The following is a 55558-nucleotide window of genomic DNA, read 5'->3' on the forward strand; positions in this document are numbered from 1 at the left end:
AACTCTTGTCAAAAGAGCAAATACATTGTAAAATGTATCTTGTCCTTGTAATTTAGGACAACCTTTGAAAGACAGTCTGGTGGCGATAGCGAAGAGGTCACACCCGTTCCCATACCGAACACGGAAGTTAAGCTCTTCAGCGCCGATGGTAATTGGGGGCTTCCCCCTGTAAGAGTAGGACGTTGCCAGGCTATCATTTCAAAATTTTTGGTTTGTGGATTTCTAATTTGTTTATTATTCCACAGTAGCTCAGTGGTAGAGCTATCGGCTGTTAACCGATCGGTCGTAGGTTCGAGTCCTACCTGTGGAGCCATGCTTCCATAGCTCAGTAGGTAGAGTGCTTCCATGGTAAGGAAGAGGTCACCGGTTCGAGCCCGGTTGGAAGCTCCAGTCGGCCCGTTGGTCAAGCGGTTAAGACACCGCCCTTTCACGGCGGTAACACGGGTTCGAATCCCGTACGGGTCACCAAGTTTTTTGAAGAAAATAACATTTCATATGGAGGATTAGCTCAGCTGGGAGAGCACCTGCCTTACAAGCAGGGGGTCGGCGGTTCGAACCCGTCATCCTCCACCATTTTTTTATTACCATTGTTTACAACGCCGGTTTAGCTCAATTGGTAGAGCAACTGACTTGTAATCAGTAGGTTGGGGGTTCAAGTCCTCTAGCCGGCACCATTTTTCATAAGAAATACTGTGATGTCCTTTTTTTATGTGGAGGGGTAGCGAAGTGGCTAAACGCGGCGGACTGTAAATCCGCTCCTTTGGGTTCGGCGGTTCGAATCCGTCCCCCTCCACCATCTTATTACTTTGTTTTACAGTGAGCCATTAGCTCAGTCACGAGCAAAGCTTCGTGGTTGAACGGCGAGTTGTCTCGACGGATACTCTCCTTGCTTTCTCTTTTAGAGGAAGAGACAGGGAACCGACGGACATAACAACTTGAGCCATTAGCTCAGTCGGTAGAGCATCTGACTTTTAATCAGAGGGTCGAAGGTTCGAGTCCTTCATGGCTCACCATTTTCTGAATAAAAGACAGAAAGCTTGGGCATAAAGAATAATAAGGTTAATATGCGGGTGTAGTTTAGTGGTAAAACAAGAGCCTTCCAAGCTCTGGTCGTGAGTTCGATTCTCATCACCCGCTCCATTTAAATTTATTTGGGGCCTTAGCTCAGCTGGGAGAGCGCCTGCCTTGCACGCAGGAGGTCAGCGGTTCGATCCCGCTAGGCTCCACCATACATAATAAACGTACAGTCTTTGGACAAAGGTCCAAAGGCTTTTTTTATTGCTTTTAATCCAGTCCCGCATTTCTCTTTTTCAGGGAAGCCTTCTGTTTTACTTAATAATTATCCATTCCACTCATGGAAAGCGCTTACTACCGGGTATATCTATGCAGATTTGTGTCCAGTTGAACCACCTGTATGGGACAGGCTAAAATTAATTGATAGAATAATGAAACGCAGCTCAGGGGAGGCCTACAAATGAAGAAGGACATTACACTTATCGGGGTACCAATGGATTTAGGGCAGACACGGCGGGGAGTGGATATGGGTCCAAGCGCCATTCGATATGCAGGCGTTGTGGAACGCCTCATGGATATTGACCATCAGGTTCACGACTTTGGAGATATTGGTATAGCCCGTCCGGGAACAATCGAGGAAACGATTGAAACGAACCTGAAGAACCTGGAAGAAGTGGCTTCTGCCAGTGAGAAGCTGGCACAGGCCGTTTCGGATGTTATTCAGGAGAACCGCTTTCCGCTTGTTTTGGGAGGAGACCACAGCATCGCGATCGGCTCTCTTGCAGGCATCTCCAGGCATTACGAGAACCTTGGGGTCATCTGGTATGACGCCCACGGAGACTTGAATACAGCAGATACCTCACCAAGCGGCAATATCCATGGTATGCCTCTCGCTGCAAGTCTTGGTATTGGCCATGAATCGCTGACGGGTATCGGGGGCTACGAACAGAAGGTTAAGCCAGAGAACATCGTCATCATCGGGGCACGTTCGCTGGATGAAGGAGAAAAGGCGCTGATCAAGGAGCGCGGGATTAAGGTATACACCATGCATGAGATTGACCGGATTGGCATGACGAAGGTGATGGAGGAAACGATTGAATACCTGTCCGGCAAAACAGATGGTGTTCATCTGAGTCTTGATCTGGACGGTCTTGATCCCCAGGATGCGCCGGGGGTGGGTACACCGGTTCTTGGCGGAATCAGTTACAGGGAGAGCCATTTGGCCATGGAAATGCTGGCTGAATCTCAAATCATTACATCCGCCGAATTTGTGGAGGTCAATCCCATTCTGGATGAACGGAATAAAACAGCAACAGTGGCGGTCGCTTTAATGGGTTCTCTTTTCGGGGAAAAACTTCTATAATACGCAAATTAAAAACAGCTTCTCTTTATCAAGAGTAGCTGTTTTTTACGTTCGCTTTTTGGAATTCATTTAAGAGGGCATCTATATGTTGGCTGATTTCTACGATTTCATCAGCGATTAATGGCATGAATTTAGACATTTCATTCATCTTTTTTCGAGATACTTCAATTTCTCTAAGCAGGATATTGCGGTCCATTAGTACACGCTCCTTATAGATAATCTTAATTTCCAGTATTCCCGCAAATATCCAATGTGAAACTTAATTTGTAAAAAATGTATAAAAATATTTTCGATAGTCTCACCGATTCATGCTAAAATTAAAAATGCTTTATTTTTTAAGAACTTGAAACTTTTTTAAATTCGATACGTAGAAAAATACGAACCATAACTGGTGGTGGACAATTGAAATGGACTCGTTAATAAACAGCCTGGTTACTCAGGTTAAATCGGGTAACCGGGAGGCTTTTGAAGGCCTGGTTGAGATCTACAAGGATAAGATCTACCGGCTGTGCTACAGAATGGTCGGTGACAGGCATGAAGCAGAAGACCTCGCACAGGAAGCTTTTGTACGGGCTTTTGTGAATATAGATAAATACAGCGGAAGCTACAAGTTTTCGACATGGCTGTACCGGATTGCCACAAATTTATGCATTGACCGGCTGAGAAAAAGAAAACCGGATTATTCCATGGATGCAGAAATTCCGGGGACGGAAGGTGCCACATTGTACAGCCAGGTAGCGGATGCTGATCCGCTGCCGGAAGATGAAGTGGAAGAAAAAGAAAAGCGTGACCAGCTGCAGCAGGAAATCATGAAGCTTCCTGAGAAATACAGAACAGCCATTTTGCTGAAGTACATTGAGGACATGTCCCTTGAAGAAATCAGTTCTGTTATGGATCTGCCCGTTCCTACTGTAAAAACAAGGATCCATCGGGGAAGAGAAGCGTTGAAAAAGGCATACAAAAAGGTTGCGAAATCGAGGTGAACATAATGTCATGTGTATCAGAAGAATACATGGATCTCGTTGATAAAGCCCTTGATGGGGAAATTACAGCCGAGGAACAGACAGAACTGAATCGTCATATGGAAAGCTGTGAGAGCTGCAGAGAGCATTATCATGCATTAAAGGAAATTATATATGAAATGAAAGAAGCTTCTCCTGTGGTGGCGCCCGCGCATTTTACGGAGAACGTGATGAAACGGCTGCCGGAAGCGAAGAAGCGCAGTATGCCCGCACAGTGGATCAGACGATACCCCGTCTTGACTGCTGCTGCTGTATTCTTAATTTTAATGTTTGGTTCGGTGATGGCCGGATGGAATACAGAAAATGATTTTGCGGTGCATTCAGCAGCCAAGAACATCAAAGTGAATTCTGCAGCCCACACAGTGACTGTACCAAAAGGCGAAACGGTTAAAGGTGACCTGGTGGTTGAAAATGGCAATATTAATGTCGAGGGCAAGGTCGAAGGCAATGTGGTGGTCATAAAAGGAGAAAAATACATGGCTTCTGCCGGGCAGATTACCGGAGACAGCCAGGAAATCCATGAGGTAGTAGAATGGGTTTGGTATAAACTAAAAACGTTCTTTACCGGACAGGAACAAAAATAGGTTTGCACATCGAATGAATATAGAGCAGTTGATAAGCCGCCTGTAAATGGCCGGCTTTTTCTTTTTTAGCAATGGCCTTGAACTTTTAAAGGAAAGGTATGGATGTGCTATAATAATGGATGTTGTATATTATCATCATTGTTGCACTACATTAACAGAAAGGGTAGTTCCCGAAGTGGAGTGATGTCATGTTACCTGTTGGAAGTTTTAGCTTAGGTAACTATATTAGCCAGATTGTTGATATTTTACTGGTTACCTATGTTTTTTATAAATTGATCATGCTGATCCGCGGAACCAAAGCGGTACAGCTGTTAAAAGGAATCGTCATAATTGTAGCCGTTTGGCTCGCCAGCAGCTTCTTTGAGCTCAGGACCATGAGCTGGCTGATGGATAAAGCCATTACATATGGACTGCTTGCGATTATCATAATTTTTCAGCCGGAACTGAGGCGCGCGCTCGAACAGCTTGGCCGCGGTAAACTGTTTTCAAGAACTGGCGGAGCTGAAGAAGAAGAAATAGAAAAATCCATTGCTGCTATTGTGAAGTCCACCAGTTATATGGCCAAGCGTCGTATCGGAGCCATCATGTCGTTCGAACGGGAGACGGGGCTGACGGATTATGTGGAAACGGGGATTCCCATCCATTCCAAGCTCACCTCCGAGCTTTTAACCAATATATTTGTACCCAATACTCCATTGCACGATGGAGCCGTTATTTTGCGGGCAAATGAAATTATTGCGGCAGGCTGTTATCTGCCTCTTACGGAAAGTCCTTTCGTGTCCAAGGAACTCGGTACACGACACAGGGCAGCCATTGGAGTCAGCGAAGTTACCGATGCGATAACCGTTGTTGTTTCAGAGGAAACCGGAGGAATTTCCATTACCAAGAACGGGGAAATTCACCGCAACCTGGATGAGGAATCATTAAAGAATTTATTAACGGCCGAGCTTATGGGGTCGGGCCGCTCCGCTTCCTCATCACGCTGGAATTGGAGGGGGAAGAAAAATGGACAAACTCCTTAGAAGCAATTGGTTCGTAAAGATCATCGCTTTTCTTCTGGCTCTCATGCTTTATACCGTGCTATCGATGGAAGACCAGCAGCAGACCAGCCGGAATGCACTGTTTACTTCGGTGTCCAAGAACACGCAGAGCGTCAACGGTGTTGAAATCGTTCCATATTTCGATGAAAACAAATATGTCCTTACTGACATGCCGCGATCGGTGGATGTCAAACTCACAGGCGAGTCCAACCTGCTGACCAAGGCGTTGAAGGTTGACCGCAGAATAGAAGTTTATATTGACCTCACCAAATTGGGGCCTGGCACCCATACAGTTCCCGTGAAATTAAAAAATGTACCAGATGAACTGGAAGCGGAGCCTTCTCCAAAGCAGGTGAAAGTAACTCTTCATCAAAAGCAAACCCGGCAGATACCGGTAAGCATCGATCTTAAAAACAAAACGAAACTGCCGGAAGGATATGAAACCGGCAGCGTGGATTTTTCACCAAAAACCGTATACGTGACCGGACCGGATGAATATATCAACAGGATTGAAAGCGTACGGGCAACGGTCGATGTTTCAAACGCAAAAGACAAAGTGGAAACAAGAGTGCCGCTAAGAGCGTATGACAGCCAGGGGAATCTACTGGATGTTCTGATTGATCCTAAATCAGTCAATGTAACAGTGCCGATCTCAAAGCCGGAAAAGACCGTTCCGCTGAGAATTAACCAAAAAGGAGATCTCCCGGAAGGCTTGACTCTTGCAGGGATTTCATTTGATCCAAAAGAAGTCACTCTCTCAGGACCATCTTCCACTCTTGATAACATTAATGAAATCAGCGGTGTAGACGTGGATTTATCGAAAATAAAGGAAGACTCAACGGTGGATGTGGATGTCCCGCTTCCGGACGGAGCCGAATCCGTCAGCCCAAAGCAAGTCAAAGTGAAGGTTGACGTTGAGAAGGATACAGGATCAAAGACCATAAAAAACGTTCCTATAGAAATCCGCGGAGAGAACAGTGAACAGCCTGCTTCCTTTGTATCACCTTCTGACGGAAAAATGGATGTTACCATATCCGGAAGCAAAAAGGCCATCGAAGGACTGGATGCTTCAGACATTACGTCCTATGTCGATGTCAATAATCTGGAACCAGGAGAGCACACCGTAACCATACACGCCTCCAATTCCAAAAACCTTAAGATGGAGACAGAGGTTTCCGAAGCGGCTATTTCAATTAAAGAACCTGCTTCCGAAACGAATGGTGCGGAAGAGCCGGAACAGGATAACGAAACGTCTCCCAAACCTGACGTAAACAGCACAACCAAAGAAGACGATGGGCAAAAAGAGAACCCAGCCGTGGCAAAATCAAAATCAGAGGAAAAATCGGATCCTAACGAATCACAGACTGAAGGAGAGAATTAAATCATGGGTAAATACTTTGGAACAGATGGGGTAAGAGGCGTTGCCAATACAGAACTTACGCCGGAACTAGCTTTTAAACTGGGGCGTTTTGGGGGATATGTTTTAACAAAAGAAACCCAAAAGCCAAAAGTTCTGATTGGCCGAGATACACGAATTTCCGGGCATATGCTTGAAGGAGCATTGGTTGCCGGCCTATTATCCACCGGAGCTGAAGTATTGCGTCTGGGCGTTGTCTCTACACCTTGCGTTGCCTATTTAACAAAGGCGCTTGGCGCGCAGGCAGGGGTTATGATCTCTGCTTCTCACAATCCGGTAGAAGACAACGGAATCAAATTTTTCGGATCAGACGGATTTAAGCTTCTTGATGAGCAGGAAGCTGAAATTGAGGCATTGCTGGATCAGGAGGCAGACGAGCTCCCACGTCCTTCAGGCGGCGATATCGGATCTGTCGGCGATTATTTTGAAGGCGGACAGAAGTACCTTCAGTATCTTAAACAGACGGTTGTGGGAGATTTCTCCGGAATGCATATTGCACTCGATTGCGCTCACGGAGCGACGTCTTCACTTGCGCCGCACTTGTTCGCGGACCTCGAAGCTGATATTTCCACGATGGGAACAAACCCGAATGGCTTGAACATTAATGACGGAGTGGGATCCACCCATCCGGAAAAACTGGCTGAACTCGTGAAAGAAAAAGGAGCAGACATGGGTCTTGCTTTTGATGGGGACGGCGACCGCCTGATTGCGATTGATGAGAACGGCGATATTGTAGACGGCGACCAGATCATGTTTATTTGCGCCACATACCTGAAAGAACAAGGCGAACTTAAAAACGACACGATCGTTTCTACAGTTATGAGCAACCTTGGCTTCTACAAAGGACTGGAAGAAAAAGAGGTAAAATCGGTTCAAACAGCGGTTGGTGACCGATATGTAATGGAAGAAATGAGAAAGAGCGGCTATAATCTCGGAGGAGAACAGTCAGGACATATCATTTTCCTTGACCATACAACAACTGGTGACGGCATGCTTTCCGCGATTCAGCTTGCGAGCATCGTGAAGCAAACCAAACGTCCATTGTCCGAGCTTGCCAATGAAATGAAAAAGTTCCCTCAGCTTTTGATCAATGTGAAAGTGGCAGATAAAACAAAACTGCAGGGCAATGAGACCGTGAAGGCTGCCATCGATAAGGTAGAGGATGAGATGAACGGAAACGGCCGTGTGCTTGTGCGCCCGTCCGGAACAGAACCTCTCGTACGCGTTATGGTTGAGGCACCGACAGAAGAACAGTGCAAAACCTACGCTGAGGAAATTGTTGAAGTCGTGAAGACTGAGCTTGTTTAATAAAAGGCACCCTCATTCGACCAAATAGATACGAAAAGTATGCATAAGCGCATCACCGACCGATTCGCTTATGCATATTTTATTAAATATTTATTAAGCTGCCTGGCAACCAATTGACGCTTGGTCAAAAACAGGCTATCATAAAGTTTATCTTGACTCAGAAACGGGAAGGAGAACAGAGTGGTAAATTAAATACAAAGCGCCTGAACTATTTTCGGACGAAAAGAAAATAGTTGACGAGGAAGAGGTTCATCGATCATTCGGCGGATGCCTCTCGGAATCAGTCACTTTCGTTAGCTTTTATCTAAAACAGGCAAGGCGACTTCCTGTACAAAAATAAAAGCAGTGGCTAATTACCATAAAAATAAACATAGGTGGGGCTGTGAGCCCCGCTCGCAGTCCCCCTGTATGGCGGATACAGCATCAGATAAAGAGCTGTTTCTGACCAAAGGGAGGATAATTTAAATGTGCGGAATTGTAGGTTATGTAGGTAATAAGGATGCGAAGGAAATCTTGCTTAAAGGACTTGAAAAGCTGGAGTATCGCGGTTATGACTCTGCAGGAATTGCAGTGGTCGATCAGGACGGCGTGCAGGTTTTCAAGGAAAAAGGAAGAATTGCTGTGTTGCGCGAGATCGTTGACCAAAACGTTGAATCCACTATGGGTATCGGACATACCCGCTGGGCAACCCACGGAGCGCCAAGCAAAGTGAACTCTCATCCACACCAAAGTTCTGCAGAACGTTTTACACTTGTTCATAACGGTGTAATCGAGAACTACGGGAAAGTTAAACGAGAATACTTACAGGATGTAACATTCGTAAGTGATACAGATACAGAGGTTGTTGTGCAGCTCATCGAGAAATTCGTGAACGAAGGCGAAAGCGTGGAAGAAGCTTTCCGTCATGCACTTTCTGTTATCAAAGGTTCTTACGCAATTGCATTGGTGGATAACCAAGATCCAGAAACCATCTATGTTGGAAAAAATAAAAGCCCGCTTTTAGTTGGTGTTGGTGAAGGCTTTAACGTTGTAGCAAGTGACGCTATGGCGATGATTTCCCAAACAGACAAATACGTGGAGCTTATGGACGAAGAAATCGTCATCGTGACGCGTGATTCATATACCATCAAAACACTCGACGGGCAGGAAGTCTCCCGTGAGCCTTACACTGCCGAGCTTGATGCAAGTGACATTGAAAAGGGAACTTACCCTCACTATATGCTCAAAGAAATCGATGAGCAGCCATTCGTTATGCGTAACATCATCAAGCACTACCAGAACGAAGACGGCAACCTGAAGCTTGACGATGATATTCGCGAGGCGATGAAAGAAACAGACCGTATTTACATCGTGGCTTGCGGTACCAGCTATAACGCCGGTCTTGTTGGTAAGCAATTGATCGAAAACATCGCAAAAGTACCGGTTGAAGTACACATTGCGAGTGAATTTGTCTACAACATGCCGCTTCTTTCCGAGAAGCCGCTGTTCATCTTCATTTCCCAATCCGGGGAAACAGCTGACAGCCGTGCGGTGCTTGTAGCGATCAAGAAGCTTGGACACAAGGCACTTACCATTACAAACGTTCCGGGATCTACGCTTTCAAGGGAAGCAAACTACACGCTAAATCTCTATGCAGGTCCTGAAATTGCAGTAGCTTCCACAAAAGCATATACTGCCCAAATCGCTGTTCTTGCGATCCTTGCCGTTGATGCAGCCCGTGCACAGGGAATTGAACTTGATTTCAATCCGCTTCAAGAGCTTGCGATCGTAGCGAATGCGATTGAATCATTAACCGACCAAAAAGAAACCATGGAGCGTGTCGCTCAGGAATACCTTTCCGAAACACGCAATGCCTTCTTCATCGGCCGTGCGGTTGACTACTTTGTCTGCCTTGAAGGCTCACTGAAGCTGAAAGAGATCTCTTATATCCAGGCTGAAGGATTTGCCGGAGGAGAACTTAAGCACGGTACAATCGCATTGATCGAAGACGGCACACCGGTTATCGCACTTTCCACTCAGGAACACGTGGACCTAAGCATCCGCGGTAACGTGAAGGAAGTTGCAGCACGCGGAGCGAACACATGCGTGATCAGTACTGAAGTTACGAAGGATGAAGGAGACCGTATTGTACTTCCAGAAGTACATGAATACCTCACTCCGCTCGTATCCGTTGTACCGCTTCAATTGATCGCATACTATGCCGCTCTTCACCGTGATTGTGACGTGGATAAGCCGCGTAACCTTGCGAAAAGTGTAACGGTTGAATAAATAAAATAAATTTTAAAAGGAGGCTCCATTCTCTATAGAATGGAGCCTTTTTGTTATGAAAGCAGAGTGGAAAGAACGGCGGAAAGACAGACTCATTCAGATTTCATTCGTTTGGAGACATCTTTGTACCAGTCGGGCTGTACAATATTGATTTGCTGCTGGCTCTTTGAATTTACGTCGAACTTTTTTAGCCGTACCCCACAAAGCTTACTGTTAAAATCTGTATAGAAATAGTAAGTTAAATTGGTATGATCACGGATCACAGTCCACAAGGTCCAATCGTAAAAATCACTATTTTCTCCATATGCTGTTCCGGCTGGTACAGAGAGTGTTTGTATGATTTGACGCGCAACTCCAATACTCTGTTGAGTATCTTTAGGCTGAAACGCGGTTCTCTGAAGAAAAGCAGCACGGACGAATCTGGATTGTGGCGTTGGATCGCCGGGAATACCGAGCTGGCCACTTCCGCCAAGTCCTACCCCACAGAGTTTAACCGTATCTTCAAGGCTCAGGTTTTCATATAACTTAAGATTCAAAAGGTGCCAGTCATACGGCGGGTCATTGGTCAGGACTCCCAACTTGGTCGTATAGGTTTTCATCTTTCCATTAACGAATTCAACAATTAAATGATTTCCGGATATATCACTAATAATGAAGTGTTGCGCTAATAAAGGATCATTAAAAGGATTAATGATGGTCAGTTTAGACAGCGCAGTTTTTGCTTCTTGGATAGTTTTGAAGTTTCCCAGCACATAAGACACAACATTATAGGTGTTCAATATGTGAGAACTAGATTTGCGTTCTGGATACTCACTGCAAAACAGTGATAGGCCGCAAGCTGAAAGCCCTGCTTCATTCAATCCGTCGTATATGGTTCTTTTTTCAGGATGCACCGCACCTATAAATGCCAAAGAATTTTTCCAATGTATTTCTTCTTCAGACAGCTTGAATTCAGGAAATGACTGTCCGCGCGGAAAAAAGGTAATCGCAGTTGGAAGTTCAATAGCCCAGTCCATGGTCCGAGCAGAAACCAGAGGATCATTCTTAAATTTACGTGGAATGACTATGTTAGTACACATCTGTATCACTCCTATTTATTATTCAATAACAGAGTATTATGAAAGAAGTTTAACAATGATGCTAGATTTCTTTTGCATAAAGGTCATTACGAGAGAGTTTTTCTGTGAGAAGCTAAAAATTTTAATAGAAATATTCAGGCAGTCATTTTTGTCCTAAAGTTTTAACTTTAAGAGTTGTTGCCACAAATAAGGGTATTAAAGAAATGACAACAAGTATGGTGACAAAATCCCGTTTTCTTTCCGTTGAAGAAAGACTGTAACCGCTTTACAATTAATACATAAGTCCTATTTACTAATTGATAAAAGCGATACTTGAAGGGAGTTTTCGATAGATATGGCTAATTCTGAACAGAAAAAGTCAGGCGCCAAAGTGAAAATTCAGCGCTTTGGGAGCCATTTGAGCGGTATGATCATGCCGAACATCGGGGCGTTCATCGCCTGGGGTATCATCACCGCGTTATTTATTCCAACCGGATGGATTCCGAATGAAGACCTGGCGAAGCTGGTCACACCGATGATCACCTACCTGCTTCCGCTTCTGATCGGTTTTTCCGGCGGACGCATTGTCTATGATTTGCGCGGTGGTGTGGTCGGTGCAACGGCAACCATGGGGGTTATCGTTGGTGCTGACATTCCTATGCTTTTGGGAGCCATGATTATGGGTCCTCTTGGCGGGTGGGCGATCAAGAAGTTTGATAAAATGATCGACGGCAAGGTCCGATCCGGCTTTGAGATGCTCGTCAATAACTTTTCAGCCGGTATCATTGCCGGTATTCTTACCCTGATCGCCTACAAAGGCATCGGACCTGTCGTAGTAACACTGAACAAAACACTGGCAGCGGGCGTTCAGGCGATCGTTGACGCTCACCTGCTGCCGCTGGCCAGTATTTTTATTGAACCAGCCAAAGTTTTGTTCCTGAACAACGCGATCAACCACGGTATATTGAGCCCGCTCGGTATTGAGCAGGCAGCCAAAGCCGGAAAATCCATTCTCTTCTTGCTGGAATCCAACCCCGGACCTGGGTTTGGTGTCCTTCTTGCTTACATTCTTTTTGGAAGAGGAATGGCGAAACAATCTGCACCGGGAGCAGCCATCATTCACTTCCTGGGCGGTATTCACGAGATTTACTTCCCGTACATTTTAATGAAGCCAATGCTTCTCTTGTCAGTTATTGCCGGGGGTGCATCAGGCGTATTCACTTTCTTGCTCTTTGACGCAGGTCTTGTGGCTGCTCCATCACCAGGCAGCATTTTCGCACTGATTGCCATGACACCGAGAGGACATTATCTTGGCGTACTCGCAGGGGTGCTTGTCGCCACAGCGGTTTCCTTCTTGATTTCATCCATTATCCTGAAATCATCCAAGAAAACAGACGACGATGATGATGAATTGACCAAAGCAACAGAAAAAACTTCTGCACTTAAAGGGAAAGAAAGCCGTGCATCATCTTTGATCAACAAGCCTGAAGCCAAAAAAGAAGAGCCGGCAGCTGTGAAAACCCGCAGTGATGTAAACAAAATTATTTTTGCATGTGATGCAGGAATGGGCTCCAGTGCGATGGGTGCTTCCATTCTGAAAAATAAAGTTCAAAAAGCGGGACTGGTTATTGCGGTATCCAACACGTCCATCAGCAACCTTCCGTCCGATGCGGATATCGTTATTACGCATAAGGATTTGACTGACCGTGCAAAAGCGAAGCTTCCGGGCGCTGAGCATATTTCAGTAGAAAACTTCCTGAACAGCCCGAAATATGATCAGCTGATGAATGAGCTGAAAGAGGGCCAGGGTGCTGCCCCAGCTACACAAGCTGAAGTGACGTCAGAACCAGCCGCACAGCCAGCGGAAGATAATGAGTATGCCGATGTTTCCAAAATAATTTTCGCTTGTGATGCAGGAATGGGCTCGAGTGCGATGGGTGCGTCCATCCTGAAAAACAAAGTGAAGAAAGCCGGTCTGGATGTTGCCGTGTCCAACACGTCCATTTCCAACCTGCCGGATGATGCCGATGTGGTCATCACGCACAAGGATTTGACCGATCGTGCCAAAGCGAAGCTACCGGGTGCAAAACACATCTCAGTAGAAAACTTCTTAAACTCACCAAGATATGATGAGCTGATGAGTAAATTGGAATCAGCCAAAAAATAAGCGAAGGGAAGCCGGACACTGAGTCCGGCTTTTTCGCTTAGTATTTAAATGTTGGCAACAACCCAAATGACGAAAATGCTTTTTCATTTCGTTGTTTCAAGGGTTCTCGAGGGTATAGAATAAATATGGGGTATACAACTTAAAAGTTGTCATCAAGCTAAGAAAAGATTTACCAAACCTGCACCTGCTTATAGGAGTGAGGACATGTACATTTCGGCAAGAGAACGGCTGATATTCGAGATCTTGTTATCCAAAAAAGAAGAGATGACAGTCAAAGATCTTGCGGATGCCATTGATGTCAGTACCCGTACCATTCACCGTGATTTAAAAGAACTGGAAAATACGCTGAAAAGCTATAACTTAGAACTTCTTAAAAAGTCCGGCGTCGGCATCCAGATAGTCGGGTCCGAGGAAAATATGGAAGAGCTGAGGATGGCGCTCTTTCAACTGTCGTATAACGAATACACGCCGGATGAGCGGCAGACCATTATTCTTTGCACACTGCTTGAAGCAAAGGAACCGGTGAAGCTCGTATCCCTGGCGCACGACCTGAATGTCACCATTGCCACCATCAGCAATGATTTGACGAAACTCGAAGGCCGGCTGAACGAGTTTCACCTGACTCTTGTGAGAAAACGGGGATACGGAGTGGAAATCACTGGAGACGAGAGCGCAAAACGGAGGGCGATGAGCCAAATCATTGCTCAGAACCTGAACGAAACCGACTTTTTGTCTCTTGTGAAGGAGAATATCCAGAAGCGTTCCCTGCAAACGACCGATTCGATTTCCGAACGGCTGCTTGGCCTGGTGGAAAAGAGCCGGCTCATTACGGTGGAGCATGCCATCGAGGAAGTGAACGAAGAGCTTCCTTATCCAATTGCCGACAGTGCCTATATCGGGCTTGTTGTTCACTTGTCCCTGGCGATCGAGCGGATTCTGCAGGGCGAAAACATCAATATGGATGATGCGTTTCTCGAGAGGCTGAAGCTTGCGCCGGAATATAAAGCCGCAGAGAAGATCATCAACAAGCTGAAGAAGGTATTTGATACCGACATTCCGGAAGCGGAAATCGGCTACATTACAATGCATTTGCAGGGGGCCAAGCTTCGGCGGGACAAAGAGTACCTGCTGGAGGAGTCCAGCTTTCAGACAGCGGTTAAAGCCAAGAGCCTGATTACGTATATCGCTGACCAAACAGGCACCGACCTGCTGCAGAACACATCGCTTTTTCAGGGGCTGGTTACCCATTTAAAGCCGGCCCTCTACCGCATTAAGCAGGAGATGGGCATTACCAACCCGCTTTTGCCAAAAATCAAAAGTGATTATAAAGATCTTTTTGAATTGGTGAAGGAAGGGACAGCGGTCATCTTTCCCGATCTGGACGTTCCGGATGAGGAAATCGCGTATCTGGTCATGCACTTTGGATCCGCGCTGATGAACGGACGCGAGTCCAATGATCTGAAGGCGCTCGTCATATGCTCCACTGGCATTGGAACGTCCAAAATGCTGGCTACCGTGCTCAAGCGGGAAATTCCGGAGATCAGTGAGCTGAAAAATGCCTCGATTTTTGAAATGAATCATATGGACACCACTTCCTATGATCTTGTCATCTCAACGGTAGAGTTGCCGGATTACCATCTGCCGCATATTGTGGTCAGCCCGATTCCCGATGAGGAAGAGCTGAAGAAGGTCAGACAATGGATTGCCGAAATGAAAAACATACGGCAAAGAGCGGAACGTGTTCCCGCTAAAGCCGTGAAAAAGGAACGGGATCCGCTGCAGGTCTTGGCACAAATGGAAAACATCAAGCATTATACCGATGCCGTTACCGATGTGCTTCGCGGGTTTCAACTCTTTCAAGCGGGGAGCGGACAAGGTGTGGAAGATGTGTTGCGGGAAGCATGCGGTACATTGGAGGCTCAAGATGCTTTGCGGGACAGCGAAGGCGTCTTTCATGCGCTGATCGAGCGGGAAAAGTTAGGCGGATTGGGTATTCCCAATACTTCACTTGCACTTTTTCATGCGCGCAGCCCATATATCGCAAAGCCGTCCTTCACGATTTATGAGCTGCAACCTGCAGTGACGGTTACTGCGATGGACCAGTCGGCCATTGAAATTGGCCGCATTTTACTGCTGCTTGCTCCAGAGGCGTTTACCAGCCAGGGGTTGGAGGTACTGAGTACTATCAGCTCTCTTATTATTGAAGATCAGGAGAGCATTACGCGGTTTGAAACAAAGGAAGAACAACAGATAATGTCTTATCTTACAGAAAAGCTTCACCAGTTTTATGACGAAAAACTACAAGATATAAGGAGAGGTTAACATGTCAACCATTCTAAACGAACAAAACATTGTACTGAAAGCAGACGTAGCCAACAAAGAGGAAGCCATTCGCCTGACAGGCCAATTGCTCGTGGAAAACGGCTATGTTGAACCGGACTATGTTGAAAAAATGCTTGAGCGCGAGGAATTGACCTCTACGTACATGGGGAACTATGTAGCCATTCCTCATGGAACAGAAGATGCCAAAAAATCCGTAAAAGAATCAGGAATTGTGATCATCCAAGTGCCTGAGGGTGTAGAATTTGCACCAGGAAGCGAAGTTAAGCTGTTGATTGGAATTGCCGGAAAAGGCGATGAGCACCTTGAGCTTCTTTCTAAAATTGCGATTGTCTGCTCCGCGGAAGAAAACGTTATGGGAATCGTGAACGCTTCTTCCAAGGAAGATGTTATGGCATTCTTTGAGGATGTTGAGTAAGATGCTTGCAGTACATTTCGGAGCAGGCAACATCGGCAGAGGATTTATTGGCAACTTATTGTACCAGTCTGGCTATGAAACAGTTTTCGTGGACGTGAACGAGGAACTCGTCTCTCTTTTAAATGAAAGAAAGCAATATACCGTGGTTCTTGCAGATGAAAGCCAGCAGGAGCAAATCATCAAAAATGTAAGTGCGGTAAACAGCAGTACCGATGCTGAAAAAGCGGTGGAAATGGTGGCTAAAGCTGATCTTGTCACAGCGGCAGTCGGACCGAACATTCTGCCCTTTATTGCCGGGACGATCGCAGAAGGATTGAAAAAGCGCACAGCGGCAAGTGACGCTCCGCTGAATATCATTGCCTGTGAAAACATGATCGGCGGAAGCACCCTTTTAAAGGAAAAGGTATTTGAAAAACTGAATGAAGAAGAAAAACAGCAGTTTGAAACCCGTTTTGGATTTCCGGACGCAGCGGTCGACCGCATCGTTCCCAACCAATCCAACGAAGACAAACTAATGGTTAAGGTTGAGCCTTTCTATGAATGGGCAGTGGACCAAACCAAAATCGTGGGTACAAAACCCGATGTGGAAGGCATTACGTATGTGGATGACCTGAAGCCGTATATTGAACGCAAATTGTTCACCGTGAATACCGGCCATGCAGCAGCTGCCTATCTCGGTTATTACGGCGGTGTACCAACGATCGACCAGGCCATGAAGAACCCCGAAATCAAAGAAGTGATCGAGGGTGCAGTGAAGGAAACCGGAAACATGCTCATCAGCAAATACGGCTTCGAGCGTGAGGCGCATGAAGCGTATGCGGCCAAGATTGTAAACAGGTTCACAAATCCGTATATCTCGGATGAAGTGACCCGTGTGGGACGTTCCCCGATCCGCAAGCTTGGACCGAACGACCGCCTTGTCAGCCCGGCGAAACAGTATCATGAATTAACAGGCGACATGCCCGCTTCTTTAATCAAAGTGATTGCAGCGGCTCTCCTATATGATTACAAAGAAGACCCGGAGGCTGTAAACGTTCAGGAGACCATTGCGTCAAATGGCCTGGAGCAGGCGATTGAGCAGTTCACGGAAATCCCGGCAGCGTCTGAGCTGTCCAAGGCGATTGTCAGCCAATATGAGAATATGAAAAAATAAATAAAAGCAGGAAGGCGCTTGAACAGCCTTCCTGCTTTTTTTGTTAGAAAACCCGGCCGGTGCTGATGACCGTCTGGCCGCCGGTCTCTTTCAGGATGCGGTTTAAGTCGGTAAGAATCGCACCTACATCCCGCAGTATGGTCAGCGATTCATACCGTTTCAGAATCACCAGGCAGTTGGATTGGATTTTCTGTGCTTCTTTCAAGCTGGAAATTAGAATCATTAAATTTTCCGCCGATGGATTAATGACGGTTTCTCCATAATGGGCGACACAGACCGCTGTTTGTTCGATGGCCCGGTTTAACTCTTGAATTTCTTCAGAGTCGTTGTCTGTATCAATAATGGATGACAAGTCCCGTATACCGCGCGCAATCCCGCGGATTTGCAGGGTAATGTGGTTAAGGTGCTTCATTCCTGTTTCAAGATGGGTGAGCCGGATCCTTCTTTTCGTAAAAAATGGGGTAAAGCGAAGATTTTCTCTGGCGAGCACGACCGCATCGATTCCTTTCTCGTTCCGTTCTGTCAGTTCTTTGACTTCCTGCTGAATCTCCCGGCGGTGAGACAGATTCCTGTCCCACAGTACGACCAGATCCTTTAATGTCTTGGCAGCCTGATTGGAAAGCTTCAGAAGCAGCTCTTCGGCTGCCGGAATGGCATTCGGAGGAACAAGCAGGGCATTGGTCAGAACGGCGATGGCAGAACCAATGATCGTTTCAATAATGCGGCTGAACGCATACCCCTGTCCAAATGCGAGAACGAGGATCGAGCTTACACACACCTGAGAGGTTACCCCTGCAGGCATCTTGAAGGCTGTTGTTACGGCCATGCTGATCAGGACAACAAGCATAATGGACCCCGCATTTAGTTTAAGAAAATAGCCGATCAGCATACTGATCACAACGCCGCCTATGACACCGGTCACCCGGTAAAACCCTTTTTGCAGGGAGCCGGCGATGGTAACCTGCATGGTCAGAACAGCGGCCAGCGGGGCAAAAAATGGATAATCATTTTGGGAGAGGTGAGTCGATACGGTCCAGGAAAGCGCGGCTGCGATCGCTGTTTTTAATACCTGAAGAGTAAGCCCCAGGCGAAGTAATACTTCCAGTCCTTTTTTCAATGGCGTTTTCCTTTCTATACAAAGTTTCTATTACAGGTCTTTTTCCACAAGGAAAGATGATGAAACCTGCAAAAACGTTCTTTTCTATACTCAGTATTTCCTTACATGCAGGTATTTTAACAGATTTAGGCTGTGTAGGGGAGCCCGGTGGCGGGTAAATGTTCCATTATGGCCGGTAACTAGAAATATGTTTCGTATCACGTCTCAAAAGGGTAAGTATAATCACTCCCCATTTGATTTTGCTTCTAAAAAGCAGGAAGCAAAAATACATTGGATGAAAGACGAAATGTATTTAACAAAAGATTTTGACTACTTGGGCAGCAGGCGTTATAATAAGTCAAAAGGAAGTGAGTATAAATGAATATGCTAAAAAAGATTGTTATTCGAGGGATCGGATCTAATCTTCTTGTGCTGTTTGCCATTTTGCTTCTGCCGGTGTTCCTGTTGACGGATAATGTCAACGTCTTTCAAGAACTGGTTGATTACATTTTCAAGCCTGATTAATCGATAAACACCACTCATGCGTGGTGTTTTTTATGTGGGGAAAGTTAAAGTGAGGAGAGGACATCTATGGGAAAAATCATAATGCTCGTGGCCGTTTTACTTGCCGGTATGGGACAAGGCATGCAGGCAGCTGTAAATGGAACGCTGGGAAAGAGAATCGGCTCAATTGAAGGGGCATTCGTTTCCTTTTTTACCGGAACAATCATGCTTTTGGTGATTATGCTGATCTGGGGAAACGGGAGCTTGAGCACCGTTTGGCAGGTGCCGAAATGGAACCTGATCGGAGGCATACTTGGGGCAGTCTATGTGTTTATCGTTATTCTGGCGGTACCGAAAATTGGCGTAACGAGCGCCATTACTGCTGTTATTATCGGCCAGCTTATCATGAGCGTGACCATCGATCACAATGGCTGGTTTGGCAATGAGGCCATTCATCTTACATATAAAAAGGTGATCGGGCTGGTGCTGTTGTTGGCCGGTTTGTATTTTGTGTTTTCGGACAAGCATTAAGCATGTTTTTTCTTGAATTACAAGCATTGTTTAAAAGAAGGGCCTGTGATAATTTTAAAAAGAGATGTGCTTCAGAGCCAGGGGAGGCGCCTGAAGGACAGGGGTTATCTGCTTGATGATGAAAGCGTTATCAGGGAGATAGAAAGAGGGGGAGAGAGACAATGGAATACGGAGTGATGATCTCCATCGCCATTTATATGGCGGGGATGCTTTTAATCGGTTATTTTGCCTATCGCCGGACAGCTAATCTATCGGATTATATGCTCGGAGGCAGGGATTTGGGACCGGCTGTTACCGCGCTAAGTGCCGGGGCATCGGATATGAGCGGCTGGCTGTTAATGGGTCTTCCCGGGGCGATGTATGTATCGGGATTAAGCGCAGGATGGATTGTTGTGGGATTAACGGCAGGGGCTTATTTAAACTGGCTTTTTGTTGCTCCGCGGCTGCGGACCTATACAGAAATTGCGAACAATTCCATTACGATTCCGGATTATTTTGAGAACCGGTTTAAGGATACTTCACGTATTTTGCGCATAACATCTGGAATTGTTATTTTAATCTTTTTTACGTTTTATGCGTCATCAGGTATGGTTGCCGGCGGGGAACTCTTTAAATCAGCGTTCGGACTTGATTACATGACGGGGATCTGGCTGACTGTCAGCGTTGTGGTGCTGTACACGCTGTTTGGCGGGTTTCTCGCCGTCAGCTGGACCGATTTTGTTCAAGGCACCATCATGTTTATTGCGTTGATTCTTGTTCCGGTTGTAACGATTTTCAACCTTGGCGGAACAGGAGAGACGTTCTCTGAGATTCGTTCCATTAATCCAGAATTGCTTGATGCCTTTAAAGGAACAAGTTTCATCGGCATTATTTCTCTTTTGGCCTGGGGGCTCGGATATTTCGGGCAGCCGCATATTATTGTCCGGTTTATGGCCATTAACTCCGTGAAACAAATGAAAAGCGCCCGCAGAATCGGCATGGGGTGGATGATTTTTTCCATTGTCGGCGCCATGTTTACCGGACTTGTTGGAATCGCGTATTTCCATCTTAACGGCGGAACGCTTGAGAAGTCGGAAACGGTATTCATCGTACTGTCGGATGTGCTGTTTCATCCACTAATCACCGGGTTCCTGCTGGCCGCCATTTTGGCCGCGGTCATGAGTACGATTTCCTCTCAGCTGCTTGTAACATCGAGCGCGGTAACCGAGGACTTTTACAAAGCCTTTTTCAGAAGGTCCGCTACGGATAAAGAACTTGTCCTGGTCGGCCGGCTGTCGGTATTGCTCATTTCTTTGATTGCGCTCGTTCTGGCTTTGCATCCGAACAAAACGATTCTGAATCTTGTCGGCTACGCATGGGCTGGGTTTGGAGCGGCGTTCGGCCCGGTTGTTCTTCTCAGCCTCTATTGGAAGCGCATGACGAAATGGGGAGCGTTCTTTGGAATGATCTCGGGTACCCTGACCGTTATTATCTGGGAACAAATTAAAGCGTTAGAAGCCGTCTACGAAATTATTCCGGGCTTCATCGTCTGCGGAATCGTCATTATCGCAGTCAGCCTTCTGACAGCCAAGCCATCAGCTGACATCGAAAAAGAATTTAAAGAAGCACAACAGATAGCATAGGGAAACCATGCGAAGCCGTCCTTTAAAAGGGCGGTTTTTTTTTGTGGGCTTTTGCATTAGCTCCGCTGTTCTTGGTGGTAATTGATTTGCGTTTCAGGATGCTCGCTTTCCGTGGGGCGGGCGCTGAGCCCCATCGGCGCAAGCGCCTCATTGGGTCTCACCTGTCCCGCTAGTCCCACAGGAGTCTCGCACCTTACACTACAATCAATTTATCAAGGAAGCCACTAAAAAATTCCGCTGGCTTTTTACACTGTCACCAAATTGCCATACTGTTCTCGTCTTGAACAGTTCAACTCTTGAACTAGTTATGGTCTAATAGAAAACAGAGGTGAATAGAATGGATGTTGGAAAATGGAAAAGCATTTTCGGCCGGTATGAAGCGGCTTCTTTTACAGTGAATAAGCGGTTTGGTTCGATGATCAAGGAACAGCTTCAGGATGTGCTGACCGTCGAGCAGCAAATGACACTGAGCTATATTAAGCGGTTTGGGTCCTGTACGACCACAGAGCTCGCAGAGGCTTTTTGTGTGCAGAAAAGTGCAATCACGGCCATTGTCACAAGGCTGGCGGAAAAGGGGTACATCCACCGGATCAGAGATGAAAAGGACCGGAGAATCGTTTATTTAAAATTGACGGAGGAAGGATTGAAGGTTTTTCAGTGGGGAGAGGAAAAAGTTTTTGAAGTGGTTTCTCCATATTTGAAAACGTTCAGTGAGGAAGAGATAGAAACCTTCTTAACGCTGTATGAAAAACTGGCGTCACAGGTGAATGAGGAATAGGAGAGGGGAAACAGAATGAAAGCTGTGCTTAAAGCAAAGTGGCTGATTGCCGTCGTGTGGATTGCCCTGGTGGCGGCACTGGTGCTGCTGGCGCCTAATATGGCGGATCTGGTGCGCGAAAAAGGACAGATCAACGTGCCGGACGGATATTCATCCAGCTACGCCCAAAAGCTTCTGGATGATGTGGATAAAAAAGAGAAAAAAGCGGATGAATCACAGGTGGCGCTTGTGTTCCACCGAGATCAAAAGATGAGCAGTAATGATCTGAAAGAAATAAAAAGCGCCTTGCAAGAATTGAAACAGGATAAAGAAAACGCTGGGATTACAGAGGTTCTTACCCATTTTGATAATAAAGAACTGAAGGATCAGCTGGCGTCCAAGGACGGAAAGACCGTGCTTTCCCTTGTGACGGTCAATACCTCGAACAAGGAAGCATCTGAGATTTCCGATTCCCTTTACAGCGAGCTAAAGAATGTTAATGTTCCTCACTACTATACGAGCAGCTGGATGATCGATGAAGATGTGGTCGCGAGCTCACAGGAAGGGTTAAAGAAAACGGAATACATAACTGTCGTCTTCATTCTCGCGGTTCTGTTTGTCGTTTTCCGTTCCCTGGTGGCACCGCTTATTCCGCTCGTAACGGTCGGAATCTCATATATTGCGGCACAGTCGATTGTAGCGTTTTTGGTGGACCGCTGGAATTTTCCGCTGTCCACGTTCACGCAAATTTTCCTTGTGGCGGTTCTTTTCGGAATCGGGACCGATTATTGCATCCTTCTGCTCAGCCGCTTTAAGGAAGAGATGGGCAGGAATGAAAGCTTGCCGGATGCGATTCTGGCTACGTATAAAACGGCGGGCAGAACCGTGTTTTTCAGCGGCCTTGCCGTTATGATCGGATTTGCAGCGATTGGTTTTTCGACGTTCAAACTCTATCAGTCTGCTTCGGCTGTAGCGATCGGGGTAGCCGTGCTTCTGCTTGCTCTATTAACACTCGTCCCGTTTTTTATGCTGGTTCTCGGGAGCAAACTGTTCTGGCCATCGAAAGCGGCCATGGAGCACAAGCAAAGTAAACTTTGGGGAGCAGCAGGGTCATTTTCTTTTAAACGCCCGCTCGTGACCCTTATTATTGTCGCTGCCATCGTTACTCCTTTTCTGGCAACCTATGACGGCGAACTTTCATTCAATTCACTGGATGAAATCGGAGATAAGTATAATTCCGTTAAAGCCTTTAACGTAATTTCGGAAAGCTTTGGTCCTGGAGAATCTCTTCCCGCCAAAATCGTACTGAAAAATGACGAACCGATGGACAGCTCGGAATACATGGCAACAATCGAAAAGATCAGCCGGGAAGTCGGACAGGTGAATGGTGTTGACCGTGTGCGGAGCGCCACCCGTCCGGTGGGTGATCAATTAAAAGAACTGCAGGTTACCAAGCAGGCAGAGTCACTCGATGACGGATTGTCCAAAGGGAATGACGGGTTGAAAAAAATAAGCGGCGGGCTTTCCAAAGCAAGCTCACAGCTCAGTGATTCCCAGCCGAAAATGAAACAAACGACCGATGGGATCGGAGAGCTTGTCAATGGCACTAACAAGCTGAAATCGGGAATCGGTGATTTGTCCGGTGCACTTTCCCAAATTGAAACCGGAATGCGCGATGGTTCCCAGGGTGCAGGAGATTTGAAAGCCGGAGTAGAAAAGGCGAAATCAAGTGCGGATCTGCTGGCCAACAGCAGCCAGGAGCTGCTTTCAGGTTATGAGGCCATGGAAAATGGGCTTGGGGAGCTGCAAGGCGGATATGCACAAGTGGGGCAGCAGCTCAAGACAACAGCAAACGGGCTCTCCCAGCTGCAAGGAAGCTTTGCGCACCTTGAATCCAAATACGGCAGTGAAGATCCAGCTCAGGATATTAAACAGGATCCGCAGTATCAGGCGCTTAAAGGCACTGTCACCCAATTGCAGGGCGGGCTCGGCAAGATGGCCGGCGGGCTGCAGCAGTTGAACGGAAACCTGAATACCGTTAAGGCCAATATGAGTAAGGCCAATGCGGGGCTGTCCAAAGTGGCATCCGGTCAAAAGCAGCTGGCTGACGGTCTGGGTTCTATTTCAGCCGGACTCGGTGAACTTGAATCAGGAATCAATAGAGCAGCGGACGGCCAGCAGCAGGTGATTGCGAAGCTGCCGGAAGTACAGGGTGGTCTTGCGAAGATTGCCGGAGGCCAGGAACAGCTGAAAAGCGGGCTTGGACAAATGGATTCCCAGCTGGCTGAGCTTTCTAATGGACTGAACTCCAGCGCCAAAGGCATAAAGAAGGTATCCGGGGGAATCGACTCGGCCAATGATTACCTTCAGTCTTTGTCTTCAGCAAAAGATCCCGAGATGGCCGGCTGGTTCCTGCCTGAGGATGTTTTGAAAGATAAAGAGTTTCAGCAGGTGTTTGACGAGTACATGCCGGGTGACCGGAAATTAACAACCCTGGACGTGATTTTTAAGGAAAACCCTTATTCTCAGGATGCGCTTGGCCAGGTGGATGAAATAAAGAAAGCTGTAAAGCGGGCAAGTACGGACACCAACCTTGAAAATGCAAAGTTCGGAGTGAGCGGTGTAACAAGTATCTATTCCGATCTGAACGATATATCGGCATCCGACTATTCAAGAACCGTTGTATTGATGCTTGTGGGAATTGCGATCATTCTCATTATTATGTTGCGTTCCTTTATCATGCCGCTGTATATTATCGCTTCGCTGATTCTGACGTACTACACGGCTATGGCATTTACCGAATCGATATTTGTGAATCTGCTCGGGTATTCGGGTATTAACTGGGCGGTACCGTTTTTTGCCTTTGTCATTCTCGTGGCTCTTGGCGTGGATTACAGTATCTTTTTGATGGACCGGTTTAACGAATACAAATCGCTTTCTGTGAAAGAAGCTATGCTGTTATCGATGAAGAATATGGGGACAGTTATTATTTCGGCTGTTGTCATACTGGGAGGAACATTTGCAGCGATGTATCCTTCAGGTGTTCTTTCGCTTCTGCAGATTGCAACCATTATTTTAAGCGGTCTGCTGCTATACGCCTTTGTCATTTTGCCATTGTTTGTACCTGTGATGGTCAAAACCTTTGGAAAGGCGAACTGGTGGCCCTTCATGGAATCTAAAAAAGAATAGTTTCATTTCAGCAGTGTGCCAGGGGTGCACTGCTTTTTTTTGCAGGTAAAAACAAAAAAAGAGACAAGATGTATGAAATCTTGTCTCCATGTGAGTGATTAGCAGCCGCCTTTTCCGCAGCCTCCGCCAAAATGGCCTCCGCCCCATGAGCAGCCGATAATGATCAACAGGATGAACAGAACGACGATGATGGCAAAGCCGCCGCCATAACCGCAGCCTCCCCAGCCCGGATATCCATATCCATAGCCAAATCCGCCGCCGCCGAATCCTACGCCGCCAACTCCTGCGCCTCCAAATCCACCAGCAAATCCTGGGCCTCCGCCAAAGCCGTAACCGTATCCAAATCCTTGACGCCTATTTCTTAAACCAGACAATGTGTAGATCTCCTTTCTTCCAGCTTTTTATTAAAAGTTACTTGCCATATAGAATATGAAAAATGGCTGGAAGGGTTTGGACATCTAATGGGACAATGGTGGAATTTGCCGGGATTGCAGATGGCGAAAATTATCGAATTTCCCCGGAAATATTATTTAAGAGGTTTGGAAACAGAAATTATAAGGATCTTTTCTTTAATTCATGCTCCAGTCTTCCAGTCAGTGTAAAGAAAAACATTCTAAAGTCGGCGCGCAAAGACCACAGAGGGTGGCCGAAGGTTGCTGGTTTATTTCCTTCAACAAAAAAATGGCTATACCAGGCAAGACTGTAAGCAGAAATTGGGGCGGCCAGCAAGAACCAGGCATTGGTCGTTGCACCGAGTGCGAGAAAGATAAAGACAAGAGATGTACCTGTAAAATGCCAGGCCCTCGTGCTTTTCTTGGAATGCTGTGATAAATAAAAGACCCAAAATTCCTCAAACGTCTTTATTTCAGTTTTCTCCGTCTGGTAATCAACATGGTGCATCGCAGTGTTCCTCCTTCAAAGCTTGTACTTATAAGTTTCGATATCCATCACTTTTTTCCTTTAAAAGGAAGAATCTGCCCGTTTACAACACAAAAATAGATTAGCTTTTTGTCATAAGGGTAAATTAAACAAAGACTAGTGCTACAGGAAAAAGGAAGGTGCCAATATGCTAAAACCACAAACAATAGAACGCGTAAATGTGCTGTATTCTCTTTTGGGACAGCAGCTTCAAGAGGAAGATTACAATGAAGACCGGCTTCAGAAGATAACAGAGATCAGCCAGCTTCTAAAAGAAGATGTGGAAGTAGGAGAACAGACGACAGAAGTCTTTGACGATATCGTTTCTGTAGGCCAGGATGCAATGGAAACAAAACAGGATAAAAAACAGTTTCTTGAGTCCAAATCCAGAGAACTGAATGAGTATTATGAACATCTGAAGAAATTGATGGAACAATAAATGGTTTTAAATTAAACATTCCAGGGAACAGAGACAAATGAAAAGAGTCTAGACTTGGAGGGATTACAAAATGGATGAGAAAAAAGTAGTTGGTGTTTTTTCTACAGAAGAAGAAGCCGTAACCGCAATTAATTCGTTGAGAGAACGAGGATATGCGGAAGAAGACATCTCAGTAATCGCCAGGGATAAAGAGGAACGGCGCCATATTGAAGATGAAACAGGAACCAAAGCTGGAGAAGGTGCTGCTGCAGGTGCGGCAACAGGCGGCGTGCTTGGAGGCGTGAGCGGTCTTCTTGCTGGACTTGGAGCCCTCGCCATCCCGGGTATCGGACCGATTGTAGCTGCTGGCCCTATCGCAGCTACTTTAGGGGGAGCGGCCATTGGAGCAGGAGCCGGTGGTCTTGTCGGAGCACTGGTCGGTATGGGCATTCCCGAAGATGAAGCAGAGGAATACAACAATTATGTAGAAAGCGGGAAGATCCTTGTTCTTGTGGACGCAGATAATGAACGCCGGGAACACGTTTACGACACGTTCCGAACCAACAACACGCTGAACTCCCGTTATTATGATGACAGAAACCTGCCAGGGGAAGACAGCGGCAAGATCTATTAAAAAGCAATATCTTTTAAAGAAGCTAAAGCAGCGTAAACCGCTGTTTTAGCTTTTTTTATTGCGCCGTTTGTCGATGAAATGTTGTTGCTTAGTAGGTTGGAATGGTGTAAAAATAAAATAAAACGACTAGTCATTTTATTGGAGGGATTGCATTGGTTACATTCAGAAGATTAAGCACGCTAAGCTTTGAAGAAGCGGTTCATCTGTTCAATGAGGGATTTAAGTTTTACTTTACGGAAATTCATCTTACAGTGGATACCCTGATCAAAAAGATAGCCAATGAGGAGCTTTCACCTGAACGTTCTCTGGTCGCCTATGATGGAGAGCAGCCCGTGGGATTTATCTTGAATGGCTTTAGAACGATCAACGGTCAGAAGGTTTCCTGGAATGGAGGCACAGGTGTTATTCCAGATTACAGAGGAAAAGGGATCGGCAAGGAGCTGATGACAGCCTCTATGGAACTTTATAAGCAGGAGGGAATCAACTTCCTTATGCTTGAAGCAATCTCCGAAAATACAAAAGCCATAAAGCTTTATGAAAAAATGGGTTATAAAACAATCGATGAGCTGGCGTTCTTTTCTAACGAAGCTCTTTCACGGGAGGCATTCCCTTTCAACGGAAGCTATGATGTTGTCAATGCTTTTCCGCAGGAGGCAGCGGCTCTTGATTTCTATGACCATTTTGCGCCATGGCAGACTCAGGTTCAGGGTCTTGCAGGTGCAGAGGCAGTGATGGTCAAAGCTGGTGAAGAAACAGTGGGTTATGCAGTGTACCGTAGAATCAGAAACAGTGAAGGCAAGATTGAAAATATCATCCTTTATCAGTGCAAAGGAAAACCGGACTATCATAAGACCGAAGATGTGGTTTCGTGCTTGCTTCATGCTGTGTTTCAACCATCTCTCCTGGATTGCAAGCGCATGACGTTCAATTTTCCGAGGAGCAACGAGCCTGTATGCCGGGCATTGGAGGATGAAGGTTTTGTCACCACTATCGAACAGGTTCATATGTCAAAGACAATTTAGCAGAAAATAAAAGGGTTTTGGCGGTTCGCACAGAAAAAGGTGTGCATACAACCATGAGATCAGTACATTGGGGGAAAAAGCATGCCAAAGGTTTCACAGCAATATAAAGAAGAAAAGAAAAACGTAATTTTGCAGGGAGCACTCCGCTGCTTTGGTGAAAAAGGGTATGAAGCCACTACAATTGACGATATTGTGAGGGTGTCCAACTTAAGCAAAGGAGCCATCTATAATTACTTTAGCAGCAAGGAAGAAATCTATTTGCAGCTTCTTCAGGGAGAAACAAGGGATTTTTTCCTGGAGGTTAAAAGCGAGTATCCTGCGTTGAAGACGGCTACTGAAAAGCTGCGTTTTTTATTTCAACGGTTCCAGAAACAACAGCTTACAGATGAGCGGCGAAAATCCTTCAGGCTTTATACAGAGTTTTGGCTGTACAGTGCACGCCAGGAGGATTTAAAGAAGCTGATGGAAGAACGATACCGGGAATTCACTGGTTTTATCCAGGAAATTATAAAAGAGGGGCAGGAAACAGGCGAATTCAAACCTATGGATGCTGAATTCATTGCTCAAATTTTTTGGGCGATCCGTGACGGCAATGCTCTTCACTCTTCATTGCTTGGTGAAGAAGAAAGGTATAAAAAGACATGGGAAATGATTGAGGCATTTTTTTTCAGCGGCATATCATCAACAACCAATCGGGAGTAGCAGGGTCTCCCGATTTTTTTGTGCCATAAAGGCGAATAATTTCCCGGGTTATAAACCATAGTGTCGAAATTACGCATTTAATTCCCCAAACAAACGGTTGTCTGTCAAATCAGCTCGTATTTTATCAACTGGTTAAGCATTGCCATTTACAGGAAATGGGGTAAACTAAAATTTGGGTTTTTTGCAACCTTTTGATCAGGTGCATCGACTAAGCAGGTAGACAGGGGGAAACGCAGTGAATGACTCGTTTGACCGGTTGTACAGTGACTATCACCAATCTCTGTTTCAGTTTATTTTTTATATGGTGAGGGACAGGGAGGCAGCGGAGGATATTGTTCAGGAAGTCTATATCAAGGTGTTAAAGGCGTATCAATCGTTTCAGGGAAAAAGCTCGGAAAAAACATGGCTGTACTCGATTGCCAGACATGTGACCATAGATTGGATCCGCAAGCAAAACCGGCGGAAAAGAAAGCTCCTTTTTTTCAACCTTTCCCAGAAGGAAAATCAGATTGCAGACCTTCAGCCGCTCCCGGACGAGTTTGTCACACAACAAGAATCGGTCAAGGAATTGTACCGTGCCTTAACAGACTGTACGATTGCGCAGCAGCAGGTACTGGTTCTGCGTTATATTCAATCGCTTTCCATAACAGAAACCGCAGCGATACTGGGCTGGACGGAGAGCAAGGTGAAAACCACACAGCACCGGGGCCTCAAGAAACTTAAAGGGCTGCTGGATGAGAGACCTGGTTTGGAGGAGGAATGGAAAGATGGAATCGTCTAAATGGACAGAAGAAGAGATCCAGAAACAGCTGGAGAAAATGCCCTCTGTTAAAGATAAGCGCTCAAAAGAATTCATCTTTCATGAAATCGAAGGAAAACTGGCAGCATGGTCCCTGCATAAAAGAAGGGTTAAAAAAACGTGGATGATGCCTGGAATGGCAATGGCATTTATGCTTGCGATTGTCCTCATTCTTATGCCCCTTCCTTTTTTCAAAAAAGAAGCCGCGGCACCCGGCATGCCGGAACGCACGCTGCCAAAAGGAAACCAGGAAAATCCGAATGCTGTGGCAAGGGATCCGGAACCGCCTGCAGGAAGAGCGGATACACGTGAACATCAAAATGATGCTCCGGTAAAGGAGAAAGAAAAGGACCGGACGATACCGAAAGTCGAAAAAAAACCGCAGGGTGACAATCAAGGGAGTACTGCTCCACTACCGCAAAAAGAGCAGCCTGCGGACAATAACGCAGGTGGAGACGAGGAAGCTCCGCCTGTGACTGTTCAGGCATCCAGCGATGAAAACTATCATTCTCCCCTTATGATGGATGAATTGAACCAGCAGCAAAAAGAAGGCAAATCCCTGGTGACCGTTGCGTATAGCGATGAACAGGCAGAGTTGGTGGTACCGCTCTCCTTTCTTGTAAAGGGAGGAGGAACGTATGCCGATAAAGTGGAAGATGTGCTTGGCTCTTTCCATCCGGAAAAGGTGGGCCTCCAGCCAACACTGCTGAACCAGGCAAAGCTTTCCGAAAAAGAAGGAGCAGTGGTTGTTAATCTGCCGGCAGGGAGTGTCTCGTCTTCTGAAGAAGCATTGCTGCCAAAAGTGCTGGGCTATACATTCGGTTACCGTGAAGGCTATTCGACGGTAAAGTTTGAAACAGATGGAAAACCGGGTTATGACTTTTCCTCCCAGGGTCCAAAGGAAGAATTGGATGTAAATGGGGTAAGGGGAGGAGCCGCTTTTGCTTATACCACATCAACAGGTGATGAGTTTCTGGTAGAAAGCAATGCAACAACCTTTGCTAAGCCTGCCGAAACGCTGGAGAAAGCGGTGGACCAGATGAACGAGGGCTATAAAGATAAAAAGCTGGAGCCCGTTGTGCCGGAGGATAAAACCCTCCAAGTGGAACAGTCCGGGTCGAAAACAACGGTTACTGTGGAAGGTAAAGGCGAAGCGGGTGATGAAGAAACCCGTAAAATGATGGATGCTGCTCTTGTGACAGCAAAGAATTACGGAAGTGAGACGGTAGAATTTGACGATGAAGCCAGCACCACTAAACCGGCCGGTGAACAGAAGGAAGAACAGATCGGTGCTGTAAATTATATGGAAACGAAAGAATAGCAGAAAAAAACAGCCAGGTAAACATTACCTGGCTGTTTTTTATTTAGTACCTTGCAATATACAGTACTGAATGGTACTCTATAGTTGGAAAGTAAGTATATGGGAATTATCAAAAGAGTATTTTAGTAGCCCGAAAGAGGGAAGAAGGCGGCGGTCACAGTGAATGCCCAGTTTAAAAAAGGAATTCTTGAGCTTTGTGTGTTAGTGCTCACAGCGAAAGGTGATAAATATGGTTACGAATTGGTGCAGATGATTTCGGAAAAGTTTTTCATTGCGGAGGGAACGGTTTACCCGCTCTTGCGGAGACTGACAAAAGAAGGTTACTTTTCAACGTACCTGAAAGAATCATCCGGCGGTCCACCGCGTAAATATTATACGCTGACAGTGGAAGGAAGAGCCTACATGGATGAATTGGTGAGTGAATGGAACACGTTTTACGAGGGTGTCAATTTAATTGTTAAGGAGGGATTAGGGGATGGTGCAGAGTAAATTCATGTCTCAGCTGAAGGCGCAATTGCAGGATCTGCCCAAAGCTGAGCAGCAGGATATTTTATATGATTATGAGGAGCACTTCAGGTCAGGTCTTGAAGAAGGGAAAACAGAGGAAGAAATCGCGGCCTCCCTTGGTCAGCCACAGGCGATTGCGCGTGAAGTGAAAGAGGAGTTTCGCGGGAAGGAGGCTAAGCCGAAGCCATCCGCTGATTCGGTCGGAAAAGCGATTCTTGTCGCGGTTGCCCTCGGTTTCTTTAACCTCATTTTTATTCTCGGACCATTTTTTGCAGTGGTGGGTGTACTGATCAGCCTGTTTGCCGCCTCCTTTGCCTTGCTTCTGTTTCCGTTTGCTTTATTATTCAGCTGGAATCAGCTCAGCGGTTCTGCAGACTGGCTGATTGGCGTGTTTGCGATTCTCGCTTCACTTGGAGCTGGGGTTTTGATTGGAGTAGGCTCCATCTTTATAACACGCTGGTTTTACAGGTTAACCATGAGATACCTTCAATTCAACGTCAAGATGATTAAGGGGAGACAGGGATGAATTCAATATTAAAAAAGCTGGCTGTCATTGCGGCGATTTGTCTTGGAGTCGGGCTGATTGGTATGTGGAGTGTTTATGCAACATCTGAACCTACTATGTTTTCCTTTGAAAAAAGCAAAACAAGAGAGCTGTATGATGAGAAAACTCTTCATGCAGGGGCGGTCAAATCGATAAATATCAGATCCAATACTGCAGATATCCTCGTTAAAGAATCGAACACCGAGGAAGCGAGGGTAGTGCTCGACGGCCAAAAAGGAAATGGGACCGATTACAGCCTGAAAGCAGAACAGAATGGCGGAGAACTTGATATTCGGGTCATTGAGAAGAACCGTCTTTTTATGATAGGTTTTCATTGGAGCCCGAAGCTGACAGTCTATGTTCCTGCTAAAATGTATGATCAGTTCAATGTATCTACCGACACGGGGGATGTCAGCCTTTCCAGGTTAACAGCGGATCAGGCAGAGATTGAAACCGATACGGGTGATATCAAAGCTGAAGGATTGTTTAAGGTAAACAGGCTGAAGGCAGAGAGTGAAACCGGAGACCTCTCCTTCAATGAATACAGGGGAGCGAGTCTGGATTTGCAAACCGACACCGGCGATATTCAAGCTGGACGGATTTCAAAAAACGCGAAGGTGACCATAAAAACGGCTACGGGAGATATAGATGATCTGACGATGGAAAGCGCCCAAAAGAATGTTCATATTGAGACCAATACCGGAGATGTGGCTCTTACCATGGAACAGCCTCCTGCCTCCATGGAACTTGAAGCATCATCGTCCACCGGCGATATCAGCGTCTCCCCTCAATGGAAGGTATCTTATATGGAGAAGAGTGACCACAAAGCAGAAGGGAAAGCGGGAAAAGGTGGTCCGAAAATCATGATTAGATCCGATACCGGTGATATTGATCTGAATTAAATACAAAACAAACCTGCCTGGAATCCAGGCAGGTTTTTTATATAGCTTTATGGATAGTGCTCGTTTTAGCCGGAAGTCCTGCGCCTTTTTGGCGCGACAGCCCGAGATAGATGCCTGCCACGATCAGCAGAAGAGCGAGCGAATGGTACCAGTGGATCCTTTCATTCAGAAAGAGTGCGGCGAAAAACAAGGAGCTGATCGGCATGACGTTTAAAAACAGGGTGGTTTTGCTCGGACCGATCTCTGAGATTGCCATGTTCCACCAGGACGTACAAAGAGCGGTGGCAATACAGCCTGAGAACGCCATCACGCCAAAAGAAAAGAGGTCTGCATGATAAACCGACGGCTCAACAGGGAATAGGAACCACATTATCAGTAAAAGCAAGGCGCCAAACAAGTGGCTGAAGGTCGTTACCTGAAAGACGGAAGCCTGTTTTACGGCTTGCTTAATCAACAGACCGCCGGCGACATAGGCGAGCATGGAGAGAAATACAATCAGGTTTCCTTTCACGGGATCTGTTCCGGCTGAGCCGGGGTGGCCGACGACAATAAGGACACCTGTAAAGCCGAGCCCGATGCCGATAAAGCGTTTAAGGCTGAACTGATCACCGAGAAACAGCATCGCCAAAAGAGAGGTGGTCAGCGGGTTCAGCCCGAGTATGAGGGAGCCGGCCGAGCCTGATGTAAACCGCAGTCCCTGTGAGATCAAAAGCTGATGCAGGAAGATCGAGGTAAAGCCGACCAAAAAGATGAGCACCCACGCCGAAATCGGGAGTTTTTTTATTCCCGGTTTCCATTTGGAATAGGTGAAAATAAGCAGGCACAAAGCGGCCATTGAAATTCTCCAGGCAGAGAGCTGTACGACCGGAAAAATTCCTGAAAGGTATTTAATCATAATTACGTTGAGGCCCCAGATAATCGTTACGATACTTAACGAAGTCAATATAAGGTAAAACTTCTTTTTTTCCATTATGTAATCCCTCTGTCCTTTATGTTCTGCCATCGAATATATACCTGTTTCAAGAATTTGTCTATAATCCGCCAGATAAAAGAAATGATTTTTTTGGACATACTGTTAGTAGAAGTGAGGTGACAGGCATGACAAAAATACGGCTTGGCTATGTAGCGATGAGCATGGAGCTGCAGAATGCCTCTCCATCCCAGACGATGACATATGCCCGCTTTTCGCAGATTGAAGACCGCGGAGCAGCACTCAGGAAACTGGAGAGGATTGCAAAATCCAACCTTGAGAACACGCTTCGTCTGCTAAGGCACAACGCGGCTCATGACATTCATTTTTACCGGATGACCTCCAGGCTGATCCCGCTGGCCAACCACAAGGAGCTGCTGGACTGGAAATACATGCTGCCATTAAAAGAGTCGCTGCGGGAGGTAGGGGATTTCGCAAAAAAGCATAAGATGAGGCTTGATTTTCATCCGGATCATTTCGTGCTGATCAACTCCCCAAAGGACGAAGTATTAAAGAATACGATTCAAACCCTGCAGCTTCATTATAAAATACTGAAGGGCATGAACATTGATCCTGTGCACCGCTGCGTCATGCATGTGGGCGGAAATTACAAGGAAACCGATGTGGCCCTGGAGCGATTCGTTCACAACTGGATGTATGTACCGCACCGGCTTCAGGAGATGATTATGCTAGAAAATGATGACACATCATTTACCCTTGAAGATACCCTGTATCTTTGCGAAAAACTGGGCATTCCCCTGGTCTTTGATTATCACCACCACCTGGCACACCACAAAAATGAAAACTGGCAGGAAAACTGGGAGAGGGTGGTCAGCACGTGGTCCCATTCACCGCTGCCGCTAAAAATACATATCTCCAGCCCAAAGAGTGAAAAGGAATTCCGGCATCATGCGGACTATGTTGACCCGGATTTGTTTTTTCGTTTCCTGAACGGAATTAAGGGGAGCGTTTCCCAAGTGGACTGCATGATTGAAGCAAAACGCAAGGATGAAGCGCTGTTTCAGCTGATGCGGAATATTAAGGAAAGAAAAGAGGCTGAAGTGATCGACGGAGCTTCTTTCTATTTGAAATAAACACCTGAAAGCCCTTGAAAGCATAGGGTTTTTTCCCTTTGGAAGGAAACATTCTTCTTAGATTGATTTTGGTATTTCTTTATATGACTTAGTAACACCTAAATGAAAATTTGTAAAATCTTTCAAAAGTGATGATGCCCAAATTCTTTTTGCTACAATATGTGATAGGAAATCAAGATCAAAATCAGCGCCATATAAAATGCGTGACCATTTTATAACCTGTACGGTACAATAAGAAGGTAAACTGATGGAAATATGTTTCAATTTTAATGTAGAAAGGTGTGAACCGTATGGAGCAAAAAGAGAAAAAAGGAAATGAACTTTTCAGCTGGATTAAATCCATTGTATTTGCTCTCGTTCTTGTTTATATCATTAAAACTTTTTTCTTCGCGCCTTATATGGTTGAAGGAGCTTCAATGTCTCCAACGTTGCATAATCACGATAAACTTTATGTCAATAAAATCATATACTCCGTAACCGAACCCAAAGTGGGTGACATTGTCATCATAAAGGGTGATGACAAGCGTTATGTTAAACGTGTAATCGGTATAGAAGGAGATACGATCCAGGTAAAGAAAGATAAGCTCTTGGTTAATGGAAAACCCATGAAAGAACCGTATTTAAACCAGAATAAAAGGCAGGCAAGAAGCCTTGGGGTTTATTTAACAGAAGACTTTGGCCCGATAAAAATCCCTAAAGGAAAATGCTTTGTCATGGGAGACAACAGGCTAAACAGCATGGATTCCCGAAATGGCCTCGGTCTAATTAATATTGATTCGATTGAAGGGAAATCCGAAGTGGTCATCTATCCATTCAAGGACATCCGAAAAGTAGATTAAGAATGAAAAACCTGACCTGACCGGCCAGGTTTTGTTTTATATAGGAGGAAAGCTTATGGAAAACCGGGTAAGATGCAGATGGAGTATGGATAGCGAAATCTTGTCTGCCTATCACGATGAAGAGTGGGGAGTTCCTGTCACGGAGGATGAGAAGTTATTTGAGTGCCTCACTCTTGAAATGTTTCAAGCAGGGCTGAGCTGGAGGACGATCCTTCATAAACGCGAAAACTTCAGAGCAGCTTTTGCCCATTTTAATATTCGGCAGGTCAAGGCAATGACAGAAGAGGACATCAAGAAGTTAATGAATAACGAGGGAATCGTCAGGCACAGAAGAAAAATTGAGGCAACGATTGAAAATGCAAAGCGGTGCGATGAACTTATCAAGGAGTACGGGGGATTGAATGCATTCTTTCAACAGCTGCCCGAGGATCCGCTGGAAAAACAGAAAATACTTAAACGAACGTTTAAACACTTCGGGCTGACCACGGCGGAAAGCTTTCTTATGGCGACAGGAATGATGCCCACACAGCATGAGGAAGGATGTTACCTCCACCAGCAGGCCTGACGCCTGCGGCAATACAAACAGAACCACCTCCACTGACATACTGTAACAGTGGAGGTGGATCAAATGGCGTATCAGATCTTTATTTCTGTAGGTAAAAAAAGAATGGCAGTTACTCGAAACGGCAGAACCATTAGGCGATATCCCATTGCAGTGGGGAAGATGCTTTCCCCTACGCCTGTGGGAGCGTATACAATTATTAATAAGCAGCCTGATCCCGGCGGTCCGTTTGGACTCATGTGGATGGGGCTTTCCGCCCCGCATTATGGCATCCATGGCACCAATAACCCAGCGTCCATTGGGAAAAACGTTTCCAAAGGATGCATTCGAATGTTCAATAAAGATGTGCTTGAACTAGCCGCAATGGTTCCACTTGGAACGAAGGTTTATATTGGGAGATAACAAAGGATATTGAAGACAAATGAAACTTTATTTAAACTCTAACCGTATTCGTTCTTGGATTATCGTCATGAGCGACAAGCTTTACTGAGTTAGTTCTAGGATTGTCATCATGAGCGACAAATTTCACTAAACTTGCTCTAGGATTGTCATCATGAGCCACAATTTTTACAGAGCTAGCTCTCGGATTATCATCGTGAGCCACGGGTCTTGGGTTATCATCATGAAGAAATACCGTACCTCCTAATGCTAAAACACCAGTTAATAGTAATGTTACTCCTAATTTTTTCATAAAAACTCCTCCATTTAATAAATGTTCTTTCTTGAATTATTAGCGATTCTATAATATTGACTGGCTTTTTTATATTGAGAATGTTCAAAATACCAATCTGCAAGCAATTCGGAGTAAGAAGAAACATATTCCCATATATTCTTTTTTTCGAAAAATGGAATGGCCTCTTTACTCATAAAAACTTCAAAATCCGGTGAGTGCAATTCTTCAAGTTTGTAGGATGTAATTTTCAAATGATAGTAAAGCTCTTCATTTTTTTCTCGATCAACTTCTTCAAAACCTTGGTCAATCCATTTTTTAGCTTCTTTTTTATTGTTTAAGTTTAAGTATTCTTGAGCTAATAAAAATGACGTGCTCGCTCTTCTTTCAGGAGCACCTTTGTCTTTATGCTGTAAACTTTTTTTGAAAAAATCGATTGCTTTTAAATGTTCTTTACTGCAGGAAGCGACGTATCCTAAGTTATGGTAGATTACTCCTGAGGCAAAATGATCGTTAAAAGGAATTGAATACTTCAAAGCTTGATTGAGGTGAAATTCAGCTTCAACATAATTATTTGCTCGCCTAAAGCTTACACCAATGAGTATTTGGCAATCGGCACTTCTGGAAAAATTGTATTCCTTGTCAAATATGGTGAGTGCCTTATACGCATATGCATTAACAGTACTGATTCGCATAAGGTAACTGTAATTAAGCGCAAGAAAATAATAGAGTACCGCGAGTTCTATTTCTTGAATACTGGTATCCATTTTATTTATATTTTCAGCTTTGTGAAAATAGTGAGAGGCTGTTTTGTAATTCCCAATTATATTAAAATATAAGCCTTGGCACATTAAATAATAAAATTTCAATTCACTGCTTAATTGCTCAACAAGTTTATCGACTTTCTTTAGATAGCCTAGCGCCAATTCTGCATCAGCTGGTTGTTTTGTCAGATGATATCTTGCTAAAAATAATTCATGGCGTAAAAGAATCTGAGGGTCATGAATCATTTTTATTTTTTCTGTTACTTGTATATATAGTTTCTCCGCCTCATCAAACCGGCGGTTCACCATCGTCATATTCCACTCATTGAGCATTTCCAGGATCTCGTTGCTGTCCACTTCCCCGGACGAAATACCCAGCCGGTCGCATAGGAGATTAATGACCTCTTCGCTGGACTTTGCATCCCCTTTTTCAATCTTGCTTAAATAGGACACTGAACAGATTCCCTGAGCCAGTTCTTCCTGGGTTAGGCCTTTGGTTTTTCTATAATATCTTATTCTCTGACCGACCATGTAATCCCCCTTTCCGAACTTGGGAAAATTGTCATGCAAACCCCCCACTAATCAAGTACCAATACTACTACTTTTCCCAATACATACCCACAGAAATGTCTGGTAAGATAAATATAACAGATAATAATTGCTTTTTGCTAGATTTACCAATTAAAAAATAATTACCAAACTTGTCCGGATGGTAAGAAAGTTGTACCGGCCATTTAGAAATGGAGGAGAACATAATGGCAAAAATGTTTTCAATAACAGCAAACGAATCAGACATCAAGGAACTGCTATATGTCTCGAATGATCCAGATACAGCCGGGAACCCTTCCACACTGCATTGGAATGATTCACAAACATATACGGATGTTTATAAAGATGACCATAAAAACTACTGGGTGAGTCAGGTTGAAGGAACAAAGTCAAAACGCCATACCATCTATACCCATAACCTTAATAGTAAGAAACGCCTTTGTCACACGGTGAACGGACGCCCCAACTTCTACGAATTTGACGACAGTGTGGTGGTGGCCTGTGAGGGAGATGGGTCCAAAGGCTCTATCCTGATCTTCTCCAAGGATGAACTCCAGCTTTTGAAGGAGTGGAAAGTGAACGGGTACCTGTGGGAAGTGGAAAAGAATAACGGTACACTTTATGTTTCCTGTTACATTGTAGAGGAAGATCAGGCTGTCCTCTACGTCATCAAGGGAAATAAGAAAAAAAGAGTAAATCTTGGAAAAAACATGGCACCGACCGATATTCTCTGTATTGGGGAAGAAGTTTATATTTCTGCTGCGCCCATTTTAAATGGAGATCCGAAGAAAATCATCGTGCTCAACAATAAGGAAAAGGTGGTCAGGGAGTATCCGCTTAGCATTTCTCCCCGTGCTTTATACCATGTGGAAAATGAAATCATGGTGTACGAACTTGATCTGGCAACAGGTAAATCGGAAAAGATCGTTTATGTGGATCTTAACACTGGGCAGCAGATCACACATACCATACCAAACTCTCAAGTGGTGGAATGCACGAGTTCCTCGCTCTCCCTCCTGCAGCAGGACAGCAAAACCCTGTTTACCTGGGACCACTGCAACCGAAAAATTGTAGGCAGCAAAAAAATCTCATAAATAAAAACAAGATAATCCTGCTGGCGCTGCCAGCAGGATTTTTACGTAGGTGGACGAACACATAGTTATATAGAAGAAAGACAAAAAATCAGTGAGCGTTTCAGGAAGTGCTTCATAGGGGAAATTTGTGAGTAATCGCAGTTTCTTTATAGAAAAAGATCGTTCAGTCTTCATTGAAGTTGATTGTAGTGGAAGGGACGAAACAGCCCTAAGAAAACCTGTTATTGGAGGAAATACGATGAGCCAATCTATTCGTAAAGGAACAGCTGGCGATTTTCAAAATATGAAAGAACTTGTGGGAAACACGGAAAAAATCATGGATGAATGGTCCAGGGAGCAATGGAGCTCCTCACTGCAGCGCGAGGATGTAGAGGTGTTTGTGGCTGAGGAAGAGGGAGCCCTACACGGCTATGCGGTTGTGAGACTGAGCAAAAAAGATCCGGTGTCGCTTACGGAAAGGCCGACGGCGGCCATCACGCATTTATGTGCGCCTTCATGTGAAAGTCAGCTCCGTCAGCAATTGGTTCAGAAATGCCTGAGCTGGGCAAAACAAAAAGGAGCAGCCGATTTTTCGCTGTAGGGTCAGTAGGGTCATGTTTAGAAAGGAAGAGATTGAATGAACCATCGTTTCTTGGAAAACTGGAAATGGTATGAAATAGAAACCATTGATCACAAAGCAGAACACATCAAAAAGATGGTTCATAGACTGCCGGATTGTACAAAGTGGCTGGAAACCATTGATAGGCAAGATACCAACTATCTTCGCATCGAAAATTATGGAAATGAGCCGGCTCTTCATGGTTGTCTGATTTATGAAAAAGAAGAAGAGGAATTTGATCACGACTTTTTCCATTTTTATATCACCCGGTCGTATTTTGTAACGGTGGGCCTGGATATCGTACGGCTCGACCGAACCAACAAAAAGGATATGATCGGACAGATGCATCAATGCAAAAATGCAGTTGAAGGTTTTTTTATCCTCCTGGGGGAAGTGCTTAATAATTATTTGGATGGTATCGACCATTTTGAATACAAGCTGAGGGAACTGCAGTATGATTTGAAACAAAATAACAGCCATAACCTTATGGACCGCATTTATGATCTGCGCCAGGAACTGTTGATTTGGACCGATTTAACGATACCAGTGGAAGAAATCAAGCTTGCGGCAGAGGAAGCCTTTCTCGATGAAATTACCGAAACGACAGAGTACAGGCGGACAAGCGTCAGAATCGAGCGGACGCAGAATCTCATCATGCACTACCAGCATGATATTGACACCATGCTTAAGCTGGAGGAAGTGCTTTCTTCACACCGCGGAAATGAAATTATGAAAACACTGACCGTTATGACCGTCATTTTCACACCAGGCATGATGCTTGGCTCGATCTGGGGAATGAACTTCCGAAATATGCCTGAACTCGACTGGAAGTCAGGTTACGCGATTGCCCTGGGTCTTATTGGCCTTTCAATCGTGAGCATTTATATCTGGCTGAGAATGAAGGGGTGGACCGGCGACTTGCTAAAAAGCCGCAGCCGAAAGAGCCGTTTTAAATAAACCAATAAAAATTTGCCGCTAATCTCTTGTTAATAAAGAAGAGTTTGCCGTTTTTTGTCGAATGTTAACATGTTATGAAAAAATAACTCGAAAACTATTCGCCTGACCATTAATAGTGTAAGGTTTAGTTCGAACCTTTTAGTTAGGTAGTAGTTTAAAGACGGGAGTTGTTAGCGGCAAATGAAGAAACTTTTCCACACCATTTTATCCCTCTGCTTTCTTTCAGCAATGCTGGCGCCGGTTTCCACGGTGTTTGCTGAACAGGATAAAGCGCCCCTCGTAAAAAGTCAGAGCGCCATTTTAATTGACCAAAAAACAGGAAATGTCCTTTATAATAAGAAGGATAATAAAAAAATGTACCCAGCGAGCATTACCAAGATCGTTACAGCCATCCTTGCCATTGATTCCGGCAAAATGGGTGAAACGGTGACGGTGAGCAAAAATGCAACATTGGCAGAAGGGACCCGCGTTTATTTAAACGAGGGAGAACAGATGCCATTGCGAAAACTTGTTGAAGGGATGATGGTGAACTCAGGGAATGATGCAGCGATTGCCATTGCAGAATACCTGGCTGGAGATGTACCTTCATTTGCCGACAAAATGAATGAATTCGCCAAGATGGCCGGAGCCAGGCACACCCATTTTGTGACGCCGAACGGTCTGTTTGATCCGAATCATTATACGACGGCCGAAGACATGGCAAAGATCACACAATATGCCATGAAAAACAGCGAATTTCGAAGGATTGTAAAAATAAAGGATTTACCATGGCATGTGAAGGGATGGGATACGACACTCGTGAACCATCATCGTCTGCTATGGGATTATCCGGGAACCACCGGTGTGAAGAACGGGTATGTGAACAAGTCAAAGCACACGCTGGTAACTTCGGTTTCCAGGGATGGCATGGATTTTATTGCGGTAGTGTTAAAAGCTCCGACCTCAAAGGCCGCATACGACGATACGACTTCCTTATTTGATTACGGCTTCAGCCATTTTCAAAGGCAGACCCTTTCCAAAGGCACCCTTATTGAAGGTCCGGCCGGGAAGAAACACGTTCTGAAGGAAAACATTCAAGTCACACTGCCGGTCGGTGAAAATGCGAGTAAAAATGTATCGGCATCCGGTGAGCTGACTCTGAAAAACAGTGCGGGAGACTCACTGGCTGCAGTTCAGCTGTTCCAGCCGAGTCCGAAAAAGGAAGCCAGTCAAGTGGCTGCACATTCTTCCGGAGAAGGGGAGGGCTCGAAAATCGCCCTCCAGTTAACAACAAGAACCGCAGTGTTCTTTTACAGCGGGTTTCTTATGCTTGCTGCATTAATGGTAATGGTCCGAATGAGAAACAAAAAACGCAGAGCATTGGCGCGTATGAGACGGTACGAAAAGAATTACACCTTTATCAAATAAGACAGATTGGGGATTTTTATGGATATTAACACCAAAGTAAGGATATTAGTGGTCACTCTTTTTATCTTGCTGATGATGACGGCCATTTTATCCTTAGTCTGATTGGGACAAGGGAAGTACGGAAGAAGAGAGGCAGAGTCCTCTCTTTTTTTGCGGATAATGATTCTCATATTTTTCCTTGTTTGTGTAAGTCGTGGAAAAGGATGGCTGCTATTCCCTGTTTTTGTTATACTTGGACGAATGTTATAGGGAAAGAGACACGTTTTTCTATAAATTGGGAAGGGAAAACGAGCGCTCTGGTTGAAATTTATAGCAAATGATAACTAACTCAAGAAATGGGGTATAAGATGTATATTGTCCATTCAACATTTGATGTACCGGCAGAAAAAGCGGAAGAAGTTATTAATATATACAGAAATAGATCCCGTCTCGTGGATGGGGCAGAGGGATTTCAGGACTTCCTGCTGCTTCAGAACGAAAAAAGGACCGGGGAAATTACCGTTCAATTAACCTTTGACACAAAGGAGCATTATCTCGAATGGGTGAGAAGCCAGCAATTCAAGGATATTCATGACATGGAGAAGAAGTACCCTGACCAGGAACTCGCGGCCATCATTCCCGCGGTTAAACAATACAAGGTGGTAGCTACATGACACAATTTCCAGTAGATGATATTGTTAATAAGGTAGTCATACAGATGTACGAAGATTATCCCGATCTCCAGGAACGTTACGGAGACAAGGGAAAGAAAAAAGCCATCGAAGATAATTATCACCATATGAAGCATTTGGAGACCGCATACGAATTGAAGAATCCGGTCTTTTTTTCCGATTATGCCATCTGGCTTAATGGTATTCTTGAAAAGTTCGGTATGACGGCCGATCTTTTAATTTATAATTTTGATGAAATTGACAAAATTTTAGCCGAAATGCCTGATGACGATAGGATTTCAGCTTATCGTTCTTATTTGGAAGAAGGAATAAAGGTATTAAAAGAAAAGGCATAAAGGGGGGATTGCGGTGCAACAACATTCACCGCAGAAATTCGCAGAGTTTCTTTTGAATGGAGATCAGCAGCGTGCGATCGAACTTTTGCGCCAGATTGCTGAGCACACCCCAAGATACAGGCTGTATAATGAGCTGTTGACACCGGCTATGCGTTATATTGGTGAATTGTGGGAAAGAAATGATATAACGGTGGCAGAAGAGCACTTGGCTACTGCCGTGTGCGACTTTGTCCTCGCCCAGTATCATTACAGTCCGGGCAACAGCGCAGTGGGCCGTCACAGTGTAAACCATAAAGCGATGTTTTCATGCCTGGAAGGGGAACAGCATGCCCTGGGGCTAAAAATGGTTTCCGGATTATTTGAAGAGAAAGGCTGGCAGTCCCGGTTTATGGGGGCAGATCTGCCGCTTGAATATACAGTGGATACGGCAAGAAAATGGATGCCGGATGTGATTGGGCTTTCCGTGTCCATTGCCTATAACCTCCCTAATCTGAAAACGTATGTGGAAGCATTGGAGAATTTGAATTATGGTCCCACTGTCGTGGTCGGCGGCCGCTTGGCAGAAAAGTATGATCTCAGACCTTACTGTTCCGATAAAACAGTGATTATAAAAGATGTGGAGGAGCTTCACAGCTGGCTGAGTGTGTATAGTACAGGAGAGAAGCAAAATGCCCGTTACTGATTATGTATTACCGGTTCCATATTTTAAAATTAATTCCGATTTCCAAATCCTTAATTTTTCAAAACAGGCGGAAGCCCTTTTTATGGTTGCTGAGAAATTCACCTCCATGGTGGACGAGGAAAGTGTGGCAAAACTGGAAAATTTCCTCCAGACCCCGAATGTGGCACAGCCTATGGAGGTCAGCTTAAAAACAAAGAACCATCCGCTGGAGCTTTTTGATCTCTATATTTCATGGGATCATTACTTGAACGGCCATTTGGTCTGCATAAAAAAGAACGATCAAAACAAAAATCTTGAAAACATGGTCTACCGTTTGCAAAACAGATTGTCGAGCACGGATTTTGAGCTCTTTGAAAAAAAGGAAGAGCTTGAACGGGCGATGGAGGAGATTGACAGGCTGTCAGGTCCTTTTATTTCGCTGTCGGATGAAGTGGCTCTAATCCCAATGTTTGGAGACATCACTCCCCGTAAAATTAATTCAATCAGGGAAAATACGCTGAAAAATGCGTACCGCCAGGATCTGGATACCATCCTTTTTGATTTTACCGGTGTGGGTTCCATCACGCTTGAAGGGCTGGAACAGATGGAGAGTTTGTTCAGGGCACTTTCCTATATGGGAGGCATCGAATCTGTGATTGTCGGTGTAAAGCCCGAGCACGCCAGGCAAATGCATGAGCTGAATTCAGAGGTGGAATTTTCTTTCTTGTCCACGATTCAGGAAGCAATGAAAAAATATTTATAATAAAAGACACCGAAGCATAAGGCTTGGTGTCTTTTTTGCTGTTATCTCCTTCTTGGAACAAACGCCATTAAGAGCGGGGCAAGGGCTGCGCCTGCAATGAGTCCGAACAAGTGGCCAAGGATATTGATGCCGGGCGTTGTGAAGGTGGCAATCAGGCTGAAAATCAGAACGACAATAAGAATCTGTTTATTTGCACGCCCTAAATATTCCTTTCGGGCATACAGGATATACAGATAGATGCCGAACAGTCCGAAGATGGCGCCGGACGCCCCGATGTGGGCATAGTTCAGGGGAAGAAGAAAATAGGTAGCGATATCGGCGATAATGCCTGCACCCAGATAGCCAATGATAAATTTCACTTTTCCAAGTATACCTTCGAGCGCGGGACCGAAAATTACAAGGGAAAAAGTGTTGAACAGCACATGGCTGAGACTGACGTGAGTAATAATCGGGGTGAACAGCCGCCAGTACTCTCCCTGCGAAATGTAATAATTCGATCCGGTAAAGTAATAATAAATAAAATCTGCCTGCGGCCCGAGGTTAGCCAGCAGGAAAACGATTAAATGAATGGCCGTTATTATTGATATGACCGGATACAGCCTCAGGAACGTTTTAAAATTTTCCTCTCGTACGAACAACCAGCATCACCACCTGAATGTAGTATATTAATCATAGCATAACGGTAATACAAATAAGTAATACCATGCCGGAAAGGAATTTACCGATGATTATAGGAACAGGAATCGATATTGTTGAAATCATAAGAATCCAGGAAGTATGCCGTAAGCAGCACCGCTTTCCCGCAAGGATCCTCACGGAGAGGGAGCTCGCTGTGTTTGAGAAGCTGACCGGCAGGCGGCAGGCGGAATTTATGGCCGGCCGGTTTGCCGCTAAAGAAGCGTATGCGAAAGCCATCGGCACAGGGATCGGCAAGCATCTGTCCTGGCAGGATATCGAAATTTCGAAAAATGATAATGGAAAGCCCTTTATTGCGGCAGAGCCGGATACGATCGTTCATCTTTCTATTTCCCATTCCAAAGAATTTGCGGTAGCCCAGGTTATTATGGAAACCGCTCTGTAAGTTTGCTTGCTTGTCAAGCTAGTCTGCATAATGTCCCTTTTGTCCACATATAGTGTAATGCGGTGGGGAGGGACATCCTGGTGGCGTCGGACACAGCGGTGATCCTCCTTTGTAAAATAAAGGGCAAAGGGGATAAAAACAATGACGAAGAGACTGTCATTATCCTTGATGGCGCTTCTTTTCATATTCGGATTGGCGGGCTGTGGAGCAAAAAGCCAGGAAGATGTTGTAGCGTCACTGGATAAGAAAATGGAAGAAATGACGGGTTATAAAGCAGACGCCGTCATGACGCTGAATACCGGCGAAAAACCGATACAGTACGAGCTTGAGGTGTGGCACAAGAAACCGAACTTTTACCGGGTGAACCTGAAGAACGCCAAAAAGGACCAGAGCCAGATGATCCTGAGAAACAAAGAGGGTGTATTTGTATTAACGCCGGCGCTGAATAAAAGTTTCAGATTTCAGAGTGATTGGCCGGAAAATAACAGCCAGGTGTATTTGTTTGAGTCACTGGCTGCCGATATATTAAATGATACAGACCGCGGGTTTAAGGCGAAAGAAAACTCGTATGTTTTCCATACCAAAACGAACTATCAAAACAAAAACCTGTACCAGCAGGAAATTGTCTTAAATAAAGACCTCGATCCGAACTCGGTCCGGGTAATGGATAAGGATGCCAAAGAATTGGTCAAACTGGAGTTCAAAAACGTGAAGTTCAATGCCAAGTTCGATAAAGGCGCCTTTGATATGGAAACGAACATGACAGGCGCCCAGCTGGAGCTCCCGGCAATGAGCCAGGCCGGTGAGCCCAAAAAAGAAATGGAAGTTCTGTATCCTCAATATATGGGCCCTGGGAATACTGAATTGACGAATGAGAAAGAAGTTATGGCCGACGGTGAAAAACAAGTGGTTCTGAGCTACACGGATGAAAAGAAACATTCGTTTACATTAATTGAACGAAAAAATGCAGCGGTAGAGACAGTTGCCGCCAAAAGAGAGCGACTGACAATGCCGGGCGGAGAACCGGTGGACCTCGGTTTCACAGTGGGGGCAATGAATGACAAATCGATTTCCTGGACGTATAAAGGCACAGATTTCTTTTTAGCCTCCAACTCCTTGAATCAGGAAGAACTTATGGCCATCGCCCGTTCTGTTTCTGCGCAAGGGTCAAAATAAAAAAGTGAGCGGCTGATTCCTTAAATGGTGAATCAGCCTTTTTTATTCTGGATTTGCTCTTACGGAATTGCCGGGGATGTTGTAGAATAACGAATAGACCAATTGTTAAAATGAAATGATACAGATAGATGGGACGGATAGGTTTGGATACTGGAGAGTTTTATAGAGATACCTGGGCAGAGATCGATTTGTCCTGCATCGAAGAAAATATCCGCTCGTTCCGGCACCTGCTGCCGGACACTACCGAGATCATGGCGGTTGTCAAAGCCAATGGCTATGGACATGGAGCGCTGCCGGTGGCGAAAACAGCGCTCGAGGCAGGGGCGACCTATCTTGCCGTGGCGCTTTTAGATGAAGCGGTGGCACTGAGGAAACACGGAATCGAAGCACCCATTCTTGTATTGGGCAGAACGCGGCCGGAAGATGCAGGTATTGCTGCAAAGTACAGGGTTGCGCTTACTGTGTTTCAGGCATCCTGGGTGAGTGAAGCGTCAAGCCACCTTCAGGATGGCCAGCAAATACCCCTTCACCTGAAAGTCGATACCGGCATGGGGCGGATCGGAACACGAGATAAAGAGGAAACTCAGGAACTTGTTCGAACAATAGAAAAGTCTCCGCATCTCGAGCTCGAAGGAGTATTTACGCACTTTGCCACAGCGGATGAACTGGAATCTCCACTGGTGGAGCAGCAATTCGAACGGTTTTCCGAAAGCCTTGCCTGGCTCAAGGAAACGGGAGCTGCTCCACGGTACATCCATTGCGGGAACAGTGCGGCAAGCCTCCGCTTTCCGGAGCAAATCTTCAATATTGCAAGAATCGGAATCTCGATGTACGGACTTGCGCCTTCGGGCGAACTCAAGAATGTATTGCCCATTCCGTTGAAAGAGGCGTTTGCGTTAAATACACGGCTGGTTCATGTGAAAAAAGTGCAGCCGGGAGATACGGTAAGCTACGGTGCCACCTATACGGCCAAAGAGGAAGAGTGGATCGGCACTCTCCCGATTGGATACGCCGACGGCTGGCAGAGGCGCTATGCAAATCAGGGCCATGCGATTGCAGGCGGAGTCAAGGTTCCGTTTGTGGGCAGAATCTGCATGGATCAATGTATGGTGCGCCTGCCGTATGAAATGAAGGTTGGCGACCCTGTCACCCTGATCGGGGAACAGGGGAGTGAAAAGATATCCATGGATGATGTAGCCGTGCAAAATGATACGATAAACTACGAAATTCCATGTTTAATTACATCACGCGTACCCCGCATTTATAAGAAATCGGGTCGAATTTTAGAAAAAGTGAATGTAATTTTAAATTTTTAGCAGAATATTAGCAGGACTATTAAAAAACATGAAGAATACTTTACTCTGAAATCGTTTTGCAAACCGATAGGTGAAATGGTAAGATTAATGTGGTTAAGAATGATCGTAGCATATCGCAGAAGCTGTGCTCTGGAGGTGTAGGTGTGTCCGAATTGGCAAACACAAAGAGGATCGTTATCAGTCTTCCTCAACAAATTATCAATGAAATTGACCGGATGATTAAGAATGAGAATTTGGACCGAAGCGAATTTATCCATCAGGCAACAAAGATGTATATTCGCGAAAAGAAGAAACGTCATATTCGTGAATCTATGAGACAAGGTTATATGGAGATGGCAAAAATCAATCTGAACATTGCTTCAGAAGCCTTTCTTTTAGAGGAGGAAGCTGAAATTACCGTAGACCGCTTAGTTAGCGGGGTGTAGGCCCTTGATCGTAAAACGCGGAGACGTTTACTTTGCAGACCTTTCCCCGGTTGTTGGCTCAGAACAAGGGGGCATCAGACCTGTTCTAATTATTCAAAACGATATCGGTAACCGATTTAGTCCTACAGTTATTGTTGCAGCAATCACAGCACAAATCCAAAAGGCAAAGCTGCCGACGCATGTAGAGATCAATGCGAAAAAGTACGGGTTCGAACGGGATTCCGTTATCTTGCTGGAGCAAATTCGAACAATTGATAAACAAAGGCTAACTGACAAAATTACGCATCTGGACGATGAAATGATGCGTCGCGTTGATGAAGCGTTACAAATCAGTCTTGGTCTTATTGACTTTTAAAACTGCCGTTTTCTTCTGGGGAATTGGCAGTTTTTTCAATGGAAATAACTTTCCTGAGTGATAGGAACAGGAAATTCGGTTTACGAGCGAACTATATAGCAGATGAACGACAAAGCAAAAGATTGCAAGAATGAATGAGAAGTGGAATAATGAAAGTAGTGTACCGACGTAAGGGGGTATAGAATTTGAATGCGGCCATCATCGATATGATCCTGAATAAGCGCATGGAAATAGATGGGTTGTGGTCTGAAGAAATCGCTGACTACAAATCGACAAACCGAGCCATCACACCCTATATGCGAGAACAGTTGAACAACGAATTTTTGTCACTCCTGTTTAACCATATCAGCCAGGGTGATATTTCTGCGGACGGGACATTGGAACGTTTTTTTGATAAAGTTTTGCGTGCTAATATGCCGCTTGAATATTTAACACAAGGGCTGCAATCTTTTCGCCGTATAGTTTTGGAGATCATCACTGAAGAAGATATTCAAAAAGATGCGGCTTTTGAAACATATAGGGAAGTGGACCGCTGGATGGATCCCATTCTGAATTCAGTGGTTGAAAATTCATCCCGGCTTTGGGAACGCACCGTTTCCATTCAAAAGTCTGCGTTGCTGGAGTTATCAGCACCGCTTATTCCGGTCTTTCAGCATATTAGCGTAATGCCGCTGATCGGAACCATAGACACAGAACGAGCGAAATTAATAATGGAGAACCTTCTGGAAGGTGTGATTCAATACCGTTCACAGGTGGTTCTTATAGATATAACCGGTGTGCCCGTTGTTGATACAATGGTCGCCCACCACATCATTCAAGCCGCAGATGCGGTCAGGCTGCTGGGATCTACCTGCATTCTTGTCGGTATCCGGCCGGAAATTGCGCAAACGATTGTAAGCCTGGGGATAGACCTCAGCCTTTTCCCTACGAAAAGCACGCTGCAAAAAGGGATGGCGAAAGCTCTGGAAATTACAAACCAACAAATTGTTAATGAAAAATAGGGAGTGGGGAAAATGAGAATTCCTATTTTGAAGCTGCATGAGTATCTCCTTATTACCATTCAGGTAGAGCTCGATGATCAGACCGCTCTGCAGTTTCAAGAAGACTTGCTAAATAAAATACATGACACCGGTGCTAAGGGTGTAGTAATTGACCTGACCTCTGTAGACATGATTGACTCCTTTATTGCAAAAGTACTGGGGGACGTTGTCCGCATGTCAAAACTGATGGGAGCGCAAGTGGTATTAACCGGTATCCAGCCCGCAGTAGCAATTACTTTGATCGACCTGGGGATTTCAATGAGAGAGGTTCCGACCGCTCTTGACCTGGAACAAGGGCTTGATAAATTGCAGCTGGAACTGGAGGGATGAGCATGGACATCCAATCCTGTGTAGAAGTTTGCAATGAATGGGATATCGTGAGTGCAAGGCAATTGGGAAGAAATATGGCAAAAGAACTCGGATTTGGCAATGTAGACCAGGCTCGTATCACTACTGCGATTTCAGAGTTAGCCCGTAACATTTATTTATATGCAGGAAGCGGAAAGATCTGCCTTGAGCCCGTGGAACAGATGGGACGAAAAGGCCTCCGCATTATTGCTGTGGACAATGGCCCGGGAATAAGGGATATTCGTAAAGTAATGGAAGACGGATATACAACTTCAGGCGGACTTGGAGCCGGACTGCCGGGGGTAAAGCGTTTAATGGACGAGTTTACCATTGATTCCACAATTAACAGCGGAACTGAAATCCTTGCGACGAAGTGGCTTCGTTAGGAGGTATTAAATGAACGACCGAGACTTAATTATAGATAGATATAAGGATTTACTGACCACCTATCTTAACGGGAAAAACGAGACAGCCCTGTACAAAGGGCAGCAGTTCAGCCGAAAGCTGATTGAGCAGCAGATCTCGCCTGAAGATGTGGTCAGCCATCATATAAATGTACTGAATGAAGTATTTCCTGAGATGACTGAAGAAATGAAGGACGCATTTGATTTTCTTTTGGAGGTCATGATCGGGTATGGGTTTGCGTATCGCGAACATCAGAGCCTGAGGACCCGCCAGCGCCAGCTGGAATCGGAAATTGAAGTGGCGGCAAGCATGCAGCAGACACTTTTAATCAGTGATGTGCCGACGGTGGATTCTCTTGACATTGGTGTCAAAAGCGTTCCAGCCAAGAAAATGAACGGGGACTATTTTAACTTTGTAAAGGATGACAAGTCCATAAGTGTGGCGGTAGCGGATATTATCGGGAAGGGAATTCCTGCCGCGCTGTGCATGTCGATGATTAAATACGCGATGGACAGTCTTCCGGAGCAAAGGATGCAGCCTAATCTCCTTCTTGAAAATCTGAATAGAGTCGTTGAACAGAACGTGCACCCGAACATGTTTATAACCATGCTTTATGGGCTTTATGACACTGATGTCCATAAATTCTTCTATGCCGGGGCCGGACACGAGCCCGGCTTTTTTTATAAAGCAGAGACGGATGAATTTGAGGACATGTTTGCCAAGGGCCTTGTACTGGGTGTATCAAGAACGACCAAATACAAAGAATATGAAAAGCAGCTCGACCAGGGAGATATGATTATTCTTCTTTCCGATGGGGTCACAGAGTGCAGAACAAGCAAAGGGTTCATTGAACGGGACGAAATTGTCGCCCTTATCCGTGAACATATGCACAAACCGGTCCAGGAAATCGTGGATTCGGTATTCACTGAGCTTGAGCGGCTTCAGGAATTTGAGTTAAGAGACGACTTTACCCTGATTATTCTAAAAAGAATGGTTTAAACTTATTCAAAAACGGGTAATTAGTGTTATGGGTTTATGATAATATCGTGGGGGGAAAAAAATGAACTTGCAAATTAGTCATGAAGAAACGAATAAAGTCCATTATCTAACATTATCTGGAGAAGTAGACGCGTACACCGCACCAAAACTTAAAGAGATGCTCGTTCCTCTGACTGAGGAAAAAAATACCCAGATCGTGATTGACCTGTCTAACATTGATTATATGGATAGTACAGGGCTCGGCATTTTTGTGGGAGCATTGAAGTCCACGAAGAAAAACGACGGGACGTTAAAGCTGCGCGGAATGACCGAGAGAGTTAAGCGTTTGTTTGAAATTACCGGCCTTACTGAGGTCATGGACATAGACAATGAGGTAAAGGGGGAGGCCAGATGAGTAATAAAGCCTCTGATTTTATCGAAATGACGGTGCCTGCCAAAACCGACTATGTCGGAGTGGTACGTCTTACGATTTCTGGTATTGCGAACAGGATGGGATTTGCGTTTGACGAGATTGAGGATATAAAAATCGCTGTCTCAGAGGCCTGTACCAATGTTGTGAATCATGCCTATACAGATTCGGAAAAAGGACAGATCCGCATTGGATGCGGAGTGTATGATAACCGATTGGAAATTATGGTTGTGGACCACGGCAAGAGCTTTGATTATGATGATGTGAATAAATCACTCGGACCTGTAGAAGGGAAATCCGTAGAACAATTGAATGAAGGAGGTCTGGGCCTCTTCCTAATTGAGTCATTGATGGACAAAGTGGAAATCAGCGGTGAAGCGGGTGTGATCGTAATGATGACGAAGTATCTTCACAGAGATGAGGTGGAGGAAAATGTCGACAGGACCTCACCAGCACCTACACAATAATAAAGAAGAAGTCTATAAATGGATTCACGAGTTACAGAACGATCCGAAGAACGAAATATTGCAAACGAAACTCGTACATCAATATGAAGATCTCGTTCACTCGCTAGCGCGAAAATTTTCCAAGGGGAAAAGTATTCATGACGATTTGGTCCAGGTGGGAATGATCGGCCTGCTCGCTGCACTGCGAAGGTACGATGCCGACTTTGGACGTTCGTTTGAATCATTTGCTGTCCCTACCATCATTGGTGAAATTAAACGGTTTATCCGTGATAAAACCTGGAGTGTCCATGTACCGAGACGAATTAAGGAACTTGGACCACGAATTAAAAAAGCTGTAGAAGAGCTGACGAATGACCTTCAGCGCTCTCCGAAAATCCAGGAAATTGCCGATTACCTGGAGGTTACGGAGGAAGAAGTGCTGGAAACGATGGAAATGGGTAAGAGTTACCAGGCCCTTTCCGTAGACAGTTCCATTGAAGCAGATCAGGAAGGCAGCACAGTGACCCTGCTCGATCTTGTGGGTACACAGGATGCCGGCTATGATCAAATTGATAAAAGAATGCTCCTGCAGAAAGCATTTGCCGTTCTTTCTGAAAGAGAGCAAGAAATATTAAAATGCACGTATTTTGAGAATTTGAGCCAGAAAGAAACAGGAGAGCGCTTGGATATTTCTCAAATGCATGTCTCACGGCTGCAAAGAAGAGCACTTGAAAAGCTTCGTGAAGCGATTCGGGTGGAACCATCGGAGGCTTTAAAATGATCCAGGATTATTCCTATGACAAAATCGCCGTCTCCTCTTTCCAAAAGCCTAAAAACGGTAATGCGTTATGTGGAGACAGTTTTTATGTCACGGAAACCCGTGATTATTTTATTTGTGCGGTAGCTGACGGGTTGGGGAGCGGAGGTTTAGCAAGAAATGCTTCCCAGGCGGCAGTTATCGCTGTAGAGAAGAACCATCAATTAGAGGTTGAGGAAATCATGAGCGTATGCAATGAACAGCTCAAAGGAACCAGGGGAGCTGTACTTTCCATTTTTAAAATTGATTTCAACCAGCGCATCGTCAAGTATGCCGGAGTGGGAAACATCCGCTTTATGATGGCGGGAGAAGACCGCAAATTAATCTATCCTCTCCCAACGGTTGGATTTCTTTCCGGAAAGCCGCAGAAGTTCCGGGTACAGCAATTTCCATTTGATGATCAGACTGCATTTATCATCTATTCAGATGGAATGGAAATTCATACGCAAAGCCGCTCCATTCTCACTAATATGGTATCGCCCCGGGAATCCGCAGCTTACCTGGGCAATCTCTCTCAAAAATTAATTGATGATGCTACCTGCCTCGTAGGAAAAGTGTCGCATGCATAAGCATATTGGAGGTCATCAGCCTCTCTGCCGGGTTGCCTCGGCTTTTTTTTATGTCTTCACAAATACACGATAAAGCGCTCTTCCGGGGGTGCTTTTTTATATGGAATTCCTGCAGCAATTTTCGTTAAAACATTCGGAAAGTGTTAAACTAAGTGGGTATACCCGTAATTGTTACGGATTTGAAAGGGGTACTTCTATTGGAAAAAACAATAGAGAACGATCAAGGATTCTTGGAAATTGCCAAAGAACTGGGGATTAAACAAAAACAAGTGGCAAGCGTCATCGGGTTGTTGAAGGACGGCAACACGGTGCCTTTTATTGCCAGGTATCGCAAGGAATTGACAGGCGGCCTGGATGAAGTTCAAATCAAAGATATTATGGATGGATGGCAATACGCAGAAAATTTAAAGGAACGAAAAGAAGAAGTTCTCCGGCTGATTGGTGAGCAGGGTAAGCTGACTGATGAATTGTCGGGCGCTATTTCAAGTGCTAAAAAACTGCAGGAAATTGAAGATCTTTATCGTCCCTACAAACAAAAAAGAAGAACCCGTGCGACAGTAGCCAAGGAAAAGGGACTTGAGCCGCTGGCACAATGGCTCATGAGCCAACCGTGGCAAGGGGATGTTATGACAAAGGCCGGCGAGTTCCTGTCCGAGGAAAAAGAGGTACATACACCTGAAGAGGCACTAGCCGGAGCCCAGGATATTCTTGCCGAGCAGATTTCTGATGATGCGGCTATTCGAGCGTGGATTCGGGAGCTTACGTTTAAGGAAGGGCAGCTGCAAACCTCCTTAAAGAAAAACGGAGAAGACGAAAAAAAGGTGTATGAAATGTATTATGAGTACAGTGAGCCGGTCGGAAAAATCGTGCCTCACCGTATCCTTGCCATCAACCGTGGTGAAAAAGAAGACGTACTCAAGGTGGAAGTGGAGGCACCGGCTGAAAGAATTATTCAGCGGCTGAACCGCACGGTCATCAAAAAAGCGGAGTCTCCTGCAGCCCCATATCTCCAAGCGGCGATTGAGGATAGCTATCGCAGGCTGATCGCTTCCTCAATTGAGCGTGACATCCGGAACGAATTGACGGATAAGGGTGAGGAACAGGCGATTCACATCTTTTCTGAAAACCTGAGAAACCTGCTTCTTCAATCCCCTTTAAAGGGCAGGATGGTGCTGGGAGTGGATCCTGCCTTCCGAACCGGCTGCAAACTTGGTGTGGTGGATGAGACGGGCAAAATGCTCCATATTCAAACCATTTATCCTACACCGCCAAGATCAGAAGTTCAAAAGTCTGGAGCAGTGGTCAAAGAGCTGATCAAAAAGTACCGCATCAATGTGATCGCCATTGGAAACGGAACAGCTTCACGGGAGACGGAGCAGTTTATTGTTGATACCATTAAAGAGCTGGACGAGCCGGTTTCCTATATTATCGTTAACGAAGCAGGAGCCAGTGTGTATTCCGCTTCAGGAATCGCCAGGGAAGAGTTTCCTGATCTTCAGGTGGAAGAGCGGAGTGCTATCTCCATTGCGCGCAGGCTGCAGGATCCGCTCGCTGAACTGGTGAAAATCGATCCGAAATCCGTCGGTGTCGGGCAGTATCAGCATGATGTATCACAGAAGC

Annotated in this window: 61 protein-coding genes, 9 tRNA genes and 1 rRNA gene (1 of these 71 cut by a window edge); 61 read left to right on the forward strand and 10 right to left on the reverse strand. The window is 45.3% G+C overall.

Annotated elements, in window-relative coordinates; translation table 11 throughout:
- Positions 1-75: 75 nt before the first annotated feature.
- From rrf to rocF, 11 genes are all read left to right on the forward strand, one after another.
- Positions 76-191 (forward strand): 5S ribosomal RNA (gene rrf / locus QYB97_RS22345).
- A 47-nt stretch (positions 192-238) separates the two neighbouring features.
- Positions 239-313, forward strand: a tRNA-Asn gene (locus QYB97_RS22350).
- A gap of 1 nt (position 314) precedes the next feature.
- Positions 315-390 (forward strand) — tRNA-Thr (locus QYB97_RS22355).
- A gap of 3 nt (positions 391-393) precedes the next feature.
- Positions 394-468, forward strand: a tRNA-Glu gene (locus QYB97_RS22360).
- A gap of 29 nt (positions 469-497) precedes the next feature.
- Positions 498-573 (forward strand) — tRNA-Val (locus tag QYB97_RS22365).
- Between the two features lie 25 nt (positions 574-598).
- Positions 599-674, forward strand: a tRNA-Thr gene (locus QYB97_RS22370).
- 38 nt (positions 675-712) lie between these two features.
- Positions 713-796, forward strand: a tRNA-Tyr gene (locus tag QYB97_RS22375).
- A gap of 141 nt (positions 797-937) precedes the next feature.
- Positions 938-1013, forward strand: a tRNA-Lys gene (locus QYB97_RS22380).
- Positions 1014-1066: 53 nt separating this feature from the next.
- Positions 1067-1140 (forward strand) — tRNA-Gly (locus QYB97_RS22385).
- A gap of 13 nt (positions 1141-1153) precedes the next feature.
- Positions 1154-1229 (forward strand) — tRNA-Ala (locus QYB97_RS22390).
- Between the two features lie 245 nt (positions 1230-1474).
- Positions 1475-2377 (forward strand): arginase, encoded by a 903-nt coding sequence (gene rocF / locus QYB97_RS22395; RefSeq protein ID WP_301168231.1) that lies wholly within the window; start codon positions 1475-1477, stop codon positions 2375-2377.
- A 28-nt stretch (positions 2378-2405) separates the two neighbouring features.
- Here rocF and QYB97_RS22400 read toward each other — a convergent pair whose 3' ends face one another.
- A complete protein-coding gene (locus tag QYB97_RS22400; RefSeq protein WP_290402192.1) occupies positions 2406-2573 on the reverse strand; it encodes an aspartyl-phosphate phosphatase Spo0E family protein in 168 nt (55 codons plus the stop codon).
- Between the two features lie 211 nt (positions 2574-2784).
- Between QYB97_RS22400 and sigW the strand changes: the two genes are divergently transcribed.
- From sigW to glmS, 6 genes are all read left to right on the forward strand, one after another.
- On the forward strand, positions 2785-3360 hold the full coding sequence (gene sigW / locus QYB97_RS22405; RefSeq protein ID WP_301168232.1) for an RNA polymerase sigma factor SigW: 576 nt from the start codon (positions 2785-2787) through the stop codon (positions 3358-3360).
- Between the two features lie 5 nt (positions 3361-3365).
- Complete coding sequence (locus QYB97_RS22410) at positions 3366-3983, forward strand: anti-sigma factor family protein (RefSeq protein WP_301168233.1); 618 nt, start codon at positions 3366-3368, stop codon at positions 3981-3983.
- Between the two features lie 188 nt (positions 3984-4171).
- Positions 4172-5005, forward strand: a complete 834-nt coding sequence (gene cdaA / locus QYB97_RS22415) for a diadenylate cyclase CdaA (protein ID WP_301168234.1) — start codon at positions 4172-4174, stop codon at positions 5003-5005.
- A complete protein-coding gene (locus tag QYB97_RS22420) occupies positions 4989-6404 on the forward strand; it encodes a CdaR family protein (protein ID WP_301168235.1) in 1416 nt (471 codons plus the stop codon). Before cdaA ends, QYB97_RS22420 begins: the two co-directional genes overlap by 17 nt.
- Positions 6405-6407: 3 nt before the next feature.
- Positions 6408-7748, forward strand: a complete 1341-nt coding sequence (gene glmM, locus QYB97_RS22425; protein WP_301168236.1) for a phosphoglucosamine mutase — start codon at positions 6408-6410, stop codon at positions 7746-7748.
- A gap of 465 nt (positions 7749-8213) precedes the next feature.
- Entirely contained in the window at positions 8214-10016 is a 1803-nt protein-coding gene (gene glmS / locus QYB97_RS22430) for a glutamine--fructose-6-phosphate transaminase (isomerizing) (RefSeq protein WP_301168237.1), read from the forward strand.
- 92 nt (positions 10017-10108) lie between these two features.
- Here glmS and QYB97_RS22435 read toward each other — a convergent pair whose 3' ends face one another.
- Complete coding sequence (locus tag QYB97_RS22435; RefSeq protein ID WP_301168238.1) at positions 10109-11095, reverse strand: linear amide C-N hydrolase; 987 nt, start codon at positions 11093-11095, stop codon at positions 10109-10111.
- Between the two features lie 334 nt (positions 11096-11429).
- On the opposite strand from QYB97_RS22435, the gene QYB97_RS22440 reads away from it, so the two are divergent.
- From QYB97_RS22440 to QYB97_RS22455, 4 genes are all read left to right on the forward strand, one after another.
- Positions 11430-13241, forward strand: a complete 1812-nt coding sequence (locus tag QYB97_RS22440) for a PTS mannitol transporter subunit IIBC (protein ID WP_301168239.1) — start codon at positions 11430-11432, stop codon at positions 13239-13241.
- A gap of 204 nt (positions 13242-13445) precedes the next feature.
- Positions 13446-15563 (forward strand): BglG family transcription antiterminator, encoded by a 2118-nt coding sequence (locus QYB97_RS22445; RefSeq protein ID WP_301168240.1) that lies wholly within the window; start codon positions 13446-13448, stop codon positions 15561-15563.
- Position 15564: 1 nt separating this feature from the next.
- A complete protein-coding gene (locus QYB97_RS22450) occupies positions 15565-15999 on the forward strand; it encodes a PTS mannitol transporter subunit IIA (RefSeq protein ID WP_301168241.1) in 435 nt (144 codons plus the stop codon).
- Position 16000: 1 nt separating this feature from the next.
- Entirely contained in the window at positions 16001-17152 is a 1152-nt protein-coding gene (locus tag QYB97_RS22455; protein ID WP_301168242.1) for a mannitol-1-phosphate 5-dehydrogenase, read from the forward strand.
- A 43-nt stretch (positions 17153-17195) separates the two neighbouring features.
- Here the strand turns inward: QYB97_RS22455 and QYB97_RS22460 are convergent, their stop codons facing one another.
- Positions 17196-18269 carry an FUSC family protein gene (locus QYB97_RS22460; protein WP_301168243.1) on the reverse strand — a complete coding sequence of 358 codons (1074 nt, stop codon included), beginning with the start codon at positions 18267-18269 and terminating at the stop codon, positions 17196-17198.
- Positions 18270-18626: 357 nt separating this feature from the next.
- Between QYB97_RS22460 and QYB97_RS22465 the strand changes: the two genes are divergently transcribed.
- The 3 genes from QYB97_RS22465 to putP all read left to right on the forward strand — a co-directional run bounded on the left by QYB97_RS22465 (position 18627) and on the right by putP (position 20905).
- The gene (locus QYB97_RS22465) at positions 18627-18773 is read left to right on the forward strand and encodes a hypothetical protein (protein ID WP_170834480.1); all 147 of its coding nucleotides are present in this window, start codon (positions 18627-18629) and stop codon (positions 18771-18773) included.
- A gap of 66 nt (positions 18774-18839) precedes the next feature.
- Positions 18840-19283: a DMT family transporter gene (locus QYB97_RS22470; RefSeq protein WP_301168244.1), complete on the forward strand. Its 444-nt coding sequence runs from the start codon at positions 18840-18842 to the stop codon at positions 19281-19283.
- 161 nt (positions 19284-19444) lie between these two features.
- On the forward strand, positions 19445-20905 hold the full coding sequence (putP, locus tag QYB97_RS22475) for a sodium/proline symporter PutP (RefSeq protein ID WP_301168245.1): 1461 nt from the start codon (positions 19445-19447) through the stop codon (positions 20903-20905).
- Between the two features lie 56 nt (positions 20906-20961).
- Here the strand turns inward: putP and QYB97_RS22480 are convergent, their stop codons facing one another.
- Complete coding sequence (locus QYB97_RS22480) at positions 20962-21084, reverse strand: hypothetical protein (protein WP_301168246.1); 123 nt, start codon at positions 21082-21084, stop codon at positions 20962-20964.
- Between the two features lie 158 nt (positions 21085-21242).
- On the opposite strand from QYB97_RS22480, the gene QYB97_RS22485 reads away from it, so the two are divergent.
- On the forward strand, positions 21243-21683 hold the full coding sequence (locus tag QYB97_RS22485; protein ID WP_301168247.1) for a MarR family winged helix-turn-helix transcriptional regulator: 441 nt from the start codon (positions 21243-21245) through the stop codon (positions 21681-21683).
- A 15-nt stretch (positions 21684-21698) separates the two neighbouring features.
- Positions 21699-24851: an efflux RND transporter permease subunit gene (locus tag QYB97_RS22490; RefSeq protein ID WP_301168248.1), complete on the forward strand. Its 3153-nt coding sequence runs from the start codon at positions 21699-21701 to the stop codon at positions 24849-24851.
- Positions 24852-24949: 98 nt separating this feature from the next.
- On the opposite strand, the gene QYB97_RS22495 is transcribed toward QYB97_RS22490, so the two are convergent.
- Positions 24950-25225 (reverse strand): YjcZ family sporulation protein, encoded by a 276-nt coding sequence (locus QYB97_RS22495; protein ID WP_301168249.1) that lies wholly within the window; start codon positions 25223-25225, stop codon positions 24950-24952.
- A gap of 178 nt (positions 25226-25403) precedes the next feature.
- On the reverse strand, positions 25404-25751 hold the full coding sequence (locus tag QYB97_RS22500; RefSeq protein WP_301168250.1) for an Mpo1-like protein: 348 nt from the start codon (positions 25749-25751) through the stop codon (positions 25404-25406).
- Between the two features lie 166 nt (positions 25752-25917).
- On the opposite strand from QYB97_RS22500, the gene QYB97_RS22505 reads away from it, so the two are divergent.
- The 9 genes from QYB97_RS22505 to QYB97_RS22545 all read left to right on the forward strand — a co-directional run bounded on the left by QYB97_RS22505 (position 25918) and on the right by QYB97_RS22545 (position 32618).
- Positions 25918-26208, forward strand: a complete 291-nt coding sequence (locus QYB97_RS22505) for a hypothetical protein (RefSeq protein WP_301168251.1) — start codon at positions 25918-25920, stop codon at positions 26206-26208.
- A gap of 70 nt (positions 26209-26278) precedes the next feature.
- Positions 26279-26821 (forward strand): general stress protein, encoded by a 543-nt coding sequence (locus QYB97_RS22510; protein WP_301168252.1) that lies wholly within the window; start codon positions 26279-26281, stop codon positions 26819-26821.
- Between the two features lie 152 nt (positions 26822-26973).
- The gene (locus tag QYB97_RS22515; RefSeq protein ID WP_301168253.1) at positions 26974-27843 is read left to right on the forward strand and encodes a GNAT family N-acetyltransferase; all 870 of its coding nucleotides are present in this window, start codon (positions 26974-26976) and stop codon (positions 27841-27843) included.
- Positions 27844-27924: 81 nt separating this feature from the next.
- A complete protein-coding gene (locus QYB97_RS22520; protein ID WP_301168254.1) occupies positions 27925-28545 on the forward strand; it encodes a TetR/AcrR family transcriptional regulator in 621 nt (206 codons plus the stop codon).
- Between the two features lie 235 nt (positions 28546-28780).
- The gene (locus QYB97_RS22525) at positions 28781-29326 is read left to right on the forward strand and encodes an RNA polymerase sigma factor SigX (protein ID WP_301168255.1); all 546 of its coding nucleotides are present in this window, start codon (positions 28781-28783) and stop codon (positions 29324-29326) included.
- Positions 29313-30665 carry a hypothetical protein gene (locus QYB97_RS22530; RefSeq protein WP_301168256.1) on the forward strand — a complete coding sequence of 451 codons (1353 nt, stop codon included), beginning with the start codon at positions 29313-29315 and terminating at the stop codon, positions 30663-30665. Before QYB97_RS22525 ends, QYB97_RS22530 begins: the two co-directional genes overlap by 14 nt.
- 159 nt (positions 30666-30824) lie before the next feature.
- Entirely contained in the window at positions 30825-31154 is a 330-nt protein-coding gene (locus tag QYB97_RS22535; protein ID WP_301168257.1) for a PadR family transcriptional regulator, read from the forward strand.
- Positions 31141-31698, forward strand: coding sequence for an HAAS signaling domain-containing protein (locus QYB97_RS22540; protein ID WP_301168258.1), 558 nt, complete (start codon positions 31141-31143; stop codon positions 31696-31698). The genes QYB97_RS22535 and QYB97_RS22540 overlap by 14 nt, the downstream gene beginning before the upstream one ends.
- Entirely contained in the window at positions 31695-32618 is a 924-nt protein-coding gene (locus tag QYB97_RS22545; RefSeq protein WP_301168259.1) for a DUF4097 family beta strand repeat-containing protein, read from the forward strand. The genes QYB97_RS22540 and QYB97_RS22545 overlap by 4 nt, the downstream gene beginning before the upstream one ends.
- Positions 32619-32655: 37 nt before the next feature.
- Here QYB97_RS22545 and QYB97_RS22550 read toward each other — a convergent pair whose 3' ends face one another.
- Positions 32656-33588: a DMT family transporter gene (locus QYB97_RS22550; protein WP_301168260.1), complete on the reverse strand. Its 933-nt coding sequence runs from the start codon at positions 33586-33588 to the stop codon at positions 32656-32658.
- Positions 33589-33716: 128 nt separating this feature from the next.
- Between QYB97_RS22550 and uvsE the strand changes: the two genes are divergently transcribed.
- The 4 genes from uvsE (at position 33717) to QYB97_RS22570 (ending at position 36485) form a co-directional block, all read left to right on the forward strand.
- A complete protein-coding gene (gene uvsE / locus QYB97_RS22555) occupies positions 33717-34682 on the forward strand; it encodes a UV DNA damage repair endonuclease UvsE (protein WP_301168261.1) in 966 nt (321 codons plus the stop codon).
- 290 nt (positions 34683-34972) lie between these two features.
- Positions 34973-35521 carry a signal peptidase I gene (gene lepB / locus QYB97_RS22560; RefSeq protein WP_301168262.1) on the forward strand — a complete coding sequence of 183 codons (549 nt, stop codon included), beginning with the start codon at positions 34973-34975 and terminating at the stop codon, positions 35519-35521.
- Positions 35522-35576: 55 nt separating this feature from the next.
- Complete coding sequence (locus QYB97_RS22565; protein ID WP_301168263.1) at positions 35577-36086, forward strand: DNA-3-methyladenine glycosylase I; 510 nt, start codon at positions 35577-35579, stop codon at positions 36084-36086.
- Between the two features lie 63 nt (positions 36087-36149).
- Positions 36150-36485: a L,D-transpeptidase gene (locus QYB97_RS22570; protein WP_301168264.1), complete on the forward strand. Its 336-nt coding sequence runs from the start codon at positions 36150-36152 to the stop codon at positions 36483-36485.
- Positions 36486-36516: 31 nt separating this feature from the next.
- On the opposite strand, the gene QYB97_RS22575 is transcribed toward QYB97_RS22570, so the two are convergent.
- Both QYB97_RS22575 and QYB97_RS22580 read right to left on the reverse strand, forming a co-directional pair.
- A complete protein-coding gene (locus QYB97_RS22575; RefSeq protein ID WP_301168265.1) occupies positions 36517-36774 on the reverse strand; it encodes a hypothetical protein in 258 nt (85 codons plus the stop codon).
- Positions 36775-36788: 14 nt separating this feature from the next.
- Positions 36789-38048: a helix-turn-helix domain-containing protein gene (locus QYB97_RS22580; RefSeq protein ID WP_301168266.1), complete on the reverse strand. Its 1260-nt coding sequence runs from the start codon at positions 38046-38048 to the stop codon at positions 36789-36791.
- Between the two features lie 224 nt (positions 38049-38272).
- Here QYB97_RS22580 and QYB97_RS22585 point away from each other — a divergent pair, with 224 nt between their 5' ends.
- From QYB97_RS22585 to QYB97_RS22620, 8 genes are all read left to right on the forward strand, one after another.
- Positions 38273-39160, forward strand: a complete 888-nt coding sequence (locus QYB97_RS22585; protein ID WP_301168267.1) for a hypothetical protein — start codon at positions 38273-38275, stop codon at positions 39158-39160.
- 238 nt (positions 39161-39398) lie between these two features.
- Positions 39399-39740 carry a GNAT family N-acetyltransferase gene (locus QYB97_RS22590; RefSeq protein ID WP_301168268.1) on the forward strand — a complete coding sequence of 114 codons (342 nt, stop codon included), beginning with the start codon at positions 39399-39401 and terminating at the stop codon, positions 39738-39740.
- A 36-nt stretch (positions 39741-39776) separates the two neighbouring features.
- Complete coding sequence (locus QYB97_RS22595) at positions 39777-40715, forward strand: magnesium transporter CorA family protein (RefSeq protein ID WP_301168269.1); 939 nt, start codon at positions 39777-39779, stop codon at positions 40713-40715.
- 180 nt (positions 40716-40895) lie between these two features.
- Positions 40896-42122: a D-alanyl-D-alanine carboxypeptidase family protein gene (locus QYB97_RS22600; RefSeq protein ID WP_301168270.1), complete on the forward strand. Its 1227-nt coding sequence runs from the start codon at positions 40896-40898 to the stop codon at positions 42120-42122.
- 347 nt (positions 42123-42469) lie between these two features.
- Entirely contained in the window at positions 42470-42775 is a 306-nt protein-coding gene (locus tag QYB97_RS22605; RefSeq protein WP_301168271.1) for an antibiotic biosynthesis monooxygenase family protein, read from the forward strand.
- On the forward strand, positions 42772-43128 hold the full coding sequence (locus QYB97_RS22610; RefSeq protein ID WP_301168272.1) for a hypothetical protein: 357 nt from the start codon (positions 42772-42774) through the stop codon (positions 43126-43128). The genes QYB97_RS22605 and QYB97_RS22610 overlap by 4 nt, the downstream gene beginning before the upstream one ends.
- Positions 43129-43141: 13 nt before the next feature.
- A complete protein-coding gene (locus QYB97_RS22615) occupies positions 43142-43810 on the forward strand; it encodes a cobalamin B12-binding domain-containing protein (protein WP_301168273.1) in 669 nt (222 codons plus the stop codon).
- On the forward strand, positions 43797-44552 hold the full coding sequence (locus QYB97_RS22620) for an STAS domain-containing protein (RefSeq protein WP_301168274.1): 756 nt from the start codon (positions 43797-43799) through the stop codon (positions 44550-44552). Before QYB97_RS22615 ends, QYB97_RS22620 begins: the two co-directional genes overlap by 14 nt.
- A gap of 41 nt (positions 44553-44593) precedes the next feature.
- On the opposite strand, the gene QYB97_RS22625 is transcribed toward QYB97_RS22620, so the two are convergent.
- The gene (locus QYB97_RS22625) at positions 44594-45190 is read right to left on the reverse strand and encodes a rhomboid family intramembrane serine protease (protein ID WP_301168275.1); all 597 of its coding nucleotides are present in this window, start codon (positions 45188-45190) and stop codon (positions 44594-44596) included.
- A gap of 86 nt (positions 45191-45276) precedes the next feature.
- Between QYB97_RS22625 and acpS the strand changes: the two genes are divergently transcribed.
- From acpS to QYB97_RS22695, 14 genes are all read left to right on the forward strand, one after another.
- Positions 45277-45633 carry a holo-ACP synthase gene (acpS, locus tag QYB97_RS22630; RefSeq protein WP_301168276.1) on the forward strand — a complete coding sequence of 119 codons (357 nt, stop codon included), beginning with the start codon at positions 45277-45279 and terminating at the stop codon, positions 45631-45633.
- Positions 45634-45774: 141 nt separating this feature from the next.
- Positions 45775-46809 carry a LolA family protein gene (locus QYB97_RS22635; RefSeq protein WP_301168277.1) on the forward strand — a complete coding sequence of 345 codons (1035 nt, stop codon included), beginning with the start codon at positions 45775-45777 and terminating at the stop codon, positions 46807-46809.
- A 143-nt stretch (positions 46810-46952) separates the two neighbouring features.
- Positions 46953-48125, forward strand: a complete 1173-nt coding sequence (alr, locus tag QYB97_RS22640; protein WP_301168278.1) for an alanine racemase — start codon at positions 46953-46955, stop codon at positions 48123-48125.
- Between the two features lie 143 nt (positions 48126-48268).
- Positions 48269-48550 carry a CopG family ribbon-helix-helix protein gene (locus QYB97_RS22645; protein WP_061975875.1) on the forward strand — a complete coding sequence of 94 codons (282 nt, stop codon included), beginning with the start codon at positions 48269-48271 and terminating at the stop codon, positions 48548-48550.
- A 4-nt stretch (positions 48551-48554) separates the two neighbouring features.
- The gene (ndoA, locus tag QYB97_RS22650) at positions 48555-48905 is read left to right on the forward strand and encodes a type II toxin-antitoxin system endoribonuclease NdoA (RefSeq protein WP_007200228.1); all 351 of its coding nucleotides are present in this window, start codon (positions 48555-48557) and stop codon (positions 48903-48905) included.
- 185 nt (positions 48906-49090) lie between these two features.
- Positions 49091-49906 (forward strand): STAS domain-containing protein, encoded by an 816-nt coding sequence (locus tag QYB97_RS22655; protein ID WP_301168279.1) that lies wholly within the window; start codon positions 49091-49093, stop codon positions 49904-49906.
- Positions 49907-49918: 12 nt separating this feature from the next.
- Positions 49919-50275: an STAS domain-containing protein gene (locus tag QYB97_RS22660; protein WP_061975879.1), complete on the forward strand. Its 357-nt coding sequence runs from the start codon at positions 49919-49921 to the stop codon at positions 50273-50275.
- Between the two features lie 2 nt (positions 50276-50277).
- On the forward strand, positions 50278-50679 hold the full coding sequence (locus QYB97_RS22665) for an anti-sigma regulatory factor (protein WP_301168280.1): 402 nt from the start codon (positions 50278-50280) through the stop codon (positions 50677-50679).
- 10 nt (positions 50680-50689) lie between these two features.
- A complete protein-coding gene (locus QYB97_RS22670; RefSeq protein ID WP_301168281.1) occupies positions 50690-51697 on the forward strand; it encodes a PP2C family protein-serine/threonine phosphatase in 1008 nt (335 codons plus the stop codon).
- Positions 51698-51758: 61 nt separating this feature from the next.
- The gene (locus QYB97_RS22675; RefSeq protein WP_301168282.1) at positions 51759-52091 is read left to right on the forward strand and encodes an STAS domain-containing protein; all 333 of its coding nucleotides are present in this window, start codon (positions 51759-51761) and stop codon (positions 52089-52091) included.
- Positions 52088-52573, forward strand: a complete 486-nt coding sequence (rsbW, locus tag QYB97_RS22680) for an anti-sigma B factor RsbW (protein WP_301168283.1) — start codon at positions 52088-52090, stop codon at positions 52571-52573. The genes QYB97_RS22675 and rsbW overlap by 4 nt, the downstream gene beginning before the upstream one ends.
- Positions 52539-53333, forward strand: a complete 795-nt coding sequence (gene sigB, locus QYB97_RS22685; RefSeq protein WP_301168284.1) for an RNA polymerase sigma factor SigB — start codon at positions 52539-52541, stop codon at positions 53331-53333. Before rsbW ends, sigB begins: the two co-directional genes overlap by 35 nt.
- Positions 53330-53938: a PP2C family serine/threonine-protein phosphatase gene (locus QYB97_RS22690; RefSeq protein ID WP_301168285.1), complete on the forward strand. Its 609-nt coding sequence runs from the start codon at positions 53330-53332 to the stop codon at positions 53936-53938. Before sigB ends, QYB97_RS22690 begins: the two co-directional genes overlap by 4 nt.
- A gap of 197 nt (positions 53939-54135) precedes the next feature.
- Positions 54136-55558, forward strand: the 5' portion of a protein-coding gene (locus QYB97_RS22695) for a Tex family protein (protein WP_301168286.1). The gene runs 755 nt beyond the window's last position; 1423 of the gene's 2178 nt are visible here — the first part of the coding sequence; its start codon is at positions 54136-54138; the stop codon falls past the right edge of the window.

It is taken from the genome of Fictibacillus fluitans, assembly GCF_030418125.1.
Lineage (GTDB): Bacteria > Bacillota > Bacilli > Bacillales > Fictibacillaceae > Fictibacillus_C > Fictibacillus_C fluitans.

What these genes read in the sequence shown, in the direction of transcription:
- rocF (WP_301168231.1), top strand. Translation starts at nt 1,475, where the DNA reads ATGAAGAAGGACATTACACTTATCGGGGTACCAATGGATTTAGGGCAG.
- QYB97_RS22400 (WP_290402192.1), bottom strand. Translation starts at nt 2,573, where the DNA reads ATGGACCGCAATATCCTGCTTAGAGAAATTGAAGTATCTCGAAAAAAG.
- sigW (WP_301168232.1), top strand. Translation starts at nt 2,785, where the DNA reads ATGGACTCGTTAATAAACAGCCTGGTTACTCAGGTTAAATCGGGTAAC.
- QYB97_RS22410 (WP_301168233.1), top strand. Translation starts at nt 3,366, where the DNA reads ATGTCATGTGTATCAGAAGAATACATGGATCTCGTTGATAAAGCCCTT.
- cdaA (WP_301168234.1), top strand. Translation starts at nt 4,172, where the DNA reads ATGTTACCTGTTGGAAGTTTTAGCTTAGGTAACTATATTAGCCAGATT.
- QYB97_RS22420 (WP_301168235.1), top strand. Translation starts at nt 4,989, where the DNA reads ATGGACAAACTCCTTAGAAGCAATTGGTTCGTAAAGATCATCGCTTTT.
- glmM (WP_301168236.1), top strand. Translation starts at nt 6,408, where the DNA reads ATGGGTAAATACTTTGGAACAGATGGGGTAAGAGGCGTTGCCAATACA.
- glmS (WP_301168237.1), top strand. Translation starts at nt 8,214, where the DNA reads ATGTGCGGAATTGTAGGTTATGTAGGTAATAAGGATGCGAAGGAAATC.
- QYB97_RS22435 (WP_301168238.1), bottom strand. Translation starts at nt 11,095, where the DNA reads ATGTGTACTAACATAGTCATTCCACGTAAATTTAAGAATGATCCTCTG.
- QYB97_RS22440 (WP_301168239.1), top strand. Translation starts at nt 11,430, where the DNA reads ATGGCTAATTCTGAACAGAAAAAGTCAGGCGCCAAAGTGAAAATTCAG.
- QYB97_RS22445 (WP_301168240.1), top strand. Translation starts at nt 13,446, where the DNA reads ATGTACATTTCGGCAAGAGAACGGCTGATATTCGAGATCTTGTTATCC.
- QYB97_RS22450 (WP_301168241.1), top strand. Translation starts at nt 15,565, where the DNA reads ATGTCAACCATTCTAAACGAACAAAACATTGTACTGAAAGCAGACGTA.
- QYB97_RS22455 (WP_301168242.1), top strand. Translation starts at nt 16,001, where the DNA reads ATGCTTGCAGTACATTTCGGAGCAGGCAACATCGGCAGAGGATTTATT.
- QYB97_RS22465 (WP_170834480.1), top strand. Translation starts at nt 18,627, where the DNA reads ATGAATATGCTAAAAAAGATTGTTATTCGAGGGATCGGATCTAATCTT.
- QYB97_RS22470 (WP_301168244.1), top strand. Translation starts at nt 18,840, where the DNA reads ATGGGAAAAATCATAATGCTCGTGGCCGTTTTACTTGCCGGTATGGGA.
- putP (WP_301168245.1), top strand. Translation starts at nt 19,445, where the DNA reads ATGGAATACGGAGTGATGATCTCCATCGCCATTTATATGGCGGGGATG.
- QYB97_RS22485 (WP_301168247.1), top strand. Translation starts at nt 21,243, where the DNA reads ATGGATGTTGGAAAATGGAAAAGCATTTTCGGCCGGTATGAAGCGGCT.
- QYB97_RS22490 (WP_301168248.1), top strand. Translation starts at nt 21,699, where the DNA reads ATGAAAGCTGTGCTTAAAGCAAAGTGGCTGATTGCCGTCGTGTGGATT.
- QYB97_RS22500 (WP_301168250.1), bottom strand. Translation starts at nt 25,751, where the DNA reads ATGCACCATGTTGATTACCAGACGGAGAAAACTGAAATAAAGACGTTT.
- QYB97_RS22505 (WP_301168251.1), top strand. Translation starts at nt 25,918, where the DNA reads ATGCTAAAACCACAAACAATAGAACGCGTAAATGTGCTGTATTCTCTT.
- QYB97_RS22510 (WP_301168252.1), top strand. Translation starts at nt 26,279, where the DNA reads ATGGATGAGAAAAAAGTAGTTGGTGTTTTTTCTACAGAAGAAGAAGCC.
- QYB97_RS22520 (WP_301168254.1), top strand. Translation starts at nt 27,925, where the DNA reads ATGCCAAAGGTTTCACAGCAATATAAAGAAGAAAAGAAAAACGTAATT.
- QYB97_RS22530 (WP_301168256.1), top strand. Translation starts at nt 29,313, where the DNA reads ATGGAATCGTCTAAATGGACAGAAGAAGAGATCCAGAAACAGCTGGAG.
- QYB97_RS22540 (WP_301168258.1), top strand. Translation starts at nt 31,141, where the DNA reads ATGGTGCAGAGTAAATTCATGTCTCAGCTGAAGGCGCAATTGCAGGAT.
- QYB97_RS22545 (WP_301168259.1), top strand. Translation starts at nt 31,695, where the DNA reads ATGAATTCAATATTAAAAAAGCTGGCTGTCATTGCGGCGATTTGTCTT.
- QYB97_RS22550 (WP_301168260.1), bottom strand. Translation starts at nt 33,588, where the DNA reads ATGGAAAAAAAGAAGTTTTACCTTATATTGACTTCGTTAAGTATCGTA.
- uvsE (WP_301168261.1), top strand. Translation starts at nt 33,717, where the DNA reads ATGACAAAAATACGGCTTGGCTATGTAGCGATGAGCATGGAGCTGCAG.
- lepB (WP_301168262.1), top strand. Translation starts at nt 34,973, where the DNA reads ATGGAGCAAAAAGAGAAAAAAGGAAATGAACTTTTCAGCTGGATTAAA.
- QYB97_RS22565 (WP_301168263.1), top strand. Translation starts at nt 35,577, where the DNA reads ATGGAAAACCGGGTAAGATGCAGATGGAGTATGGATAGCGAAATCTTG.
- QYB97_RS22570 (WP_301168264.1), top strand. Translation starts at nt 36,150, where the DNA reads ATGGCGTATCAGATCTTTATTTCTGTAGGTAAAAAAAGAATGGCAGTT.
- QYB97_RS22575 (WP_301168265.1), bottom strand. Translation starts at nt 36,774, where the DNA reads ATGAAAAAATTAGGAGTAACATTACTATTAACTGGTGTTTTAGCATTA.
- QYB97_RS22580 (WP_301168266.1), bottom strand. Translation starts at nt 38,048, where the DNA reads ATGGTCGGTCAGAGAATAAGATATTATAGAAAAACCAAAGGCCTAACC.
- QYB97_RS22585 (WP_301168267.1), top strand. Translation starts at nt 38,273, where the DNA reads ATGGCAAAAATGTTTTCAATAACAGCAAACGAATCAGACATCAAGGAA.
- QYB97_RS22590 (WP_301168268.1), top strand. Translation starts at nt 39,399, where the DNA reads ATGAGCCAATCTATTCGTAAAGGAACAGCTGGCGATTTTCAAAATATG.
- QYB97_RS22595 (WP_301168269.1), top strand. Translation starts at nt 39,777, where the DNA reads ATGAACCATCGTTTCTTGGAAAACTGGAAATGGTATGAAATAGAAACC.
- QYB97_RS22600 (WP_301168270.1), top strand. Translation starts at nt 40,896, where the DNA reads ATGAAGAAACTTTTCCACACCATTTTATCCCTCTGCTTTCTTTCAGCA.
- QYB97_RS22605 (WP_301168271.1), top strand. Translation starts at nt 42,470, where the DNA reads ATGTATATTGTCCATTCAACATTTGATGTACCGGCAGAAAAAGCGGAA.
- QYB97_RS22610 (WP_301168272.1), top strand. Translation starts at nt 42,772, where the DNA reads ATGACACAATTTCCAGTAGATGATATTGTTAATAAGGTAGTCATACAG.
- QYB97_RS22620 (WP_301168274.1), top strand. Translation starts at nt 43,797, where the DNA reads ATGCCCGTTACTGATTATGTATTACCGGTTCCATATTTTAAAATTAAT.
- acpS (WP_301168276.1), top strand. Translation starts at nt 45,277, where the DNA reads ATGATTATAGGAACAGGAATCGATATTGTTGAAATCATAAGAATCCAG.
- QYB97_RS22635 (WP_301168277.1), top strand. Translation starts at nt 45,775, where the DNA reads ATGACGAAGAGACTGTCATTATCCTTGATGGCGCTTCTTTTCATATTC.
- QYB97_RS22660 (WP_061975879.1), top strand. Translation starts at nt 49,919, where the DNA reads ATGAGAATTCCTATTTTGAAGCTGCATGAGTATCTCCTTATTACCATT.
- QYB97_RS22665 (WP_301168280.1), top strand. Translation starts at nt 50,278, where the DNA reads ATGGACATCCAATCCTGTGTAGAAGTTTGCAATGAATGGGATATCGTG.
- QYB97_RS22670 (WP_301168281.1), top strand. Translation starts at nt 50,690, where the DNA reads ATGAACGACCGAGACTTAATTATAGATAGATATAAGGATTTACTGACC.
- QYB97_RS22675 (WP_301168282.1), top strand. Translation starts at nt 51,759, where the DNA reads ATGAACTTGCAAATTAGTCATGAAGAAACGAATAAAGTCCATTATCTA.
- rsbW (WP_301168283.1), top strand. Translation starts at nt 52,088, where the DNA reads ATGAGTAATAAAGCCTCTGATTTTATCGAAATGACGGTGCCTGCCAAA.
- sigB (WP_301168284.1), top strand. Translation starts at nt 52,539, where the DNA reads ATGTCGACAGGACCTCACCAGCACCTACACAATAATAAAGAAGAAGTC.
- QYB97_RS22690 (WP_301168285.1), top strand. Translation starts at nt 53,330, where the DNA reads ATGATCCAGGATTATTCCTATGACAAAATCGCCGTCTCCTCTTTCCAA.